The sequence below is a fragment of the Mesorhizobium sp. C372A genome (genome assembly GCF_030323245.1).
Taxonomy (GTDB): domain Bacteria; phylum Pseudomonadota; class Alphaproteobacteria; order Rhizobiales; family Rhizobiaceae; genus Mesorhizobium.
Map to the genome: position 1 here is coordinate 4536198 of NZ_CP100475.1, position 54301 is coordinate 4590498.

A 54301-nucleotide genomic window follows, 5' to 3' on the forward strand; every position below is an offset into this window, starting at 1 on the left:
GTCGACGCGCACCAGCCGGTCGGCCTTGTAGGTGTAGTAGGACGGGCTGCTGATCCTGGTGCCGCCGCCGCCCGATACGGCGGGCTTCGGCTTGCGCTTTGGCGGCGGCGGGAATTCGCCTTGCGGCCTGTGCTTGACGCCACCGCCGAACAGCATGTCGAACAGGCCTTGCGCGCTTGCCTGCGGCACACCGAAGGCCAGTGCTGCCGCCACTGCAAGCGGCATCACGGTGGCTTTATTTCCGAGGAATTTCATTAATCACCCGCTCCGGCTGCAAGCCGGCTCCCGTTCCGCGCCGCTAGACGATCTTGCCAACCGCATGGCGGATGTAAGGCGCTACTATACCGATTCATACCGATTTCGTTAAGCTTCCATAAATTTCCGCAGGCCTGTTGCAGAACGGTTTCACAACATCGTGACGTCTGGAGCGGCGTTGCCGCTCCAGACCGGTCAAAGCGGCTGCTGCTTCAGGCGTTGGCGCCACCGTCGATGGTGAGCGCGGCGCCGGTGACGAAGCGCCCTTCCGGACCGGCGAGCCAGGCAACCATGCCGGCGATCTCGTCAGCCTTGCCGAAGCGGGGCGTCGCCATCTTCCGCCGCTGGTGTTCGGCATGCGGGCCTTCGGCCGGGTTCATGTCGGTGTCGGTCGAACCGGGATGAACGACGTTGGCGGTGATGCCGCGCGGACCGAGGTCTCGCGCCAGCGCCTTGGTCAGGCCGACCAGCGCAGCCTTGCTGGTCGAATAGGCGCTGAGGCTGGTGTCGGTGACGCGCTCGGCCAGATTGCTGCCGATCGAAATGATGCGGCCGCCCTCGCCCATGTGAGCCGCTGCCGCCTTCGAGGCCACGAACGGCGCTCTCAGATTGACCTCAATGGTCTCGTCAAAGTCGGCCAGCGACATCTGTTCGATGGGCGCCGCGCGCCAGATGCCGGCGCTGTTGACCAGGATGTCGAGCCGGCCGAAGGCATTCACCGCCTCGGTGACCGAGCCTTCGATGGCGGCGGCGTCGCGATTGTCGGCTTGGATGGCGATCGCGCGACCACCTGCCGCTATAATCTCGGCGACGACAGCTTGGGCCGGCGCCGAGCTGTTGACGTAGGTGATGGCAACGTCGGCGCCATCGGCCGCAAGCCGTTTTGCTATCGCAGCACCTATGCCGCGGCTGCCGCCGGTGACCAGTGCTGCCTTGCCGTTCAATCCGTTCGCTGACATGTCATTTCTCCGTTATGTAACGATCGATACATAAATATCTGGCAACCTTGCCTGGCGACGTCAAGTGAATTATGTATCGATCAACACAGAAAAGATCGTCATGCCGGAAAAAGGCCGTCCCCGCACCTTCGATCGAACCGCCGCCTTGCGGCAGGCGATGGAGCTGTTCTGGGCCAAAGGCTATGAGGGCACCTCGATCGCCGACCTGACCGCGGCGATGGGGATCAGCTCGCCCAGCCTCTATGCCGCCTTCGGCAGCAAGGAGGCGCTGTTTCTGGAAGCGACCGAGTATTACACCCGCAACGAAGGCACCGAGATCTGGAGCGCGCTGGACGAAGCGCCGACGGCATGCCAGGCGATCGAGAATTTCCTGCGCCAGACGGCAAAAGCGTACTCTCAGGACGACCGCCCGCAGGGCTGTCTCATCGCGCTGGGCGCACTGCACCAGGATTCAAGCAGCGGCGCGATCTGCGATGATTTGCGCCGCCGCCGCGCCGAAAACCACACCCTCTTGCTGAGACGGCTGGAACGCGGTGTGGCGGAAGGCGAATTGCCGGCGGGCTTCGACAGCAACGCGGCGGCGACCTTCTATGCGACGGTCCAGCACGGCATGTCGATCCAGGCCCGCGACGGCGCCTCGTGCGAAGCGCTGATGGCCACAGTGGCCGGAGCGATGGCGGCGTGGCAGGGGCTGGTCGGAACAGCGTGACAAAGCGCGGAGCTTGTGCTGGAAATCCAGTCGGCGGCGAAATGCGCCGGGAGGGATCATCCGTGAAAAAAGGGTATCGCGAGTTGCTCGACGAGGCCAATGCCGAGATCGAGGTGGTCTCGCCCGAGGAAGCGGCCGGGCTGCTCGACGACGAGGACACCATCTTCGTCGACCTGCGCGATCCACGCGAGATCGAGCGGGACGGCCAGATCCCCGGCGCCAAACATGTCACTCGCGGCATGCTGGAATTCTGGATCGATCCCGAAAGCCCTTACCACAAGCCGTTCTTTGCCTCGGGCAAAAGCTTCGTCTTCTTTTGCGCCGGCGGCTGGCGCTCGGCGCTGGCCACCAAGACGGCGCAGGATATGGGGCTGTCGCCGGTCAAGCACATCCTTGGCGGCTATACCGCCTGGAAGGCGGCCGGATTGCCCGTCGAGCCGGGCGGCAAGAAGAACGGTTAGCTCACCGCTCCGGCGTTGTCGGAGTCGACAATACACCCATTGGAATCAATGCAGTATCAGCTCGCGCTCGTTTTTGACAAAAGTCACAGCGCGTTCGACAACACCTTTGTCGGCGAGAATGCGACGGTGGCCGAGCCCATCGGCCCAGTGCAGCCGCACATGGCTGCCGGCGCCGGCGTAGCGCCTGGCATGGTCGGCGGGGACTTCGCGGTCGTCCGGCGCGTGGATGACCAGCGTCGGCACCGGCGCCTCAGCCAACTGGCGGTCGCCGGTGAATTCATGCAGCGGCCGGCCCGACAGCCTTTTCACCTGATCGGCCATGGAAACCTGCGAACGCGGACCGACATTGAGCATGCGGCTGAAGTCGGCGAAGATCGCCGGCAGGGAACTTGGCGCGGCGACCAGCACCAGCCGCTCGGCCGCGACGGGCTGGATACCCTTGATCGAACCGGCAATGGCATTGGCGGCGACGGCGCCACCGAAGGAATGGCCGACGATCGCCTTGAACGGACCGAACCATTCGCCGGCGACCCTGACCGCCTCGACCGCATTGACCATATTGAGATGACGGCCCAGCGACTGGCCATGGCCCGGCAGGTCGAGCGAGGCGACCCGGTAGCCCGCATCGCGAAAGCCTTCGATCAGCGCCCGCATATATTCCGTGCGCGAACGCCAGCCATGGACCACCAGCACCGTGCCGGCGGACGCCCTGCCCGGCTCGGGCCGGAATTCGTGCACCATGACGCAGCCGGCCTTGGTCGTCAGCCGATGATGGCGCGCCTCGGCCATGAAGCCGGCGGCGCGGTCGACCGCACGCCGCTCGCCGTCGCTGAGCGCCTTCACGCTCGGCGTGCGGCAGAACAGTTCGAAGGCCGCGCGCCCGCTCAGACGCGGCGCCACAAGCTCGGCCGCGCCGAACACGCCCCGGATGACCTTCAGTCCAAATGATGCCATAGTGGCGATCCATCCATTCCGTTCAAGCATGAACATAATAGTTCAAACATGAACATTAAACAAGAGCTGCCCTGGGACAACCCGCGCTTTCGCAACTGGGTCGCGGTGGCGCGCGCCTGCCATGTGCTGGAGCGTGCGCTGGCGGTAAAGCTGGCGCCGCTGGATCTCAAGCCGGCGCAGCTCGACGTGCTGATGAACCTCTATCGCCATCCCGGCATGTCGCAGCACGATCTCGCCCGCAAACTGCTGGTCGGCCGCTCCAACATCACCATGCTGTTGCCGCAGCTCGAGGCGCGCGGCCTGCTGCGCCGCGAAGGCGATGAGAAGGACAAGCGCGTGCTGCGGCTGACGCTTACCGAGGCCGGCACGGAGCTTTTGATGAAGGCGCTGAAGGTGCATATGGCGCTGATCGAAAAGGCGATGAGCCAGTCGACAGCGGAACAGTGCGATATGATCGGCGAACAGATGCGCAAGATCTATGACGTGCTGAAGGATACCTGAGCCGTTCGATCCACGCGCCTCCCACCTCACCACATCGTCTTCTTCGCCCGCTCCGGCCATTCCTTGTCGTAAGTACCGGCATCGATGTTCTTGCGGCTGGTGACTTCCAGGATTGTTCCGGGTGTCGGCAGCGATTTCGGGTCGACGTGCTTTGCCGGGTTCCACAGCTCCGAGCGAACGATGGCGCGGGCGCACTGGAAATAGACCGAATCGACATCGACCACGGTGACCGAGCGCGCCGGCTTGCCTTCGACGGCGAAGGAGGCGCAAAGCGCGGCGTCGGTGGCGATGCGGGCGCGGCCGTTGACGCGCAGCGTCGTGCCCGAACCCGGCACAAGAAACAGCAGCCCGACGCGAGGATCGCGGATGATGTTCTTAAGCGAATCGGCGCGGTTGTTGCCGCGTCGGTCCGGCATCATCAGCGTTCTCGGGTCATGCATGCGCACAAAGCCGGCGAGATCGCCGCGCGGCGAGCAGTCCAGCCCTTCCGGCCCGCTCGTCGCCAGAGCGACAAAAGGCGAGGCTTCGATGAAGGCGGCATATTCGGGAATGACGTGGTCGAGTTCCTTGACCGTCGACGCTTCGCCGGGCAAGCCGTAGAGCGCTTCAAGTTGTTCAACCGATGTGATCTCAGACATTTCCCGTCTCCGAACCGTTGCCAGCGTTACCCCCAGTCAATGACGTTTTGCCGACAGTGCCGAACTAGCGGTCGCGGCTCAGTCCCTTCTCCTGGAGCTCGGCGAGATAGGCATTCCAGCGCGCGTCCTTTTCGTGGCCAAGCGTGTGCAGGTAATTCCAGGTGAAGATGCCGGTGTCGTGAAAATCGTCGAAGGTGATGCGCACGGCGTAGTTGCCGACCGGCTCGATCTTGAGGATGGCCACGTTGCGCTTGCCGGGAACCGTCACGCGCTGGTCCGGCGAATGGCCCTGCACCTCGGCCGAGGGTGAAGCGACGCGCAGCAGTTCGGCCGGCAGTTCGAACGGCCGATGATCGGGAAAGGTGACGGACAGCAGTTTTCTGTCCTTCGAGACCCTGAGTTCCTTCGGCGCCGTCATTGTTCTGCATCCCGTCAATCCGCCCTTCCCTACGCTGCTTCGCGCGAGCGGAAAAGGCCATTTGGACCCGGCCGACACCGGATGTCGGCCAGGGAATGTCACCAAAGATCCAGAGCGGCTATCTTGAATGGCGGGTTGGATCGTATCACATAGCCGTATATAACGGCGCCACTCGCAGCCACGGGAATGCTTGAACGCATGGACATGATCGATCCCTTCGGTCGCACGATCAGCTACTTGCGCGTGTCGGTCACCGACCGCTGCGATTTCCGCTGCACCTATTGCATGGCCGAGGACATGGCGTTCCTGCCCAAGAAGGACCTGCTGTCGCTCGAGGAACTCGACCGGCTCTGCACCGTCTTCATCGAAAAGGGCGTGCGCAAACTGCGCCTCACCGGCGGCGAGCCGCTGGTGCGCAAGAACATCATGCATCTGGTGCGCCAGCTGTCGCGGCACCTGAAGAGCGGCGCGCTGGAAGAGTTGACGCTGACCACCAATGGCTCGCAGCTGTCGCGCTTTGCCGCCGAGCTTGCCGATTGCGGTGTCGAGCGCATCAATGTCTCGCTGGATACGCTCGATGCCGACAAGTTCCACGCCATCACCCGCTGGGGCCATCTCGGCAAGGTCATGCAAGGCATCGATGCCGCGCAGGCGGCGGGGCTGAAGGTGAAGCTCAACGCCGTTGCGCTGAAGGACTTCAACGACGTCGAGCTGCCGGAGATGATGCGCTGGGCGCATGGCCGCGGCATGGACTTGACCGTCATCGAAACCATGCCGATGGGCGAGATCGACGCCGACCGGACCGACCAGTATCTGCCGCTATCGCTGCTGCGCGCTTCGCTCGAGCGCCAGTTCACGCTGAGCGACATCCCCTACAAGACCGGCGGTCCGGCCCGCTACGTCCATGTCGCAGAGACCGGCGGCAGGCTGGGCTTCATCACGCCGATGACGCATAATTTCTGCGAAAGCTGCAACCGCGTGCGGCTGACCTGCACCGGCACGCTCTATATGTGCCTGGGCCAGGAGGATGCCGCCGACCTGCGCGCCCCGCTGCGTGCGTCCGAAGGCAACGAACTGGTCGCTGCTGCCATCGACGAAGCGATCGGCCGCAAGCCGAAAGGCCATGATTTCATCATCGACCGCCGCACCAGCCGCCCGTCGGTGTCGAGACATATGAGCGTCACCGGCGGCTGATTTTCTCCGCGATTGGTGCAGAATGCTTCCGTTGGAAGCGAGGGGGATTTCCATGCAGCGTGTTTGCCAAACCGGGCTGTCAGCGCTGGTCGTGGCCCTATCATTGGCGACCACAGTGGCGCTCGCAAAGCCGTTCACCTACATCAATGCGCGCTATGGCACGGTGTGCACGTTCCCGAGCCAAATTTTCAGCAAGCCGATGCCTGAGTCCCTCAATGGCGACGGTCGCAAATGGCTTAGCCCCGATGGTGCGAGCTTGTCCTGTTACGGCGGATACAAGCTGACGGAAGATACGCCCGACAGTCTGGTTGAAAAGGAAAAGGCCGACCCTGACTCTGGGGAAAAGGTCACTTACAGCAAAACCGGTAAGAACTGGGCAGTGGTCTCAAGCACCAAAGGCGACAAGATCTTCTATACCCGAATCGTCTTCGAAAAAGAGGATGCAATCCATACAGTCTGGATCGAATATCCCGCCTCGCTCAAGGCCAAGTACGACCCACTGGTCGGCGCTATCGGCGACAGCCTGCATGGGGCTGAGCAACACTGGGAATAAATCGCTCTCGACGCTGCAAACCCGATTTACCGCCATCGCGTTCCGCCCTAAATTTCGGCCTATAGCGGCTCGTCGCTGGGTTTGGGGGAATACGACATGCGCACATTCTTACTTTCTCTTGCACTGCTTGGGTTTGCCGCCGCGCCGGCAGCAGCACAGTCCATCGGTGGCAGCTACACCGTCGCGGGCACCAATTTCGACGGCTCGAAATATGGAGGCGAAGCCACCATCACACTGACCAGCGAGACCACCTGCACCATCCATTGGGAGACGGGCGGATCATCGTCGGACGGCATCTGCATGCGCAACGACGTTGCCTTTTCCGCCGGCTATGTCATGGGCAAGGAAATCGGTCTCGTCGTCTACAAGGTAGAAGATGACGGCTCGCTGCACGGCCTGTGGACCATCGCCGGCAAGAACGGCAGCGGCACCGAGGTGCTGACGCCGAAATAAGGCTGCCGGTCATCCGGCCAGCCCTCTCAGGGATTTCTAGGGGCCACGGGTGAACATCCGTGGCCTATTTCTTTGACGTTGCTGTCTTGCCGCCGGCTGCTACAGGCTTGAGCGGTTCACCGTTTCGCCGAAACGTCGAACCGCTTTATTCTTTGTTTTCACGCAATTCCGGACGGAAAACCGTTTCACACTTTTCCTGGAATTGCTCTTGCAAACCGGTAACGCCCTTGCCTCTTTCCCCAAACATTCGCGGCGCGCTGTGCATGATGGTGGCCATGATCGGCTTCACCCTCAACGACGCCATTACCAAGTTCTCGTCGGAATCGATGAACATGGCGCAAGTCATGCTGGTGCGCGGCGCCTTTGCGTCGCTGCTCGTCGGCCTGCTCGCCTGGCAGCAAGGCGCGCTCGCACGGCCGGGCTCGATGCTGCAGCCGCTGGTGGCATTGCGCGTGATCGCCGAGGCCGGCGCCACCGTCGCCTTCCTTGTCGCATTGGCGCATCTGCCGATCGCCAATGTCTCCGCGGTGCTGCAGGCGCTGCCGCTGGCGGTGACGATGGGGGCGGCACTCGTATTCAGCGAAGCGGTCGGCTGGCGGCGCTGGCTGGCGATCGCCGTCGGCTTCGGCGGCGTGCTGATCATCGTGCGACCAGGCTTCGAAGGCTTCAGCGTCTATTCGCTGTACGCACTCGTCAGCGTCGCCTGTTGCGCAGTACGTGACCTCGCCACCAAGCGCATCCCGAGGGCTATCCCGACCTTGCTGGTGTCGACGGCAACGGCAATCGCCATGACCATCGTTGGCGCCGTGCTGCTGTCGCCGATGGGTGGCTGGACGCCGATGTCCGGCAAAGGCACGGCACTGTTGGCATTGGCGGCGGTGCTGGTGCTGATCGGCTACCAGTTCATCATCATGGCAATGCGGGCCGGCGACATCTCCTTCATTGCGCCATTCCGCTACACCGCCCTCTTTTGGTCGATGCTGCTTGGCCTCATCATCTTCGGCGATGTTCCCGACCTGCCGATGATCTTCGGCTCCGCCATCATCATCGGCTCCGGCCTCTACGCGCTCTATCGCGAGCGGGTCGCCGGCCGGCAAAAACCCGCAGCCGAAAGCGCTGGACCCGACATGGCGCCGGACGGCATATAGTTTGGCCATGAGCCAAGACATTGCAGGAATTATCCTCGCCGGAGGCCTATCACGGCGCATGGGCGGCGGCGACAAGACTTTGCTGGGGCTTGGCGGGCGTCCGCTTCTCGACCATGTGGTTGCCCGCCTGGCGCCGCAGGTCGGATCGCTGGCGGTCAGCGCCAATGGTGACCCGGCGCGCTTCGCCGCGGCCGGTCTTCCGGTTCTCGCCGATACGGTCGAAGGCTATGCCGGACCGCTTGCCGGAATCCTCACCGGCCTCGAATGGGCGGCAGCGAATACCGCTTTCAAGGCATTGGCGACGGCCGCCGGCGACACGCCGTTCCTGCCGGTGGATCTGGTGGCAAAGCTGGCCGCTGCCGCGACCAGTCGGCCGGGCTCGATGGCGGTTGCCAGTTCCGGCGGCCGGCAGCATCCGACCTTCGCGCTGTGGCCGCTCGGGCTGCGTCAGGCCTTGCGTCATTTCCTGATCGACGAGGACAACAGGCGCGTCTCCGCCTTCATCGAGCGGCACGACTGTGTCGAAGTGGAATTTCCGTTGCTGACCCACGGCAGTGACGAGATCGACCCGTTCTTCAACATCAACACACCGCACGACCTTGCGGTGGCCGAGCGTCTGTCGCAGAGCATCGGCCCATGAACATCTTCGGCATCACCGGCTGGAAGAATTCCGGCAAGACCACACTGACCGAGAAGCTGGTCACAGAACTCGTCCGGCGCGGCTGGACAGTGTCGACGGTCAAACACGCCCATCATGAGTTCGACATCGACAAGCCTGGCGCCGACAGCTTTCGTCACCGCCAGGCGGGCGCCACCGAAGTCGCGGTGGTGTCGGGCAAACGCTGGGCGCTGATGCATGAATTGCGCGGTGAGGACGAGCCGACGCTGGAGACGGTCCTGTCGCGGTTGGCCCCGTGCGACATCGTGCTGGTCGAAGGCTACAAACGCGAGGTGCATAAAAAGATCGAGACCCGGCGGCAGGAGGCCAAGGACCGCTCGCCGCTGTCGGCGAACGACGGACATATCGTGGCGATTGCCGCCGACTTCGCGGTTACCGGCGAAAGCCTGCCTGTGTTCGATCTCGACGACACGGGAGGGATAGCCGACTTCATCGAGCGCATGACCGGCCTCAAACCTTGAGGCGCCTGCCCTCGCCCGGGTCAGCCGCCCTCTTCAGCCGTTGCATTGTCTAAGCGCGTCGCGCCTGAACGGCCTCATGCGACGCGCTTCAGGTTGTTTTATTTATGCATGTCGTCGTCCCAAAACCGCTGCGCACTTTTGGGCGACATGCATTAACCCGGCGTCGGCATTGGCTGGACCCGCAAATCCCGCAAGCAACGGTTTTACAGTTGCTTTTCTCCCGAAAACAGTGGGAGTATCGCGCCAGCGGGCGGTCAAAAGCACCGCCCCACAGAGCCGTTCCGGAACGACGGCCGGGAGCCATAAAGAGAGGACTATCATGCGTATTGCACTGCGTATCGCGCTCGCCGCATCGGCTGCGCTGCTGACGCTCGGCGTCGCCCAGGCTCAGGAAACGACCCTGAGAATCGGCACCGAAGGCGCCTACCCCCCATTCAACAACCTGACCTCCGACGGCCAGCTCGTGGGCTTCGACATCGACATCGCCAAGGCGCTCTGCGACGAGATGAAGGTCAAGTGCACCTTCGTCGCCCAGGATTGGGACGGCATCATTCCGGCCCTGCAGGCCGGCAAGTTCGACGCCATCGTCGCCTCGATGTCGATCACGCCGGAGCGCGCCGAGAAGGTCGACTTCACCCACAAATACTACAACACGCCGTCGGCGATCGCGGTACCCAAGGATTCGACCCTCAAGGGCGTGACCAAGGAAGACCTGGCCGGCAAGACCATCGGCGTCGCAACCACCACGACGCATTTCAATTATGCCTCGAAAACCTATACGGACAGCACGGTCAAGGGCTATCCGAGCAGCCCCGAAGAGCAGGCTGATCTCGCCAATGGCCGTCTCGACGCGATCGAGGACGATATCGTCGTGTTGCAACAGTTCCTGGATTCGCCTGATGGCGCCTGCTGCAAGATTCTCGGCCAGCCTTCGCCGCAGCCGGTCGATATCTTTGGACCGGGCGCCGGCATCGCCGTGCGCAAGGGCGAGACGGATCTGGTCAACAAGTTGAACAGCGCCATCGACGCAATCCGCGCCAACGGAAAGTACAAGGAAATCAACGACAAGTACTTCAAGTTCGACGTCTTCGGCGCCGAGTCCTGATCGTCTGAAACAAGGCGGCAGGGGAAATTTCCTGCTGCCGCCTTGGCCTGACAGAAGTGGAGACAAGACCCGTCAATGCCAAGCCAGAACATATGGATACTTCTCACTTGGGGACCCGATGGCTGGATTGACGATATTGCCTATGGCGCACTGGTCACCATTGCGCTCGCGCTGGCGACACTGCCGATCGGCCTGACGATCGGCTTTTTCGTCGCCTGGGCAAAACAATCCGAAGAGCCGTCGCTTCGCGTGGCTGCCAACATCTACACCACGGTGTTTCGCGGACTGCCGGAACTGGTGACGCTTTTCCTGTTCTTCTTCGGCATGCCGATCCTCTTGCAGTATGTCATCCGTCTGTTCAGGCCGGAAGCGACGGTCGATGTCGACAGCTTCCTCGCCGGCATGATCGTGCTGTCGCTGATCTTTTCGTCGTATTCCAGCGAAGTCTTCCTGTCGGCCTTTCGCGCCATTCCGAAGGGCCAGTATGAGGGCGGCTATGCGATCGGGCTGTCGAAATGGCAGACGATGCGCAAGGTGATCCTGCCGCAGCTGCTGCGCATCGCCTTCCCCGGCCTTGAGAATTGCTGGCTGAGCCTGCTCAAGGACACGGCCCTGGTGTCGGTCGTCAATCTGGCTGAAACCTTGCGCAACGCCGGCGTGGCGGCCCGTGTCACCAAACATTCCTTCCTGTTCTACAGCGTCGCGGCGATGGTGTTCCTTATCCTTGCCATCCTGTCGTCGATCGCCACCGGCTTCATCCTGCGTTCGCTCGGGCGGAGGGAGGCACGATGAGCGTCGTGACGCGCGCCGCCGTCGACATAGAGAAGCCACCACCACGGGCGCGGGGCTGGCCGCGGGCCCGTATCGTCGGCTACGCGCTGGTGGGCTTCTGGATCCTGTTCGGCATCGGCATCGCCGTCTATCTGGTTTACGCTTGGAATGGCGAGTTCTTCGCCAGATACGCGCCTGCCTATCTGCAGGGCTTGGGAACCACGCTTGCGCTGGTGGCCATCTCGATGGTGCTCGGCGCGCTCTTTTCGCTGCCCGTCACCTATGCCCGCATGTCAACGAACCGCTATTTGTCCGTCCTGGCCTATTGCTACGTCTATTTCTTCCGCGGCACGCCACTGCTCGTCCAGGTCTATCTCGTCTATTACGGCCTGGGCTCATTCCGGGTGCAGCTCGAATCCGTCGGACTGTGGTGGTTCTTCCGCGACGCCTTCAATTGCGGTGTGTTCGCCTTCGCGCTCAACACCGCCGCCTACCAGGCCGAAATCCTGCGCGGCGCCATAGAAAGTGTTCCGAGAGGCCAATGGGAGGGCGCTGCTTCGCTCGGCCTGCACAAATTGCAGACGCTGCGCAAGGTCATCCTGCCGCAGGCGTTTATCGTGGCGCTCCGGCCCTACGGCAATGAACTCGTCTTGATGATCAAGGCCTCCGCCATCGTTGCCATCATCACCGTCTATGATTTGATGGGCAACGCCAAGCTGGCCTACGCCAAGTCCTTCGACTTCCAGGCCTATGTCTGGGTCGCCATCGTCTATCTGGTGATGGTCGAGATCCTGCGACATGGCGTCGAATGGATCGAGCGGCGGATCACCATTCATCTGATCCGCTGAGCGGTCGGCTGTATCAGTCGATCGGCTCATGCGCGTCTTGACGAATTGTGTGCAGTGCCTAGAGCTTGCGCTGACAATTTCGCTTTCATCTGAAGGGCAAACCCATGGCATCTGTGGCATTTCTCGGTCTTGGCGTGATGGGCTATCCCATGGCCGGGCACCTTAGGAACAAAGGTGGCCATGAGGTCACCGTCTACAACCGCACCGCAGCGAAAGCCGAGCAATGGGTTGCCCAGCATGGCGGCAAGCTTGCTTTGACGCCGGCAGAGGCCGCAGAGGGCCAGGATTTCGTCTTCTCCTGCGTCGGCAATGACGACGATCTGCGCTCGGTGACGACCGGGGCCGATGGCGCCTTCGCCGCGATAAAAAAAGGCTCCGTTTTCATCGACAACACCACCGCCTCGGCCGAAGTCGCGCGCGAACTGGCCGACGCCGCTGAAAAGGCCGGCTTTTCCTTCCTCGACGCGCCGGTTTCCGGCGGGCAGGCGGGCGCCGAGAACGGCGTGCTGACGGTGATGGTCGGCGGCGAGCAGGCTGCCTTCGACAAGGCCAGGCCGGTCATCGACGCCTTTGCCCGGATGGTCGGGCTGATGGGTCCGTCGGGCGCCGGCCAGCTCACGAAAATGATCAATCAGATCACCATTGCCGGGCTGGTTCAGGGACTTGCCGAAGGCATCCATTTCGGCAAGAAGGCCGGGCTCGACATCGAGAAGGTCATCGAGGTGATTTCCAAGGGCGCTGCCGGGTCCTGGCAGATGGAAAACCGCCACAAGACGATGAATGCCGGTAAATATGATTTCGGCTTTGCCGTCGACTGGATGCGCAAGGATCTCGGCATCTGCCTCGATGAAGCCGACCGCAATGGCGCGAGACTGCCGGTGACCGCCCTTGTCGACCAGTTCTACAAGGATGTGCAGGCGATGGGCGGCAAGCGCTGGGACACCTCGTCCTTGCTGGCGCGCCTGGAAAAATAGGCGTTCGCAATGGCCGAGCTTTCGCCCCAATCGAGCGCCGATGAGATCGTCGCCCATTTGCGCTCGATCGGCTCGGAGGACAATCGCCGCGGTATGCTGCGCTACGGCATCAAGATCGAGCGCGCGCTCGGCATCTCGCATGGCATGCAGCGGCAGATCGCCAAAAAGATCAAGCGCAACCACGAGCGTGCTTTCGAGCTTTGGCAGACCGGCATCATGGAGGCGCAGTTCATCGCTTCCGTCACGGCCGACCCGAAGCGCTTCTCAGCCGCGGATGCACGACAATGGGCCGCGTCCTTCGATTCCTGGGATATCGTCGACGGCGTCTCCGATCTCTTCGTCGACACGGACGCCTGGAAGGAGCTGATTGAAGAGTTCGCGGCGGACGAGCGCGAGTTCGTTCGACGCACGGCCTTTGCCATGATGGCGTGGTCCGTCGTGCACCGGAAGCAGGAGCCGGAGGCGACTTTCCTCGGCTTCCTGCCGATCATCGAAGCGCATGCCGCCGACAGCCGCAATTTCGTGAAGAAGGCGGCAAACTGGGCGCTTCGTTCGATCGGCAAGCGATCGTTGGAGATGCACGGTGCTGCCCTTGCCGTGGCCGAACGGCTGGCCCAGTCGACCGACAAGACGGCTCGCTGGATTGGCAAGGACACTGTCAGGGAACTCACCAATGCCAAGATCATCGAGCGGATCGCCGCCAGAAAAGGCTGACCTGGCAACCCGTTTGCCGACGCAACCTGGCCGCCGGCTCTCCCAGACATATGATGCGGCTCAAGCGTTGACGCAATTGGCCAGGACGTCTTTACTTGGCCTATGACCAAACATCTCCAATCGACCCTCGCGCTTGCAGCCGCGTTGTTGACAGCCGGTACCTTCGACGCCTCAGCGCAAACCGCGCATATCTTTTGGAAGGATCTCCGCCCTGCGACGCAGGCGGTGGCCGAAGATGCCGGCCTGCCGATGATTGCGGCAAAACTGCCCGATCGTGGCGAGACATTGTCGCTCAACCTGCAGGACAAGACCGTACAATTAGCCGGCTATGCATTGCCGGTCGACCGTGATGGCGATCTCGTCTACCAGTTCCTGCTGGTGCCGTGGACAGGCGCTTGCAGCCACATGCCGACGCCGCCGCCCAACCAGATCGTGCTGGTGACGCCGGCCCGTCCCTACAAGATGTCGCAGGCCTATGAGTCGGTTGCCGTGACCGGCGCCTTGCGGCCCGGCTTGGAGAAGAGCCAGTTGTTCATTCTCGACGGCGTCAGCATCATCCAGTCCGGCTACACCGTACGCAAAGCCGATGTGGTGGCAGTCGACACGGTGCCGGACACGATCACGCTGCCGGTCAACTCGCCCTGGAGTTTCCTCAACAAAAAGAAAAACTAAGCGCCGCCGGCTTGTGCAGCGTCACCGCCCAGTCACGGACAACCGCGCTCAGGCCGCGTTGGCGCCGGATTCCTTGTCCAGCAGCATGTAGTCGAGCGGCATTTCGGTCGTGTACTTGATCTGCTCCATGGCGAAGGACGACGACACGTCGCGGATCTCGATCTTGGCGATCAGCCGCTTGTAGAAGGCGTCATAGGCGGCGATATCGGGCACCACGACGCGCAAGAGATAATCGACGTCGCCGCTCATGCGGTAGAATTCGACCACCTCGGGAAATTCCTGGATGACTTCCGAGAAACGCCGCAGCCATTCATGGCTGTGCGAATTGGTGCGGATCGACACGAAGACGGTGACGCGCACATTGACCTTTTCGTGGTCGAGAATGGCGACGCGCCGCTTGATGACTCCCTCTTCCTCCAGCTTCTGGATGCGGCGCCAGCACGGCGTCGTCGACAGGCCGACTTTCTTGGCGACATCGGCAACCGCGAGCGTCGCGTCCTCCTGCAGGAGGCGGAGAATTTTTCTGTCGAGGCGATCCATTGAGGTGCTCCTTGTGCAGGCCGCGTTCCCTCGGGCGCGACGCGCTTTGGGAATAGATTGGCTATACTCCCTCTTATTTCGACCTTTCACAAGAAAGAAATTCTGCCGGATGGCACAAAAGCGAGTGATATCTTGCTTAAAGTCTAATCTATGCGATAGCGGATTTCCGATCTCAGAAACGGCAGCAAATCCATTTCAAACCATGGATTCTGCTTCAGCCATCCTGAGTTGCGCCATGACGGGTGTGGCAGCGGCAGCACTTTCAGGCTGGCCGGCGCATCCCAGATGGTGCGCCAGTCCTTCACGGTTTCGGTCAGCGACGGCCGGCGCGTGGCGCCCATATGCCAGGATTGCGCGTAGGAGCCGATTGTCAGAACGAGGTCGATCTGCGGCATCAGCGCCATCAGCGGCGCGCGCCAGGCCAGCGCGCATTCTCGGCGCGGCGGCAGGTCGCCGCCCTTGGCGTCCTGGCCGGGGAAGCAGAACCCCATTGGCACGATGGCGAATTTATCCGTGTCGTAGAATTCCTCGCTTGTCACGCCCAGCCAGCTTCGCAAGCGGTGGCCGGACGCGTCGGTGAACGGCATGCCCGACAAATGCACCTTTGTGCCTGGCGCCTGGCCGGCGAGCAGGATGCGGGCGCTGGATGATGGCAGCAGCACCGGGCGCGGCTCGTGCGGCAGTGGCCTGCCGACTGGAGTGTCGACGCAGATGCGGCAGGCGCGGACCTTTGCCGTCAGGCGTTCGAGTTCCGCCTCCATCAGGCGGAAGCGCTCGGGCGACTGGAGACGGCACTGTACCAGCGCAGCACGTTTGTGCACTCGTCCGGCACTTTGATGCGCGCCGGTTTCATGAAATCCATGGCGATCATGCCGGTGATATCGGCGATCGAATAGGCGTCGCCGGCGGCGAATTCGCGGTTTGCCAGTTCGGGGTCGAGCAGTTTCAGGAATTCAACCGCTTTCGCCTTGTTGGCCTCGCCCCATTCGGGGATCTGCGGAATTTCCCATTCCTTCATCGCCGGATGGATGTGGCGAAAAGCCTGGGCGACGCAGCTGAGCAGATTGAACTCCATGCGCCTTTGCCACATCTCGACCTTGGCCTTGCCGAGCGCGCCTTGCCCGAACAGCGCCGGTTCGGGATGCAGTTCCTCGAAATAGCGGCAGATGGCGACGGATTCGGTGAGGATGGTGCCGTCGTCGAGCTCGAGCACCGGCAGCCGCTGCAGCGGGTTGCGCGACCTGACCGGCTCCTGCTTGTGCCCCATCGCACCCATGTCGACCGGCACCAGCGGCACTGCGATGCCCTTTTCGGCGAGGAAAACCCGCACGCGCCGCGGATTGGGGGCGCGGCCGCCGTCGAACAGTTTCATGCTTATCCTCCCGATCTGGTCCTTCAACTATAGTGCTCGTCACCAGAAGCGAAACATCTCTCGCAAGGCGTCACCGACCGAAGCCAGGGTGCCGTGCTTTCTTTCGAGCGGGCCGCCGTGGTGGCTTTCGCGCCAGTCTTGCGGCTCATCGAACGTGCCGGCCCAGATGCCAACCTTGCCGGCGCGGGCAATGGCCTGCTCGGTGTCGAAATCGCCATAGGCAATGGCCCAGCCGGCCTCAACCTGGGCCCGGTTGAGATCCTTGCCGCCGGCCTTGCAATCGCCGAGCAGGCGGCCGTAGCGGTCGCGCTGCCAGCCGCTGCAGGTCACCGGATTTCCTGATATCAGCCGCACCAGCGCCTGGCGCGCCAGCCTGCCGCAGGCGTAGTCTGCGCCATCCCTACGGCAGATCTGCTGGTATTCCGGAGCGTCGATGCCGCGCATGCGGATACGTTCGGTGCCAAGAGTGAGTGAATCGCCATCGTTGACGATCGCCACCCCTTCCGCCTTGCGCGTCTCGAAACGGTCGAGGCGTGCGGCGAGCAGGATCAGCAGGCCGAGCAGAATGACCGTCAGCGCGTAATCCAGCAGCTTGCGCCACAGGCTTCGCGGCGGCGGCGGATAGTATCGCCGGCGCGGCCTTGGCGACCACGAACGGCTCATATGGCAAACAGTCTCTTAATCATTCGAACGTAGCTTAACGAATTGAGATCGCTGCGCGCATAAATCGAAGTTTCCATGCCTCTGCTACGCTCGAACACAGCGGATAAATTCATTGTGGACCGCCGGAAACCGCACCGCAACAGCGATGTGGCGCGCGCGGTGCGCAAGACGCGCGACCGTCTTTCGCAGCAGGTTGGCAATCTCGACTTCGACCGTGAACTGCTGAAGCTGCATGCCGGGACCATGGTGCGCGGCGCAGCCGTCATCCCACTGCTGGTGTTGGCGGTCGCGGCGGCCGGGCTGCTGGCCGGTGTGGACAAACAGATCAGCGTCTGGGCGCTGTTCACCCTGATCTGCTATTCGATCGTCGCCTTCATGGCGCACCGCGTCGAACGCACCGAAGCCGCCGAACTCAACCCTGTTCGCACCCGCAGGGAATTCCTGATCGGCCATTCGCTGTGCGGCCTCGGCTGGGCGTGGTTCGCCTGGCTCGGCTGCGCCACCTGCCAGATCGACCAGTTCCAGGTGGCCAAGGCGGTGGTGCTGCTGCTGGTCATGGCGGCGACCGCTATCATGGCGTCGTCCTTGCGCGGCTCGCTGCTTGCCACCTTCGTCGTTCCGGTGGCGGTCTATGCCTATGCCGAAACGAAATTTTGGGTGCCGGTCGGGACGATCATGGTCGCCCTGCTGGTCGCGGCATTGCCGTTCTTTGCCTATATCGCGCGCCATCTCAACCGCTCGTCGCTGATACTTCTGTCCTTCCGCTCCGAAAAGGATGCGCTGCTCGCCGAGGTGGAGACCGCGAAATCGATGTCGGACGAAGCTCGTCGGCGGGCCGAAGACGCCAATCTGGCGAAGTCGCGCTTCCTTGCTTCTATGAGCCATGAGCTCAGGACGCCCCTCAACGCCATTCTCGGTTTTTCCGAGGTGATGGCCAATGAGGTGCTCGGGCCGATGAGCAACCCGACCTATCGCGACTACGCCCGCGACGTGCACGATTCCGGCCAGCATCTGCTCGACCTGATCAACGAAATCCTCGATCTGTCGCGCATCGAGGCCGGCCGCTATCAGCTCAACGAAGAGCCGGTGATGCTGCTCAACATCGCCGAAGATTGCTGCCACATGATGGAATTGAAGGCGCGCAACAAGGACATCCGCATCGTCCAGGATTTCGAAAGTGCCCTGCCGCGGCTGTTCGCCGACGAGCGCGCGGTGCGGCAGATAACGCTCAACCTCCTGTCCAACGCCATCAAATTCACCGCCACCGGCGGCGAAGTTCGCGTGCGCGTCGGCTGGACGGCGGGCGGCGGCCAGTACATTTCGGTCAAGGATAACGGGCCGGGCATACCGGAAGACGAAATCCCGATCGTGCTGTCCGCCTTCGGCCAGGGCTCGATCGCCATCAAGAGCGCCGAACAGGGCACCGGGCTCGGACTGCCGATCGTGCAGGGCCTGCTCGCCATGCATGGCGGCGAATTCGAACTTCAGTCGAAATTGCGCGAAGGCACCGAGGCAATCGCCATTTTCCCGCTCGCCCGAGTGATGGAGGAACTGCCGGCGCTGCCAACCAAGACCGTGGCGGCGGCCCGCCGACGTTGACAGCTTGTTCTAGGCTTTGACCGCCGCCGCCATGCCCGAACTGGTAAGCGCCGCCGCCTTGACCAGACCGGCGGCAAGGGCGGCCCCTACCCCTTCGCCGTGGCTGATGCCGAGATCGAACAGCGGCCTGAGGCCGAGCCGCTCGGCGGCAAGCCTTTGGCCGGGTTCGGGCGACTGGCTGGCCAGCAGGCAATGGTCGAGCGCACCCGGGTTGGCGGCATGCAGCACGGCAGCGGCAGCGGTCGCGGCGAAGCCGTCGAGCAGCACCGGGATTTTTTGCATCCGGGCGGCGAGGATGGCGCCGGCAATGGCCGCAAATTCGCGGCCACCGACCCGGCGCAGTGCTTCCAACGGGTCCTTCAGAGCCGCACCATGGAAGGCGACGGCTTTATCGACTACATCAGCCTTGCGCGCCTGCATGGCCGCGTCCGCGCCCGAGGCGGGGCCGACCCAGTCGGCGCCGCTGCCACCGAACAGGACGGCGCACAAGGCCGCCGCAACGGTGGAGTTGCCGACGCCGAGATCGCCGAGGCAAATCAGATCGGAGCCACCGGCAATGGCTTCCATGCCGAAGGCCATGGTGGCGGCGCAGCCGCGTTCGTCGAGGGCGGCGTCCTCGGTGATGTCGGCGGTCGCAATGTGCAGCGCCAGATCGAACACCTTGAGGCCAAGATTGTTGGCGACGCAAATCTGGTTGATTGCCGCACCGCCGGCGGCGCACAGCTCAACGGCGTTTGCGGTCGCAGCGACAGGGCGCGGCGAGATGCCGTGGCGGGTCACGCCATGGTTACCGGCGAAGATCGCCACCAGGGGCCGGTTCACCGCCGGCGGGGCGCGCCCGCTCCAGACAGCAAGCCAGGCGGCGATGTCCTCGATACGTCCAAGCGAGGCTTTCGGCTTGTCGGCCTTGGAAAACAGGGTGCGCACCCTGTTTTCCGCGACTGTATCGGCAGGCGGCAGGCTCGCCAGCAGATTGCGAAAGTCGTCGAAGGGCAGCGCGCTGGTCATGTCGGTCCTGATCATCCCCTGTGGTTGATCAGCGGCATAACCGCCTTGCCCGGCCGGCACAACTCCCCTCGACATTGGCGCGAAAGCGGTTGCCCGCGCCGCATTCCGAAGGGCTTGCATTGGCTTTGCCGTTGCACCATGTGGAGATGGAACGAGGGATTCCGGACGGAACCTTCAAGAGAAAGTCATGACGGCCATCGAATCCCCGTGCATCCTGGTCTGTTCGATCGACATGAAAACCGGCTTCTGCTTCGGCTGTGGCCGCACGCGCGATGAAATCGGCGCCTGGATGGGGATGACGCCGGAGGTACGCCGCAGCGTCATGGCCGAGTTGCCGGCCCGATTGGAAACGGTCGAGCGCCGGCCGCGCCGGGAAACACGCCGCAGCCGCATGGCGCGCGAGCGCGACGTCCTCTCTTGAAACGGCAGGTCCAATGAACCGACTGTTCTGGATCGTGATGGCGGCAATCGGCCTCGGGCTGGTGCTGCTGATGATCAACAACGACGCCGGCAGCACGTTCGGCATCGAGAATTACGATTTCAGCCGTCTGGTCTGGCTGGGGGCGATTGGCTTGCTGGTCAGCGCCGGCCTTGTCCGGTCCGGCAGGCCGCTCGGCGTCATGGCCCGCAATCTCGGCACGTGGGCCCTGATCGTGCTGGCGCTCGTCGCCGGCTACCAGTACCGCTACGAGTTGCAGGATTTCGCCAGCCGGGTGACGGCGGGCCTCGTTCCCGGCAGCCCGCTGGCGCTCGGCGTCGAGGACGGCCATGCCACCGTGACCCTGGACAAGGCCGACAGCGGCCATTTCGAGGCCCGCATCACGATCAACGGCGCGCCGATCCGCACCGTCGTCGATACCGGCGCGACCAGTACAGTGCTCACCGCCGAAGACGCGCAGGCGGCCGGCTTCAATCCGGCAGCGCTGAGCTTCACCGTCCCGGTCTCGACCGCCAATGGCATGGCACGCGCCGCTTCGGTGCGCACCGACGAACTGGCGATCGGCGGCATCGTGCGCAAGAACATGCAGGTGATGGTCGCCGCGCCCGGCGCGCTCAGCCAGAGCCTGCTCGGCATGAACTTCATCGGTTCCCTGTCGGGTTTCGACGTGCGCGGCGACCGGATGATTCTGCGCGACTGAACTGCTTAAGCGGCCTTTTCAACACGGTCGAAATCGACGGCAGCGAACGCTGCCTTCAGCACATCCGGTCCGGCGCCGGGTTTCGTCGCGTCGGTGGACAGTATCTGCCGGAAGCGGCGCGCGCCCGGCAGGCCGTGGAACAGCCCGACCATGTGGCGGGTGACGTGGCCGAGCCGCCCGCCCTGCTCGATATGCCGCGCGGCGTAGTCGGCTATCGTGTCGATCAGCGCGGCAAAATCGTAGGCGCCGGCCTTGTCGCCGTAGAATGCCGCGTCGACGCCGGCCAGGATGCCTGGCGTGTGGTAGGCGGCGCGGCCAAGCATGGCGCCATCGACATGATCGAGGTGGCGAGCCGCCTCTTCGAGCGATTGAACGCCTCCATTGATGCCAATGAATTTGTTCGATTTTCTAGCCTTGAGGCGATAGACCCTGTCATAGTCGAGCGGCGGGATGTCGCGATTTTCCTTCGGGCTCAGACCCTCCAGCCAAGCCTTGCGCGCATGCACCCACAGCGCGTCGGCGCCGGCCGCGAAAACGCCGTCGGCCAGCGCGTCGAGCGCGGGCTCCGGATCCTGCTCGTCGACGCCGATGCGGCATTTGACCGTCACCGGGATTGTCACCGCCGCCTTCATCGCCTCCACACAATCGGCGACGAGGTCAGGCACTTTCATCAGGCAGGCGCCGAACGTGCCGGATTGGACCCGGTCGGACGGACAGCCGACATTGAGATTGATTTCGTCGTAACCGAAGCCCTCGCCGATGCGCGCCGCCTCGGCCAGCTTTTGCGCATCGGAGCCGCCGAGTTGCAGTGCCACCGGATGTTCGGCCTCGTCAAAACCAAGCAGCCGCTCGCGCGCACCATGGATGACAGCGTCCGCCACCACCATTTCGGTGTAGAGCAGCGCACGCTGCGTCAACTGGCGGTGGAAGAACCGGCAATGCCGGTCGGTCCAGTCCATCATGGGTGCAATAGCCAGTCTATGATCTTGATTTTTCAGCATTTTCTTTAACATCAAATCGTTAGAGCAGCCCGAGTGCACGCGAATTTACGCCAGAATACGACCCTTTTCGCCACGTTTCGATCTCTCAGTGCACACGGAGCGCACACGAGAAAATGGACTAAACTCTCGTCCGGTTCATGGCGTGTCCGAGTCCGTCGCAAGGGTCGCTACGTTAGCGAGACCTTTCTGCGCCGAGACGACGCCAGGCGCTGGGCAACCTAAACCGAGCGCCAAGTCGATCGCGGTGAGACGCCGACCAAGTCCGTATAGCGCGCCTGAAAACTTTCGGCGAACCCATCGACCTTCATATCGACGACATGTGCGATGTAGGCAAGTCCCCTCGCCGCTCCAAGGCCGCAGCCCTCGATATGCTCCAAAGACATCTGGGGAAGTGCAACATAGCTGCCCTTGATCGCGAACGGCTCATTCGTTTTGGTCGCGACCGGGCCGCCCAAGGTGCCGGACCGATGACGCTCGGCATCGACATTGGCTTTGTAAAACTCATTCTGGCTCATGCCGCTGCGGTGCACGGTCTGCCCGTCAAGGTCGAACCGGTTGATCTCGCGCGTATTGCCCTGAAGAGGCTTCGCGTGGTTGGAAAGGCCATCAGCGCGACAGGCGCCGGACGCAGGATGAACTCGACAGGCTCATCGGTCACTTCGTGTCACCATGACGACGTTTCAGATAGCCCATTTAGATGGACCCGTTGCCATCCGATGATTTAGCGGGCTTAGGTTATACTGGCCCGAAGGTGGAGGAGCGCATGCCGGGGCAGTTTGCAATCGGGGTCATCGGCTACGCTGTCGCGGTAAACTTGCTGGCTTACGCCACCATGTCGTTCGACAAGGCTATGGCCAAAAACGGTGCCCAACGCATTCCAGAGTCGACGCTTCTTACACTCGCCATCATTGGCGGTAGCATCGGGACTGTGATCGCGCAAAAGACGATCCGGCACAAGACGCGCAAGGAGCCGTTCCGCTCCAGCCTCGCTCGCATCGTCCTGCTCCAAGTCCTCGCGGTAATCGCGATTGAAGTGGGATTGCTCTTTCCGGGATTGCCCGAAGCGCTCTCGCAATTACTGACATTCGGAGGCGAATTCGGGGGCCTCTAGTTTCAAGGGTGTCAAGAGCGGACGTTCAGGTCATACAATTCGCGACATGGCCGAAACGGATGAGGGCGCGCATTGCCTGCTGGCAGATTTGGCGGCAAGCGGCGCGTCCATCCGGCCGGCACCTAATAATTGTTACCCAGTCACGTGGTGCTGTCCCTGGTAGCCGTTCTGAGTGGCCCGGCACCTTGGCGGGGCTCCACCAAGTACGCGCCGGGCCTAGCCGGAAGTGGACTATCGGGAAACCGGCTGGGGCCACATGCGCACCATCTGGACATCGGCGAAACATGCAGACGAATGACGCCCTGCCACGCGCTGAGAGCTTCCCTGCGTCGGCCTCTATTTGCTAGCAGGGACGGCGATTTCGAGAAACACGCAAAGCTTGGTCTCGTCTTGCAATCCCGCAAACCAGCGCCACGCCGTAAAGCTGGATCCAGGTCCCGTGAGCGGATCATCCCAACCCATTCGGATGACGGCAGCGCACGCTCTAATCTTAACTTGCTCCCAATGAAAGGCTCCAATGCCAAGCGGCACCGGATCAGCGATGAATGTGGGGCGCCCTACTGGAACCGTCCCCGACTGGTGCCCCTCAATGCGCGGCTAGCGGCAACCTTCGCGAAAAAGGAATGAGCATCGGCACCTTTCGCGAGTACGAGTCATATTCGGGAAAGGACAAGGACAAGACGCGTTCTTCGTTCAAGATCCGCCAGTATTGAATGGCGAAATTCACCACGACCGACGTGATGACCACGGGTGACGGATTGGCCGCGACGGCTCCGAGCATGAAGAGCGATTCCGCGAGATAAAGCGGATGACGGACGACGGCGTAAGGACCGCGCGTTACCAATCGGCGGGCCTGCGCATCGATCGAAAACGATCGGCCGAGCCAGAGAAGGCAATAAGCAGAGCCCGTCATGCCCGCGAAAACCAGCAATGCCGCGACGGTTTGCATGCCCTCTGTCGGTGTTGGGCGAACCGTGATGGCGATAGTCGCGAGCATAAAAGTTCCGCAGACAGCTGCGATGCGCGGCCCCCAGCCAAGGCTGATATCCCTAGGGGGGAGCCGGATGATGGTAAATGTAACCAACAGCGTGGAGAAGACGAGCGAAGACGCCCGCGAGACGAATTGGAGCATGAAGTCGTCTGGAGACATTTGCGCGTTGCCAAAGAGTGCGACGAGGCGCCCAACCCCGCTAAGCACGAAAAATGCAAAAACCAGCATGAGGATCAGGCGCCCCGCGAAGTCGAACGACCAGATTTTCATGATCCACCCTCCCCTGTCCAACGGAGAATGAAGCATTTCTTAACCGTTCCCGCAACTTCGCTCGTAAGAAAGCGTTAACGCTGCTCTTAACGTCGAATTAGCCGAAGCTCCCTAACTTGGGTGGATCGACCTTGGGGCGCTGTAGCTTATGTTTCGGCAATCTGTGCGAATTCTGGTGGTGCTTGTCAGCCTCCTGATCGTGGCGGCTGGCGTTTTCATTGGCCGGCTTCCTGCTCAATGCGAGTGGAAACTTGGCACTGGCCCCATGAGCGCTTGTATCAATCGCGCGATCATCCGCAACGGGGATCGCTTTGAGACGAAGCGGATGCATGCCTCGGCGTGATCCGGCCGCGCTTGAGTCACTCCCGATATGAGTCATGGCTCGGAGGACAGGGCACCCGCTTCGTATAAAAGCCTTTGCGTATCCGCTGCGGATTGCCTGCTTGGCGACTTAGTATTTGATCGGGCATCAATGCTGTTTGGGCTGGGCAGTGGCGGGCCCTGAACGCGAGCGCCTGGGGCTGGAGGTGACGAACGCCACTAGGAGCTGTCCAGAGCGCATCCCCGATCACCCGCTGGAACGATTTTCATAATGCGGTCGCGGGGCATTTTTGCAACAGCTTGTTCAGAAATACCTAATATAATCGGTCGCGCTGTTGGATTCGGCATATTCGGCCTATAGCCTTGGGGGAAATAGGTCCTGCGTGGGGAAAGGTCCGGGAAGCGTGTTCAGGAGGGGCTGGGGTTTGGCGGCGATTGTCGTCGGCGCTTTGTTTCTGGCCGGTTGCCAGACCGGAGATTTGTCCTCCTATGGCGACAGCGCCGCCTCCGTAAAGGACCTCCCCGACGTGTCTTTCTACAAGACCGACGAGCTGGTCGCACTAGGCAAGACCCAGTTCAAGGAAAAGAACTACGGAATGTCCTACGCGCTCTTCAAGCGCTCGGTCGAACTCTTCCCCAAGGACCCGCAGGCCTGGCTCGGCTTCGCGGCTTCTGCCGATCAGATTGGCCGTTTCGATACATCCGACCTCGCCTATCGCCAGCTTGCAACGATGATCGGCGGTCGCCCGGAATACTACAACAACGTCGGCTACTCCTATCTTCTGCGTGGAAATCTCCAGCAGGCGCGACGCAATTTCCTGAAAGCCTATGAGTTGGACCCGTCGAACGAGACGACTGCTAACAACCTTCAACTGCTCGCCAACAGCACTGCGTTGGCGAAGCGGCCGTGATGCCATGTCTTCACGGCGGTTTTGGAAAGACGGCTGAACTGAGATGGATCGGACGGCTCGGCTGCTCCCGTTGAAACAACCGGTCCGGCGAGGCGGTTATGCTTAACTTCGTCGTCGGCAGTGAACCGGCATCCCTGGCGTATCCACAAAACTCGGGACCGCCAGAGCCGGGGCCGTTGATGCAGAAGGCCGGAGTGGCTGGCGGCATAGCCATCACGCTTAACGTAATCTCCCTTGTTTTCGCCGTCGGCATGGTCGTCATGCTGATCTTTCTCTCGCGATCGGTCCGCGAGGTTTCCGCGCTCGAGGATCGGCTTTCCGGCCTCGGTCAATTCGAGACGCGGCTTTCCAGACAATTGGACACGGTCAACCAGGGTGTCCAAAGCCAGTTCGAGGAATTGAACCGGCGTATCTCGGCGCTGGTCGATCAGACCACGCAGCTGGAGAATCAGGTCGCGAAGCTCACTGGCGAAAACCAGGACATGGCCGAGCGTTTGCAAGCGGTCTCCGAGGCCGGCGACCCCGTGCTCTCCACCCCGGAACCACCGAAGGAAATCGTTCTGAGCGCTCCCCCGCCGCAACCGAAAGAAGTGCGTTCCGAACCTGCCCGTCCGGCGAACCCGGTCCAGTTCGAGCGGACCGTGTCGCCCGACGGAAAAGTAACCTACAGCAAAGTCCGCAAGTAGGTTTGCGCGGAACCAATTCTTAACGGAAGAAGTTCATCGTCCCTGCAAATGTTGCGGGGACGACCGATGCTGAGATATGCCGCCAGGTTGATCTACCTTGCGCCTGCGCTGACCTTTGGCCTCGGCGCGGCGTTCATTGCGTCCGCCTATCGGCTTGGCGCCTCACCCGCTGATCCCACCGCTTGGGAAGATTTTATGACTCTCGCCCCGCTGGTCCGCGAGCCGTTCTACCTGGTTGCCGGGCTGCCGGGTTCCGGTTACGCCGCCGCCTTCGTCATATTCGCGGCTGCCGCACTCGCCGCCGCCGTGATCGCTTTCTCCTCCCGTCCAGCCGGCAGGGCACTATTTCTCCAAGCCCATCTGGCTTTCCTGATGCTTTTTCTGTCGATGGGTCGCGCCGGAGTGTTTTCAGCCGGCACCGACATGGGCGGCATCGGCCCGGCATCGCCGATCGACTGGACCCCGGATTTCGGCAGCTTTCCCGCCCTTGGCGTGAGCCTTTTCGCGGTCGTCGTCCTGGCCTGCGCGGCAAGCCATCTGTTCGTCATACGCGACATGATTGCGCGGTCGACGGCCAGGCGGCAGGTCGAGAGCCGATTGCTGACTGGCCTGCGCGAGTTGGCCTGAGACGGGACTGCCCAACCTGCTTGCTCGCCGGCGTTATGTGGCTCTTGAAGGCAATCCGGCCTGTCTGGCCGTGCCGACTCTGAAAAAGCAGACAAAGTAGATCGACAGGGCCGCGATGGCCCCGCCTGCAAGAGTGTCGACGAGATAGTGGCCGCCGAACGGCACGGCGCCAACGATCAGAAGCGAATTGAGAACTATTGCGGGACCACGCACATAAGGTGTTGCCCGCAGGGCGAACGCCAGCAGTACGGCAAGGATCGTGTGAAAAGACGGAAACGACACAATCCCGGCGTTGCGCTTCAACAGAAACGGTTCGCCAGACCTTAATGCATTGAAATCTGCCAGATGGGAACTTCCGGCGACATTTGAGTAGGCATCGAACAGGGCCGGCGCCGGATGATAGTAGCCATAAGGTCCGATCACCGGGACAACGGCCGAAATAGCTACCGTGAGCGTCACGGTGAGGCCAATCAGCGCCGCAAGTTCAAGCAGGCATCTCGTTTGCGATGTGGCGATCAAAATGATTGGTACCACGGCCAGTTGCCAATTTAAGCTCTGATAAGCGAACTGAAGGACAGATGGTGCAAAGGCAGTCTCGTTCGTAAGGGCAAGGAAGCCGAGCCAGTCAAAGGCCAGCGCCGCGTCGAGCGCGGAGAGATCGGCGTCAACCAGCGATACCCCGGCGGCTGCGGCGAGATAGCTCAAAACGACAGCGGGGACCGCGACTGGCACCATGATGGCCAGATAGAGTGCCGCACGCATGGCCACATTGAACACCACGACGAACGCCCGGCCGAGCCTGGATTGATCGTCTCGGGCTCGATAAACGATAAATCTGCTGAATAGATACAGGGCCAGAACGAAGGCTTCGAGCACCCCGAAACTGCGGACGATGACCGGGTCGAGCGTCACCGTCGAACGGGGTAGCAAAACCGCAAGCGCGGCCAGGTTCAAACCGGCAACCACCAACGGAATGACGATCAGTCGGTCGGGTTTCATTGGCGCATCGACCTCGAGAGCAGCATTATCGCGAATTCCTGAAAAGCCAAGTCGTTCCGGCAGGACTACAAGGGGTACCGTTGGGCGAGGTGACGCTTTCACGTTGCGAAATAGCGCGAGTAAATCGCAACCAGCGCCGCCGCGGCCATGATGACGCCATAGGGCACCTTGCGCGATTTTCGGATCTCCTCGATGCGGGACAGCGCCGGCCATGCCTGGTGTTGCAGCGGCATGGGAAACTGCAAGGCGAGGCTGACGACGACCCCGCCGACGGCAAGCCCGACGGCGAACGAGAACAGATGGTCCAGCCCGACGACAGGCCGATCGGGAAGAACAGTTTGGCGTCGCCGGCGCCCAGCATCCGCAAGGCCCATAGCACGAAGCCGATCGTGAGCAGCCCGCAGCCATGTCGCCCTGGAGCGGCGAAGCGCTATCGATCTCCGCTAAAATGCCGGCCCCTGCCTGCCTTGCCCAGCGGCGAAAGCAAGCGAGCCGACATTTAACGTGATGGCTATGCCACTATCGATGTTACGCCGGGGCGGAGAGACTGGTGGTGAACCACGTACCCCAACTCGTCCACGCGGCGCTCAGGTTGACACCGACCGCCAGTACCGAAGCGATGACGCCTCCAACGAGCAGCCCCAGGAGAACGAGGTATTCCGAAAGCGCGATGCCGTTCTCTTCGCGGGCGAAGGCACGGAACATGCTGGTCAATTTGGTCATTGTGATACTCCCTTACATGACTATTCCACTACCCGTCCGCGAGAGGAGCCCCCAGCGCCAGACGAGTTATTAATAACTCCTTAACAAGAGTGACGTCAATTAGCCGACACTAATGTGACCTTTCTGATTTGGTCTATGGTAAATTATCAACGGTCCTATGCACCTGCTCCTACTTGGCCGGCGAAGTAGCTCCGGAGGAGGTGTGAGCCGAAACACAACAAAAACCATTCGTTGGGGCGGCGATCCCCCCCGCCAGGCGGCAGGTCGAGAGCCGGTTGCAGACTGCTCTGCGCGAATTGTCCTGAAACGGACTGTCGTTCGCTCGCCAGTGTTATGTGGCTCCTGAAGGCAATCCGAAGCCACTCGACAAAAGCTGCATCGCAAGCCTGTCAAGCCGCGAAATAACGCAGGTACATCGCAACCAGTGCCGCCGTGGCCATGATGACGCCATACGGCACCTTGCGTGATTTTCGGATCTCCTCGATGCGGGACAGCGCCCGCCATGCCTGAAATTGCAGCGGCACGGGAAACTGCAAGGCGAGGCTGACGACAATCCCGCCGGCGGCAAGCCCGACGGCGAACGAGAACAGATAGTGCAGCCCGACGAACAGGCCGATCGGGAAGAACAGCTTCGCGTCGCCGGCGCCCAGCATCCGCAAGGCCCACAGCACGAAGCCGATCGTGAGCAGCAACAGGCCCGCAGCAAGGTCGCCCTGAAGCGGCGAATCGCCATCGACCCCCGCCAGAATGCCGACGCCTGACGGGTTCGCCCAGCGGATCAAAGCCAGAAGCGCGTAATCCGCAACCAGCGCCAGAACCGTCCAGTTGCGTATTTTCCAAGCCAGAAAGTCCTGCCATGCGGCGATGACGATCAATCCCGCCCCTGCCGCGATAGCCAATGCCCCGAGGAATTCCATCCCGCCTGTCCCCATTTTCCATCTTGGCATATTGCCGGACGCCCGACCGGCCGAATCATGCAGAATGATTATGCCCGGCGAAAGCCGCCGGCGCATCCGCCCGATCGCTGCCATCGGCAATTTGATCGAGGCCAGGGGAAGCGGCGGACGAAGCAGGCGGAGACCTTAGCCAACTGTAACCAAGAGGCGGTGTCGCGGCCGCCAGCGGATGGTCGTTGTTGTATTTCCACTCACCTCCTCCGGAGCTACTTCTTTAGAGCTACTCCTTTGGAGCTACTTGCATGGGCGTTAATTTACCATAAACCAAGTCGGAAAGGTACCATTAGGACGAACTAATTGACGGCACCCTTTTTAAGGAGTTATTAATAAATCGTCTGGCGCTGGGGGCTCCTCTCGCGGACCGGTAATGGAAACGTCATGTAAGGGAGTATCATCATGACCAAATTGACCAGCATGTTCCGTGCCTTCGCCCGCGAAGAGGACGGCATCGCGCTTTCGGAATACCTCGTTCTCCTGGGCCTGCTCGTTGGAGGCGTCATCGCTTCAGTGCTGGCAGTGGGCACCAACCTGAGCACCGCGTGGAGGAGTTGGGGTACGTGGTTCACCACCAGTCTCTCCGCCCCGGCGTAACACCGCCAGCGTCAAAAGGCGGCTTGGCTGCCGTCTTTTGACCTCAGCAGAATATGGTGCATAGATAATAAGCGGCTTTGTCAGCCGCTTGTTATCCAGTTACTATCTTGATTGATTGATTGTTCCTCTGGGCGAACAAGTTACGGCGGGGGCCGTTAGATGAAAAGCTCCACCACGATAAGTCTGCTTGTCTCGGTCGCGCTGGCACTGCTGGCTGTTTTCGGCGTTCGCTCCTATCTCGCCAACCAGCGCGACATTCTCGCGCAGCGTGCCGGCCTGGGCGAGCCCGCATCCGAGGAAACGATTCTTGTCGCCACCCGCGCGCTGCGCTTTGGCGAGGCGATCAAATCGGAGGACGTCAGGGCTCTTGCGTGGCCGACCGGAGAACTGCCGGCCGGCGCCTTCCGCAAGCCGGAGGATTTGCTCGGCAAGGACGGTGAGCTTCGCTACGTCATGTCGGCAATGGAAAAGGACGAGCCGGTGCTCGCCTCCAAAATCACCGGGCCCGGCCAGCGCGCGACATTGTCGGCGGCGCTTGGCGAAGGCATGAAGGCGGTCTCGATCCGCGTCAACGACGTCCTCGGCGTCGCCGGTTTCGTGCTGCCGGGCGATCGCGTCGACATCATGCTGACGCGGGTGATCAAGGTTGATTCCGGCGCTGACCAGACTTTTGTCGACGTGCTGCTGCAGGGGGTCAAGGTTCTCGCCGCCGACCAGACCGCGGACGACCGCACCGACAAGGTCGAGGTCGTCAAGACCGTGACCTTCGAAGTCACCACCACCGAGGCGCAGAAGCTGACGCTGGCCGCCAATGTCGGCACGCTTTCGCTGGCGCTGCGCAATGTCGCTTCTTCCGGCGTGGAACAGACGCAGCCGGTGACGCTCGCCGATCTCGGCGGCGGGCCGATGGCGCAGGCGCTCAAGAACGATCGTGCCGACCAAGATGAAAGCAGACTTACCGATCTGGAGAAGCTCGTAAAAAGTGTTGGCGACACGCTCGGCAATCGCCTCGGCGCGATGGAAGACAAGCTCAAGCCAAAAACCGTGCCGGCTGAACCTGCCGAACCAGTTCTGGTGGCGGCGCCGAAACCGGACTTCGTGGTGATTGGCGTTTCGCGCAATATGAAGCGGGAAGAATATCGGGTCCACCTGCTGGACTGACAAGAAGCCATTCGGGAGCGGACGGGGGAAGGGTGACGGAGCATGGGCAATCGCCAGCTTGAAGACAGGGGCGCACCGGCCTCGAGGCCGACGCGCGTTCTCGTTGCAATTGCGTTCCTGGCTGCCGCGATCTCCCTTCTTGTCGGTCTAGTCGAGCCTGCATACGCCCAGCAAAAAGCCATCACGATCGGCAGTGGAAACGTCATTCATGTGACGGTCGCGCCGGGCAGCACGCTGACGATCACCACCAGCCGCCGCTTCGCCGATCTCGTGGTTGGCAACGCGACGGTGGCCGACGTTGTGCCCTTGACGGAACACTCGCTTTATATCCAGGGAAAGGGATCGGGTGCCACCAACATCTCGATCTATGACGACGCGAAAAATCTTCTTGGCGTCATCGACGTGCGCATCATGCTCGATTTCAACGAAATCAGGGCGGCGATCCGCTCGGCGGTGCCGAGTTCGAAGCTGATCGTCACCAACGTCAACGACCGCATACGGATTTCCGGCGTGGTCAAGGACGGCGTCGATCTTGCCCGGGTGCTGGAGATCGCGCAGCAATATTCGAGCGATCCCGTGCTGAACCAGGTTCGCGTTGCCGACGCCCAGCAGGTGATGCTGGAGGTTCGCATCATAGAGGCATCGCGCAGCGCGGGGCGGGATCTCGGGATCGGGTTCAATGGTGCAAGTGCGAGCGGTGGCCTCTTTACCGCGGCGCCCCGGCTTCACATCGGCGTTAACGATGACTCGCATCAACTCCAGACAGAAGTCGGCGGCGTCGCCACGCAGAACGGCACGCCATTCGGCGAGATGATCGCCAAGGTGCTGGAAGTTTCCGGCTGGCGCATTGACGTCGTCATCAACGCGCTGGAGGCAAAGGGTCTCGTCCGCCGGCTGGCGCAGCCAAATCTTGTGACGATGAGCGGCACGACAGCCAGCTTCCATGCCGGCGGGGAGGTGCCGATTACGCGCGCGGTGTCCGCTGGCGGGGAACTCGCGACCGAAATCAGCTATCGGCCCTATGGCGTCAAACTCTCCTTCACCCCCATTGTCCTAGACGATGGCCTCATAAATCTTGTGATCGAGCCGGAGGTCAGCGAAATCGACCGTTCCGTCACGGTCAACGGCAATCCCGGCTTCATTTCGCGCAAGGCCAATGCCACCGTCGAACTGCGTGACGGGCAGAGCTTCGCCATGGCCGGCCTCTTGCAGTCGGTCAACGCCGGCGACGTGCAGCAAATGCCGTGGCTTGGCCAGGTCCCGGTGCTTGGGGCGCTGTTTCGCTCCACCTCGTTCCAGAAGCGGGAGAGCGATCTGGTGATCGTGGTGACGCCTCGCATCGTGCGGCCGACCTCGCCCGACGAGAAGCTGCATTCGCCGCTGGACCAGACGCGGCCGGGCAACGACGTGGATATGTTCCTGCTCGGCATGCTGGAAGTCGACAAGGACATGATGCGAGGCTTCAAGGACGGAAAGGGCGTCATCGGTCCTTACGGCCACATCATCGATCTCGATTTCGGAGGCGCGTATGCCGTCGGCAAGAAATAGGACGGCCATCGCCGTGCTCGGCGCATGCCTACTGATGAGCGGTTGCGCCGATTACATGGCGCACAGGGATTCGGTGACGCTGGGCCTTGGCGACGCACCGCAGGCCAATATCGGCATCCAGACGATTGATCCGTTCCCGAAGGAAGCGTGGAACACCAGGATCGACGGCGACGGACGCGTGGTCGCACGGGCGCAGCAGCGCTATGCGCCGACCGCGGTGATCGTGCCGGCGGCGGTCGCGCCGGCTGCAACGGAGACCACGAACTGAGGACGACAACGAGGACAAGTTAGGGAGCAGGCGGCGGCTCCGGGGTTTGCGAAGCTAAGTGCGGCGAAAACCGACGCTAGGGGCTGGATATGGGACGGAAGATACTCGAATTGCTGTTCGACGACCGTGGCTATGTTACCGCGCTGACACTGATAGCCATGCCGATGCTTCTGGGCTTCAGCCTGCTGGTCATCGATGTGTCGCGCGGCAACAATCTCCATACCGATCTGCAGAATGCCGTCGACGGGCTGGCGCTCGCCGGAGCAAGAGAGCTGAACGGAGCGCCGGACGCCATCACACGGGCCGATGCCGCGATTGCCGACCTGGTCAAGAATGAAGCAAGGTTTTCCAATGGTGGCCCGATCACCATGGACAAAACCCAGGTCAGCATAGCGTACCTGAAGATCATTCCGCCTAGCGACGACACGGCGATCGACGCTGCCTGGATTAGAACGAACGGAACGACTGACAGCACTGCCGCGGCCTATGTCCTAGTCCGTTCGACGCCGCGCGCCATGACCTCGCTGTTTCCGTTACCGGTAGGACTGACGAATCCGACGCTGAACTTCCAGGCCGAGGCCGTCGCGACATACACCGCTGCCGCGTGTGACGTCACACCGATGTTCATCTGCAATCCGTTCGAAGCTCAGGGCCTTTCGATGCAACAAGCATACGCACAGGGGTTGACCTATAGCCGCGAACTGCAGGTGCTTAAAACCGACAGTACACCAGGGCCCGGCAATTTCGGACTGCTGGACACCGATATTCCGCTCAAGGACGCCTTCGCCAAGGGCGCCAGCGGGCAGTGCTACACGAAGAAATCCGTGGTTACCAAGACCGGCGTAACGTTCGGCCAGGTGAATGTCGGCCTGAACGTGCGTTTCGACATATACGCCGGAAGCCTGGGTTCGGCGAAGGGAGATCCGCTGTATCGCCCCGCCACCAATGTTCGAAAGGGAGCCAAAAACACCACTGGCTCGGCTGGCTGCGGCAAGGTGGACAGTGACGTTCCGAGCAAGGCAATGGGATTCGGGCCAGGAACGTATCCGACGCCCAGCTTGGGTATCAGCACTAATGGTTCCTGGGACCGAGCCGGCTATTGGAGTCTGAACCATGTCAGCACCCCCTTCCCGGCGGCGCTTCAGAACGCGTCACGCTACGATGTTTACAGATATGAAATCGACCACAATCTTGTTGCAGACAGGGCGGGCAACAAGGGGAGCGGCGAGAACGGCGTCCCGCGTTGCTACACCGGCGCGCCGGAGACACTCACTGATAAGCCGGATCGCCGCACCATATTCGCGGCTGTCGTTGATTGCGGTGACTTCGCCGATGACACCAAGCACACGACGATCAGCGGCAAAACGACCCTTAAACCCGATGCATTCGTCAGTATGTTCCTGACGAACCCTATCGAAAAACAGGACAACAGCAAGGAAGACGATACAACCGCCAGTGAAAAGCCGATCCGTCTGGAGATCGTGGATGTCACGGGCCAGGGCGGCAGCGGGACGCTGGATCAGTTCCTGCGCGAGGAGGCGCAATTGGTCCGATGATCACCAGGCTGAAACGGTTTCTCGAACGGTTCCACCGCGACGAGCACGGCGCGGTCCTCGCCGAGACGCTGCTCATCGTGCCGTTCGTCACGGTGTTTGCCGTTGGCATCCTGGAATTCGGCAACATGTTCTGGGAGAAGGAGCAGGTCGAGACCGGCCTGCGTGACGCGGCGCGCTATCTTGCCCGCTGCCAGCCAAGCAATGCGCTTTCCGGCTACGTGTCGCAATGCAGCGACACCGTCGCCCGGCGCATCGCCTATTACGGGACGTCCAACCCGGCTGCCACAGTGCTGCGGGTGCAAGGATGGGGGCCGAGCGGAAGTGCGATCGTATTTTCCACGGTTACGCGCTCGGGGACTAAAGTTATCACCGCGAACACGTCACTTGCCTACAGCTCCTCGCCGCTGTTCGGCTGGACCGGCCTCGCCAACATCACCATCCAGGCCTTTCACGAAGAAAGATATATCGGATGGTGAGGGCACCTCTCTTCCGATCCTTTGTCCGTGAGGAGTCCGGTGTCACGCTCGCGGAGGGGCTGATCGCGATGCCTTTGGTCCTGCTGATCTTCGCTGCCTTCGTCGAGTTCGGCTATGCGGCGTTCCAGTGGAACCAGACCGTCAAGGCGCTGCAATTCGGCGCGCGCAGGGCGGCGGTTTCGAGTTCGATGGTAGCCGGCTTCGATCCCGCCATCGTGACAGCCCTGGCGCCCGGGAGCACGAACGGCGGCGTTGCGATACCGGTCGGCGCGCTTGGCCCCTGGACATGCACTGGGAGCCCGGCCTGCACCACGGAACTCAACCGTATCGTGTATGGCGCCCCCGGCGTGACATCATGCCAGCCGATCGGCACCGGCAGTCCGGCAATGTGCCAACTAAACCCCCGCATCGGCATAGACAACGTTCGCGTCACCTACATGATGTCGGGACTTGGCTACTACGGAAGGCCGGGCGGTGCGGTGCTAACCATACGCATGGAAGTTCTCGGCATCACTTTCAATCTGCCTTTACTCGGCGCTTTATTAGGACTCAATAATGTAACGGTTCCAGCCATGCCGGTGACCGTCACAAGCGAGGACTTGAACACAAACTCGGGCAGCTGACCAAGGCTGCCGAACATCGAGCATTTCTCGGATGACAAGCCATATGAACTTTTCGAGAAGAATAAAGGTGCTGATCGCCTCGGCGGATCAGGCGGCGTCCGAGTTCATGCAGAGCTCGCTGTCGGCGCTTTCGCAATACGATTCCGAGGTGAAGGATCATGGCGCGCTGCTGGACAAGCGCATGGCGGTCGATCCGGCAAGCTACGATTTGCTGGTGCTCGACGCCGGCGATGGCGCCCTCCTCGAAAGCACCGTCGCGCAGGAACTGCGGCGCAAGTTCGCCGCGCTTCCGCTGATCGTGGTTTCCGATCCGCTCACCGACCAGCGCATGCGGCTGCTGCTGAAGCTCAACGGCAGCGACTGGGTGAGAAAGCCGCTGGACCGCAAGGGCTTCCTTGAAGCCGTGACCGGAAATGTGCAGATGGCGCATTCAGGCGGCAACCATGTGCATGCGGTCGTCTCGGCGGTGGGCGGAGCCGGCGGAACCTCCGTCGCAATCTCGCTGGCCGATGCGCTCGCCCGCACGGCGAAGAAAACGCAAGTCAGCGTTGCCTTGTTCGATCTCGATTTTGCCACCGGCGCTTGCGGTCACTACCTGAATACGCCCAATGACTACGATTTACGGCCGATCATCGCGCAGCCTTCGCGGGTCGATCTGGAATTCATCGACATCATCAAGAAGAAGCACCAGCGCGGTTTTTCGCTGCTGTCGTTCCGCCAACCCGGCGTCACGATGGCTCCCACCGGCGGCGAACTTGTCCTGCGCATGCTGGACGTCGTGTCTCTCCAGAACAATCACACCGTGGTCGACATCCCCTATTACGAGACGAGCTGGAAGGATGAACTGCTGGCCGCGGTCAATTCCATCCATCTGGTCACCGAATTGACCATTCCCGGCCTGCAGCAGGCCAAGGAAGTCTACAACCGGATCAAGAAGCTCAGAAGCGACGATATTGCGATCAAGGTCATCGCCAACAAGCATCGCAGGCGTCTCTTCAGCTTCGGCATCGGCAAGAAGGACGCCAACAACATCTTCAAGCAATCGAGCGCCATGGTCGTCGAGGACGACTGGGGCACCATGAACGAGGCAATCAATCGCGGCATGCTGCCGGTCGAAGTCAACCCGCGCTCGAAATTCGTCCGCCAGATCGAAAAACTAGCCGAGGCCGTGAAATGACCAGTCTGGGTCGGATCGGCCGCCTAGCGCGCGGCAGCGCCCGAGCCGGTCTTGTGTTGGTGGCCATCGCCGGCATCGGCAGAGCCGATGCGACGGAGAGACGAAGCGACCCGGTGCCGAAGAGCCTTGGGCCGGTCACCAGGCGCGTCGTTGCGACGGAGACCAGGGAAAAGCCGGGAACAATCCTGATCTCGACCGCGGCGCGAACGCTCGACTTTGTCGTGGCGCCGGGCAAAGTCGCCAGATACTCGATCGGCGTGGCCAAGGATGAGTTCGTATGGACCGGCACCGTGCGTGTCGGCGGTAAGGCCGAATGGCCGGAATGGCGGCCGCCGGCCGAGATGCGCCAGCGCGATCCGCGGCTGCCGGAAATGATGCCGGCAGGCCCCTACAATCCGCTTGGCGCGCGCGCGATCTATCTGTTCAAAGGGCAGCGCGACACACTCTATCGCATCCACGGCACCAACGATGCGCCCTCGATCGGAGGATTCGTGTCTTCCGGCTGTTTTCGCATGACCAACGCCGATGTGCTGAAGCTCTATGGCGAGGTGCACATTGGCGCAAAAGTGATTGTCGAATAGGAAGAGCGGGCGGTATGGCCAACGGCATCATTGGACGATTTTACAGGTCACGATCCGAGGATCTGCCGCAGGCGCCTGTCGTGGCGTCTGACCTCGCGCTCGCAGAGAAGACCAAGACCGAAGTCGTTCCTTCCGTTCCGCCGCTGACCGAGGAGCCAAAGCCGGAGGAGCGTGGTGCTCTTGGCCCCGACATGGTTTCGGAACGTGTGAACCTGCACCGCTATCTTCTGGACCGTATCAATCTCGGACTGCTTGAGACCGCGCAAAATGACGAACTCGCGGCAGAAATCCGGCCGCTGGTGCGCGAATACGTCCGGGCGCGGAATTTCCCGCTCAATGCACGTGAGCTCGACACCCTGATCAGCGACATTACCGACGAGATGCTCGGGCTCGGCCCGATAGAGCCGTTGCTCAAGGACGATACGATTTCCGATATCCTGATCAACGGCCATGAGCACGTCTACATCGAGCGCTATGGCCAGCTTGAGGATACCCCTATCCGGTTCAAGGACGAAGATCACCTTATGCGCGTGATCAACAAGATCGTCACGACCGTCGGGCGACGTGTGGACGAGTCGTCGCCGCTGGTCGACGCGCGGCTTCCCGACGGATCCCGGGTGAACGCTGCCATCAGGCCAGTCGCGATCGATGGTCCGCTCGTCTCGATCCGCAAGTTTTCGCGCCGCCCGTACACGCTCGACCGCCTTGTCGAAAGTCATTCGATGGCCAAGGCAATGCAGGTTCTGCTGACCGCGGCGGTCAAGGGCAAGGTCTCGATGATCATCTCCGGAGGAACCGGTTCCGGAAAGACCACCATGCTCAACGCGCTTTCGTCGCAGATTTCAAACCGCGAGCGCTTGATCACGATCGAAGACGCCGCCGAATTGCAGCTTCAGCAACCCCATGTCGGCCGGCTCGAAACGCGGCCGCCGACGCTGGACGGACGCGGCGAAATACGCCAGCGCGAGCTCCTGAAGAACGCCCTCCGTATGCGACCCGACAGGATTATCGTCGGTGAGGTTCGCGGCGAGGAAGCGTTCGACATGCTGCAGGCCATGAACACCGGTCACGAAGGATCGATGACGACGATTCACGCCAACACGCCGCGCGATGCGGTCTCCAGGCTTGAGCAAATGATCGGTATGGCAGGCATGCCGATGTCGCAGTTGAGCATCAAGTCCCAGATCGCTTCGGCAATCACCCTGATCGTCCAGGTCGAGCGCCTTCACGACGGCACGCGGCGTCTGGTTTCAGTCACCGAAATCACCGGCATGGAGGGCGACGTCGTCCAGATGCAGGAGATCATGAAATTCCAAAAGCTTGGCGTTGACGACTTGAACAGGGTGAATGGTCAGTTCCGGGCAACCGGCATCCGTCCGCGATTCCTCGAGCATATCGCCGAACTGGGCTTCCAGCTGCCGGGCGACATTTTCGATCCGGGTCGCTCATTGGTGTAGGTGCGCAATGGACCTCATGCTCATCTACGCATTAGTTTTTATCGGTGGCCTGATACTGTTCGAAAGAGTCACAGGGATTGTCGCGAACCAATTCCGGCGAAGCAGTTCGCTGAACTACCGCCTCAAGCTTCTGCAAGGCACCGAGGACAGTCTTGGCGTCTTCAAGGGGATGGTCCGCGAAAGGGCGCTTGACTATGATCGCCGCGGCTTCAAACCGCTGGTCCGACTGCGGCGGTTGTTCGCGCAATCCGGACTGAAGCTGGACGTCATGAGGCTGGCGATCTATGCGCCGGTGATCGCTGTTCTGGTCTGGTTGGTGCTGAGCTATCTAGGTGTTCCGACACTGCCGAGGTTCATCTCGGTGGTCCTCTTTTTGGCCGCCCTGCCGCTTGTCATCATGATACGCGTGCGTGGGAAACGGATAAGAAAGTTCACGACCCAATTGCCAGGCACACTCGACGTGGTGACCCGGAGCCTTTCGGCCGGGCATCCATTGCCGATATCGATAGCCCTGGTCTCGCGGGAATTGCCCGATCCCATAGGGACGGAGTTCGGCATGCTCAGTGACGAACTCACCTACGGAACCGATCTCAACGATGCGATGCTCAACATGATCGAGCGCGTCGGAGCGGAGGACCTGAAGCTTCTGGCGATCTCGATGAGCGTCCAGCGTGGAACCGGCGGCAATTTTGTCGAGATACTGGAGAACCTGGCGAACGTGGTTCGCGAACGAGCGATCCTTCGGGCCAAGGTCAAGGCCCTGTCCGCCGAAGGCAGGATAACGGCCCTGATCATGTCGGCATTTCCCTTCGGCCTCTATCTTATGATCAGCACACTCGTGCCGACCTATTTCGATCCTGTCTGGGAAAGTGGATATAGCAACGTTATTTTAGCGGTGGCCTTCGCTGTGATGGCTGTCGGGAATTTTATTCTCTATAAACTTGTCAATTTCGATTTTTGAGTGCGATAGATGAACGAAACACTGATCCTCCTTGCCACTTTCGTCGGTGTTCTGCTTTTCTCGACGGTCATTGTTGGAAGGATTGCGAGCCAACGCGAAATGGCGTCCAGGCTGACAGATGCAGCGAGCGACAGCGACGCGGTCGGCGGTTCCTATTACAGCACTGCATCCGAAATAACCGATGACCGGTACGGCGTCTTCGTCAAAAACTATTTCAACGTTGTCCGGAAAGACGCAAATTCGAATTCATTGCCGAACCGCCTGTTGCGAGCCGGGTTCTTTTCACCGCAGGCTAGTACGATATTTCAGACCGCGCGTGCCGTGATCTCGGTGCTGGTGCTGCTTGGCACATTTCTGGTTTTCGAACACTACTTGGTCAGCGTTTCCAGGCCGCTCGCGATCCTGATATCCATGTTGTGCGGGGGCCTTGTTTTCTTCATCCACGGCATCGTGCTCGAACGCATGGGAGTTGCCAAGGAGAAAGCCTATCGCAGGATCTTTCCTGATTTCATGGATATGTTGATCGTTTGCGTCGACGCCGGCCTGAGCGTCGAAGCGGCGGCCGATCGTGTCGCGCGTGAGTTCATGTCGACCCGGCCCGACTTCGGGCTGCACCTATCCATAATGATGCTTGAAGTTCGCGGCGGCCGGCGCCTACGCGATGCATTGACCAACCTGGCGACCCGCCTGCGCATCGACGAGGCCAGGTCGCTTGCCGTGTTATTTCGACAGTCGGAAGAACTTGGCTCCAGTGTCACAAAGAGCCTTCGCGTCTACAGCAAGGAAATGCGTCAGATGCGAATCCTGCGCGCCGAGGAAAAGGCCAATGCCCTGCCTATCAAGATGCTCTTTCCGCTGGCCACATGTCTGTTTCCGCTGAGCCTGATAATCGTACTGATGCCGATAATCATGCGCGTCGCTTCGATGCTGAAGTCGATGACGCCCGGGTAGCGCGCAACTCAGATCCGTCGAGGTAGAGCAACCCGCTCATCCCGCCACCGTGGCGTACGCGCGTCAACGATATCCGTGAAAAGCCCATGGAGTCGGGCTGAAACAAGCGCCAATAAATAGGACGCGGGCCCAAGTCACGCCAAATCAAACCGCGATTCCCGGGCGTAGGTCCGTCTCCGGCCGGGTGCAAGTTGCCGTCCTGTGGCGATATGAGGCGCAAAGCGGCCGTCTACACTCGACGCCCGCCAAACTGCCGGAAGCCGAATCTCCTTCCCGCTTCGTCCAGGAGCCCCAGTAATTCGGGCTGAGGTGCGACCCAGAAAGTTCGAACAGCTTCCATGAACCGCAGAAAAATTGGACGCCGCATCGGAGAATGAGGTTCACGGATATCCCGGCGAACATCCGGATTGGAACGGTCAATGTCGTCGGGAAGAAGGGCGTCCGAAAAGGGCAGTCGGCGCCGCCGTCGTGGGAACGAAAAAGAAGAGAAGCAGAACTTACGTGTGCGATTTTTGCACACGGTATCATGCAGCTATCTGATATTACTCATCATCTATCCCATCCATCATCGGTGCAATGGCCAGTCTATGCTCTTGATTTTTCAGCATCTGTTTAACATCAGAACCTTAGAACCTGCCGCACACGCTGCGTCAGCGAGACCTTCCTGCAACGCGAGGATGCGCGGCGCCGGGGCACCGACACCAAGTCGATCGCAGTGAGACGCCGACAAAGCCCTGTTAGCGCGCCTGAAGCCTTCGGCGAACTCATCGACCTCCATATCGACGACATGTGCGATGTAGGCAAGTCCCCTCGCCGCTCCAAGGCCGCAGCCCTCGCTATGCTCCGAACATCTGGGGAAGTGCAGCATCGCCACCCTCGATCGCGAACGGCTCGTTCGCTTCGGTCGTGATCGAGCCGCCCAGGGTGCCGGACGATGAGTCTCGGTATCGACTAGGGAAAGTCGTTGAGCGTCGTTCCTGGATGATCTGCCTGGTCGTGATCGACAGCCGCTGGCGAGAGCCGCCAAACACGCATGAGATTGTCTGAAGCGGAGGACCATCCATGGAAGGACCCATTTCGACCTATTTTGCATCGATTGAACCCGTGGCCCCCGACGTTTTCTGGACCGCTTGCTGCATCCGGCGCGGCATTTCAAACATCCCCACGACGTTTTGGCCGACGTTGCCCTGGCTGTTCAGGAGTAGCGCGCCATTCTTTCGTCATGGGCGTCGGATGCCTGCGCCGTAGAATCCGTGCCAGCGCTTCGCATGCAGCCGGGAGCGGGTGAACCGGTCAGCTTCGACACGATCATGGATGCGTTGCAACAGTTGGATCAATCGGATGAGCGTGCCGGTCCTGACTGCAGTGACAGCGCGGCAGTGGCCGCGTTCGTACCATTCGTCGATCGGATTTAAGGGCGACGTAGTTGTTCTTGACACCATGGACCCGTCGGCGAGTGACCCCGCCGGCGGGAGGGGTGTGGCATCGGTGCGTTCGCCCAGATTGCCGATGAAAATTTTCCTATTCTTCCTCTTGAAGGTGCACGTCGCGATTCTAAATGATGGTCGCCGGCCGCCCAATGGGGCCGGCAACACCAGGAGGCGGCAAGGCTCTTGGCGCCTTCTGTTGTCCATGTTGCTCAAGGAGGATGTGGCTATGAAGACAAACCTCGATTTTACCCCTCTATACCGGTCCAGCATCGGCTTCGACCGCATGGTCGACATGCTTGAAAGTGCGAGCCGTGTGGCCTCGTTCGACAACTGGCCGCCCTACGATATCGCCAAGGTTGATGATGATCAGTATCGCATCACGATGGCGGTCGCCGGTTTCTCGCAGGACCAGCTGACCGTCACCCACCAGCCCAACATGCTGGTTGTGAGCGGGTCGCAATCCGGCGATGAGAACGGCCGGTATCTGTACCGCGGCATCAACGGGCGCGCTTTCGAGCGTCGGTTCGAACTGGCCGATCATGTCAAAGTCGAGGGCGCCAGCCTTGAGAACGGACTGCTGAGCATCGATCTCAAGCGCGAGGTTCCCCAGGAGATGAAACCGCGCAAGATCGAAATCTCCAGCGGGGCTCCCATGCCGAAGATCGAGGCGCCCAAGGTCGAGACCGACAAGCTGGCGCCTGAGCAATCCACCATGAAGGCTTTCGCTTGAGCCGGGCGTCCCGCCCGACTCAGAGACCTACAAAAGGAGAAAGACAATGAGCGTACGTGACTTGATCCCATGGGGCCGGGGCAACGGAAACTCGGCGCCCAGTCTCTTCCCCGACGGAGATCGAGACCCCTTCGTCTCCCTCCACCGGGAGGTAAACCGGCTGTTCGATGACGCCTTCCGCAGCTTTGGCGCCAGACTGCCGGCCTTCGGTCCCTCTTTCGCCGCCAGTTGGCCGAGTGTCGAAATCTCCGACACGGACAAGGAAGTCCGCGTCACGGCGGAAATACCTGGCCTGGACGAGAGCGACATAGAAGTCCTGCTGGAAAATGGGGCGCTCAAGCTTAAAGGCGAGAAGCGTTCCGAGACCGAGGACAAGGACCGGCAGTTCTCCGAGCGCTTCTACGGTCGCTTCGAGCGCCTCATTCCGCTCGGCTACGAGGTTGAAGAAGACAAGGTCAACGCCGCCTTCAAGAACGGGGTGCTGACCGTGACGTTGCCCAAGACCGAGCGGGCGCAGGCGAAGGCCAAGCGGATCGCAATCAACGGGAAGAACTGACGGATGCAGTATGGGTGGCGGCCCTTACGGCCGCTGCCCGTGCGACCCTTCATAACGGGAGGGACAGGCAATGGAGACAGTTCAAAGCAGCGACAACAGAAACCTAACCAAGACGTCCGTCCGGCCGGACAATGACAATCGGCCTCGTCTAGACGGGCCGGCTTTGTCAATGGGACGGTCAGTGTTTCCGGACGGCGCAACGGCGCGGATCTACCAGCCATGCCGCCCGGCCATGACCTCGGCAAAGCCCCGCAAGGCCTGGCGATTGGTCTTCGAACGCCGCACAGCCCCGTTCATCGAGCCGCTGATGGGCTATACCGGTGGCCGGGACACCCTGACCCAGGTTGAACTGAACTTTCCGACGCTGGAAGCGGCGATCCGTTATGCCGAGCGTCAAGGCCTCAACTATGTCGTGCAGGCTGCACCTCCTGCTTCCCAGGCCAAGGTCACGCGCCAGCATGCATCGGAGGAGAAACAGGCCTTTTCCGACCTGGTTTGGCAGCGGCTGCAGTTGGCTTGGCTCCAGGCAAGCCACGGCTATGGCGCCGGTGCACAGGCAGCGCACATACAGACGGCGCTGTCGGAGCCCGAGACATTCTACGCCTCTCCGATGGAGGTTGTGGATGACCCAGTGCTAGCACCCGACGAGAAACGCGCCGTGCTCAAGAACTGGGCCTGGAACGAGTATCTGATCGACATGGCCACCGCCGAAGGCATGCCGGAAAATGCACGCCCGTCGCGATTGGACGAGGTCCAACTCGCTTTGCTGGCCTTGGAAGCCCGAAACCGGGGCTTCCAGACCAGTACCAGCCCGGTGCACTCCCGGATAGCCGCATGATGAGGCAAGAATGAACCCACTGATCGTCTTCGACGCCCAACGGACCGTTCCGAACCCCTTCCCGCTTGCGGTCGCGGCAGCGGGCGGGTGCGCGCCTACAACATTCCCAATGGGTGGGCGCCCGATTGCGCCTCGGCAGAACTCGGCCCAGTTGTTAGGATCGCGCCGATATGGACGTTCCAATGAATTGGCGACAGAGGTTCCTATGTATCAATCCTTCAACGGCTCCGCCCATCCCCTGGCACCGAAAGAGATCGCGGTCGCTGCCGTCCCCGAAGACGAGCGTGTCTGGGTCCCACAGGCGGAGGGCGTGTGGTTCCGACCACTTATGCTCAACACAATGCAAGGGCAGTGGTGCAATCTGCTCCGCGTACGCCGGGCCGGGATATTAAGCCGTCATCTGCATCCGGCCCCCGTGCATGGCTATGTGATCAAGGGGCGTTGGCACTATCTTGAACACGACTGGATGGCAGAGACCGGATCTTACGTTTTCGAGCCGCCCGGTGAAATCCACACGCTCACGGTTCCAAGCGACGTGCCCGAGATGATCACCTTCTTCAACATCTCCGGCTGCATGGTTTACCTGGACAAGGATAACAAGCAGATTGGTTTCGAGGACGTTTTCACCAAGATCGACATGTGCAGAAATCACTATGCGAGCGTGGGTCTCGGTGACGATTTCGTCGATCAATTCGTACGGTAGACATCCGCCCGTTTGTCTTCCGCTGCGATGAGTTCGCGCTCCGCCACAGAGGCGAAACGAGGAGATTTTGGTGACCGATTCCATATGGGCCATGCCCTTCTTCGCGGGCAAGATCGTCGTCATTACCGGAGGCACGACAGGCATCGGAAACGGCATCGCCATGGCGTTCGCCGGGGCCGGGGCAATCGTCCACGCGACGGGGGCCACGGCCGCCGAGGTGGCGGCCGCTCGTGCATACGGCACCGCCGTCTCGTATTCAGTACTCGACGTCCGGGACATGACTGCGGTCGAAGGATATTCCAGTCAGTTCACATCCGTTGCAGCGCTCGTAAATTGCGCAGGGGTAAACCTGCGCGCCGCCGAATTCACTGTCCAGGGTTTCGAAACGGTGGTCGATATCAATCTCACCGGCTCCATGCGGAGTGCGAGCGCGTTCCGAGGGGCACTCTCGAACGGGGGCGCCATCGTCAACATCGCCTCGATGTTCGCGTTTTTCGGCGCAGCTCATGCGCCGGCTTACGCCGCATCCAAGGGCGCCATCGTGCAACTTACCAAGTCGCTCGCCATCGCCTATGCCGGGGATGGCATTCGCGTAAACGCATTGGCGCCTGGCTGGATCGAGACCGCCATGACCGCCGCGCCACGGGCCGATCCAGCTCGCAACGCGGAATTGATGAAACGCACTCCGATGGGTCGCTGGGGTACGCCGGGCGACCTGACCGGCCCCGCCTTGTTCTTGTGTTCGCCGCTCGCGGGCTTCATCACTGGGGCAATTCTGCCGGTTGACGGTGGCTATCTCATTGCGTGAGGCGTTGGCTATGCTGCGCGACCGATCTCCAACCCTGTGTCGTCGAGATCAAGATCGAACGCGACCAATCGACCATGCCTGACCGCAATTGCCGCCACCAACTCCGCAAGCTCGCCATCCGTATGCTCGCAAAAAGCTGCCTGTTTCCTGACAATCGTGACCGCATCCCGGGTCGATACGACAGAGAACGGCCTCCGGGATCTCACGAATGATTCCGCAACCTCGGCGACGGATGAAGCTCGGTCAAAATTATCTTGCATACTTGCACCTCTGTACGACGCTAGCCCAAGCTCGGCCCGTGCAAATTGTTCCCATTGGCCTAATGCAGCCTGATTGGCATCCGGCTTGGGCTCCTTGTGTGCGAAGGCCGGGAGCAACGCGACATGGCCGTCGCCGTGCCTTGGACAGTGGGCTGGACGCATTCGTCTCCACTCAACGAAAGGTCACGCCATCGGCTAGTCTCACTACATGCTTCAAATGCGAACACGAGCCCGACGCTAGAGACGAGCAGGATCAGATGTGTCCAAGCCGCTCGCCAAAGTTTCCGATCCTCGGATCACCGCAGTTCCCGCGCAACAAGTCGCCGGGAGACCTGTTTGCTCGCGTTGATTGCGGTCGACTGACTCCTGGCTCATTCGCCGCCTCGCCGGCTGGCTCCGGTCGGCCGGCCTCGTCCGTCTCCGTCATCGCTGGCCGGCGGACGATCCAATCCACCAAACCGGCTTCGGTCTGCTCGCAGGCCACGAATTCGCGCACCAGACTTCGCGCCAGTTCGCGCCATTGACACTCGGGCACGTTCATCTCCGCGATCAGATCTCGGCATGCAGCGCGTATGATGTCGGCATCGAAGGCTGACACGGCGACAGGACCACGGTCTGTATTCTTTGCTCGAGGAGTGTCGTCGCCCTGACGTTCGCGAAAGCGCCTCAGCACCTCGCGCGATGTGGCGATCGCTTGTCGGGTTTGACTCATAGCCTCGTAAAATCCAACTTCGCGGACCGGTGAGCGGTGCCGTGATAGAATGAAGTCCTCCATAACCGGATGCGCAGTGTCCGTACGCGTTGCAACCATCGCCGCCTCCCTGCAGGCGCACCCAATGCTTGCAGCTTCTGCCCGTTTTCGGGCGGCCGCCTGCATTTGTCGTGTCGCTGCTATGATCGCGTGAGTTAAAGCCGGTGAAGCGTCGCTGCAATTACAAATGTAAGTGTGGCATCCGATAAGTGGTATGCCCGCTGGCTGCGGCGGCGGCGAGTTCGTTCTTCAGACGGTCGAAGTCTTCCTCGGCGAAGCGCTCTCCGCGTGCCGGAACGAGGAAGCAGGATCTGGACAAAATGCATGCGGCCGTGCCGCCGTTCAGGGGGCGCTATTGGCGAAAATCCGCCAATTTCCGCCAGTCGAAGACAACGCCCACTCCAGGCTCGTCGGGTGCTATCGCCAAACCATCCTGAAGCCTCAGCGGCTCAGTCGTATAATGGTCAATATCAAAACTATGCGCCTCCACCCAGCCGGCATTTGTCTGACCTGCAACGAGGCTGACATGAAGTTCCTGCATCCCGTGACTGCAGACCGGAATGCCAGCCTTGCGTGAGAGCGCTGCCACGCGCAGCCAGCCGGTGACCCCGCCGCAGTTGGAGGCGTCGGGTTGGATGTAGGCGAGATTCGACCAAGCGAAGGCATGCTCGAACTCCTCGATGACATGCAGGTTTTCTCCCATTGCCAGGGGCATTCCGGTCGCCTTGGCAATGCTGGCGTAACCCTCATAGTCGTCGGGTATGATGGGCTCCTCGAACCACAGCAGATCGTAGGCGGCGAATGCTCTCGCTGCCTCGATCGCTCGCGGGACGTCGAGCGCGTAGTTGGCGTCAACCATAAAGGTGACATGAGGGCCGATGCGCTCGCGAACTGCCTTCACCCGGGCCACATCCTCGGCAAGGTCGTCCTTGCCGACCTTGATCTTCACCCCGGTGAAGCCGGCATTGAGATAGGAATCGATGCTGGCCAAAAGCTGATCGAGGGTGAAGTTTAGGTCGATGCCGCCGCGATAGGCCTTGGCGCTCTTCCCGGCCCCGCCCGCCATCTGCCAAAGCGGCAGGCCGCTACGCCGGCCCTTGAGGTCCCATAATGCGATGTCGATCGCCGAGATCGCGAAAGAAGCGATGCCGCCGCGCCCGACATAGTGGATGTGCCAGAGCATGCCGTCGTAGATCGTGTGGATTTGCGTTGCGTCGCGTGCCTTGAGGAACGGCGCGAGGTCGTGATCGATCATTGCCTTGATTGCATAGCCGCCCCTGCCGCCGGTGTAGGTGTAGCCTGTGCCCTCGGTGCCGTCGGCAAGCCTCAGCGTGACGGTGACCAGCTCGAAATGCGTGTGCGCGCCGTGCTTGGCATCGGTCATCACCTCACGCAGTGGGACCCGAAACAGCCGGGTCTCGACTTCCTTGATTTCGGTGCGGCTCATGCTGCGCTCCATTCACGTTTTTTCATCGGACCATAATTGCACCGGCAGCGCTGACTGGCAACAATGTGGCTGATCTTTCAGCGGTTCTGAAGCCAATCCGTCATTTTTGGTCCTACAAAAGCATCAATCCGCTTGTGCTTTGGTCCGATTTACCTTCTAATAACAGGACCATCTGGGAGGAAAAGGCTTGCTGGATACGGAAGAGCGTCCTGAGATGCCCGCGGCTATTCTCGCCGCCCGCGCGGCCGACGCGATGGTGGCCGGCATAGAGGCCGACATCACGTCCGGAAGGCTTGGCGACGGCAGCTACCTGCCGGCCGAGCGCGAACTGATGATCGAGTATGGTGTGGGCCGGGGCGTTGTGCGTGAGGCGATTGCGCGCCTGGCCAGCCGCGGCCTGGTGGAAGCGCGTCCGCGGTTCCGGCCCGTGGCGCGCCGGCCTGGCCTGGATGCCGCGCTCGGCGCCCTCGACGGCATCGTAGGACATCTGCTGAGCGACCAGGCGGGCGTGAAGAACCTCTACGACATGCGCGTCTTCCTCGAGGCGTCGCTGGCGCGCAACGCCGCCATCCATGCCCGCAAGGATGACGTCACAGCCCTGAGGGCGGCGCTGGCGATGAACGAGGCAGCCATCCCGGATTCCGAGAAATTCTATGCGACGGACGTGGCGTTCCACGCAGCGCTCTATGACATCGCGCGCAACCCGGTGCTGCCTGTCGTGCACAAGGCATTTACCGCCTGGCTGTCGCCGCATTGGATGCGCATGCCACGGTCGCCCGAGCGCAACCGCGTGAATTTCCTCAGCCATCGTGAAATCTGCACGGCCATCATTGAGCGAGATCCTGACGGCGCCGAGCGGGCGCTGCTCAACCACCTCTCGGCGGCCTGGGAGTATGTCCGCGGTACATTCGAAAGCCGTGAGGCGCCGGAAGCATGACGCAGTCCTACGACCATATCGTGGTGGGCGGCGGAGCAGCCGGCTGCGTCGCGGCGGCAAGGCTTGTCAAAGCGGGACGGCGAACCCTGCTGCTGGAGGCCGGCCATTCCCATCATCATCCCTTGCTCGACATGCCGCCCGGCATCTTCAAGATGATCAACGGCTCGAAATTCATGCGCTATCACCGCACCGAGCCGCAGGCCCATCTCGACGGCCGCGTCCATGAAATCTCGCAAGGCAACGTGCTGGGCGGCGGCACCTCGGTCAACGCCCAGGTCTACATGCGAGGCCGCTCGGCCGATTATGAGGAGTGGGACGAACTGCTGCGCGGCAACAATGCCGGCGTGCGCTGGAACTGGCAGGCGGTGCTGCCGCATTTCACCGGCATGGAGGGAAACAACCGCCTCGGCGGCGAACTGCATGGCAGCGAAGGTCCGCTGCTGGTCTCGGATCCAGGCCACATCGATGATGTTTCCCGTTGGTTCGTCCAGGCCGTCCAAGGCCTTGGATTGCCGTACAACCATGACTTCAACGGACCGTCGCAGCGCGGGGTCGGCTTCTACCAGTTCATGAACCGGCGGGGAAAGCGAAGCAGCGCCGCCTATGCCTTCATCGAGCCGCTGACGAATGATCCCAAGCTGACGCTGAAACTCAATTGCACAGTCAGCCGGCTGCTGATCGAGAACGGTCGGGTCACCGGCGTCGTCTATTCGGATGCGTCGGGCGCCGAGCATACCGTCCATGCGGATGCCGACGTGATCGTCTCGTCCGGTGCCCTCGTCTCGCCGAAACTGCTCATGCTGTCCGGCATCGGCCCCGCCGAGGCGCTTGCCGGGCACGGCATTTCCTGCGTCGCCGACCTGCCCGGGGTCGGCGAAAACCTGATCGACCATCCAGAGGTGCCGATCATCGCCACCGCAAACGGCCCATACGGCTATTTCAGGCAGGGCCAAGGCTGGCGGATGATCAAGAACGGCCTGCATTTCAAGCTCTTCGGCACCGGCACGATCCTGTCAGCGGGGGTGGAGGCCGGAGCCTTCGTCAATCCGGCCGATCCCGAGGGCGAACCGACGATCCAGGCCTTCTGCGTACCGCACGTCTATCTGGACCGCGATATCCTGACCTTGGTCGAGAACACCTATGGGCTTACCGTGACGACAGTGGTGGTGAAGCCAAAGTCGCGCGGTTTCGTGAGGCTGCGTTCGGCGGATCCGAAGGACATGCCGATCGTTTCGCCGAACCTCCTTAAACATCCCGACGACATGAGGGAAATGATCTCCGGCCAGCGTTATTTCCTGCAGGTTTTTCAGACCAAGCCGCTCGCCGATCGGGTCAAGGCCATTGCCGTGCCAAGCCAGGATGATCTCAGCGACGAAGCCATGACAAAGCATTGCAAGCGCTTTGTGAAGACCAACTACCATCCGGCCGGGACATGCCGGATGGGCTCGGACAGCGACCGGATGGCGGTGCTGGACGCGGCGCTGCGCGTGCGCGGAATAGACAATCTGCGGGTTGCCGACATGTCGGCCTGCCCCAACATCAATGCCGGCAATACGGCGGCGCCCGCCATGATGCTGGGCGACCGCTGCGCCGACTTTATTTTGGAGGCGGCATAGCGCCGGATCCAGCTTGCCGACGGCGTCTCGCCGAAGCCGTCTGGGCCGATATCGTGAGGAAATTACACAGTCGCTGAAAGCGACAATAAAGGAGGAAAGAGCATGATCATTACCCGTCGAAAACTACTGGTTGGCTCCGCCGCCGGCGCGGTCGCGCTGACACTCGGCTCACGCGCCTTCGCGGCGCTCCCGCCACTCGCCAAGAAGGACAAGTACAAGGTCGGTTTCGCCCAGACGGAAAGCAACAATCCGTGGCGCCTTGCCGAGACCAAGAGCATGCAGGACGAAGCCGCCAAGCTCGGCCATCAGCTGGTCTACACGGATGCCGCCGGTTCGTCGGCCAAGCAGGCCTCCGACGTGAACTCGATGATCGCGCAGGGCGTCGACGCAATCTTCCTGCCGCCCCGCGAAGACAAGCCCCTGGTGCCGGTCATTCTTGCCGCGCGCGATGCCGGCATACCGGTGTTTCTGGTCGACCGCGACGTTGATCACACCATGGCCAAGCCGGGCGAGGATTATGTCTGCTTCATCGGTTCGGATTTCATCGAGGAGGCGACCCGCGTCGGCGAATGGCTGGTCAAGAACGCCAATGGCAAGTCGAAAATCATCGAGCTGGAAGGCACGACCGGAGCCTCGGCCGCTACCGACCGCAAGAAAGGCTTCGACGATTTCATCGCCAAGCACTCGCAGTTCACCATCCTGGCATCGCAGTCCGGCGACTTCGCTCGTGACAAGGGCCGGCAGGTCGCCGAGACGCTGCTTCAGGCGCACCCTGATGCGGATATCATCTACGCGCACAATGATGAGATGGCGCTGGGCGCCATCGCCGCTTTGGAAGCAGCCGGCAAGACCCCGGGCAAGGATGTGCTGATCTTGTCGATCGACGGCGAGAAGGAAGGCGTCCAGGCGATCATTGACGGCAAGATCGGCGCTATCTGCGCTTGCAGCCCGCTGTTCGGGCCGAAGGCCTTCGCTACGATGGCCGACTATGCGGCCGGCAAGAAGATCCCGCCGTTCATCAAGAACGAGGATGCCTTCTTCGACGCCACGAACGCGAAGAAAGACTTCGATATTGCGTTCTGATATCCACTCTCTTTCCAGCTGCCCTACCCGCTCCGGCGGGTAGGGTTTGGGAGTTTGACGATGACCGCTCAGCCGGACCAAGCCGCGCTGCTCCTGGACATGCGTGACATCCAGAAGCGTTTTGCCGGCATCCCTGCCCTGGCCGATGCCTCGCTCCAGGTTCTTCCGGGCGAGATCCACGCACTCATCGGCCAGAACGGTGCGGGCAAATCGACACTTATCAAGGTGCTCACCGGCTATTACCGCCGGGATGCGGGGCAGGTGCTGTTCGAACGGAAGCCGTTCGAAGTTGGGTCTCCGCATCAGTCGCAGGTCAGCGGCATCAGCACCATCTACCAGGAGATCAATCTCGTACCGCTGCGCTCGGTGACCGAGAACATCTGCCTTGGACGCGAGAAGCGCCGCCGCGGCCTGCTCGACTGGAGCGCGATGCATGCGGAAGCCGGGCGCCTGCTCAGCCGCTTCTCGATCGGCATCGACGTGCGCCGCCCGCTCAGCGATTTCAACACCGCCACGCAGCAGATGGTGGCGATCGCCCGAGCCATCGGCTTTTCCGCCCGCCTCGTGATCATGGATGAGCCGACCTCCTCGCTGGACGAGCGTGAAGTCTCGGTCTTGTTCAGCGTTATCCGTCAGCTCAAGGCCGACGGCGTCTCCGTTCTGTTCGTCAGCCACAAGCTCGACGAGTTGTACGAGGTCTGCGACCGGGTCACGATCATGCGTGACGGCCGCACGGTGCGAAGCGCGGCGATGAGCGACATCGGCAAGCTGGAGCTGGTCGCGGCCATGCTCGGCCGCGACGTCGCAGCCGTCGAAGGCCACGCAACCGCGTTCGGCGAGCGCGATCGGTCGACGATCGGTGATGTGCTGTTTACCGCGCAAGGGCTGGCGGCCGGCCAGTTGGTGCGTGACGTGAGCTTCGACCTGCGCCGCGGCGAGATCGCCGGCTTTGCCGGCTTGCTCGGCGCCGGCCGCACCGAAACAGCCCGCCTCGTATTCGGCGCCGACCGCCGGAGCGCAGGCGAGATGACGATGGAGGGCGCGTCCTACCATCCCGCACGTGCCGCCGATGCCATCGCCGCAGGGATGGGCTTCTGCACTGAGGACCGCAAGGCCGAGGGCATCGTGCCGGAAATGACCGTCGCGGAGAACATAACACTGGCACTGCTGCCGAAAATCAGCCGCAATGGCATCCTGAACGAGGCCCGGCAGAAGGAGATCGTCGAGCGCTTCATTCGTGAACTCGACATCAAATGCTCGGGGCCTAACCAGAAGGTCCGCGAGTTGTCGGGCGGCAACCAGCAAAAGGTGCTGCTTGCCCGCTGGCTGGCAATGAACCCGAAGCTGCTCATTCTCGATGAGCCGACGCGCGGCATCGATGTCGGGGCCAAGGCCGAGATCCAGCGCCTCATCCGCAAGCTTGCCGATGACGGGCTCGGCGTGCTGATGATCTCCTCGGAACTCGAGGAAGTGATGGAAGGAGCCGACCGCATATTCGTGCTGCGCGAAGGAGTGAGGGTGGCCGAACTGGAAGGCCAGGCAGCCGACGAGGAGGACGTGCTCGCGGCGATGGCGCATGGCGGCGCGGCGAAGGAGGCAGCGTGAGCGATCTGGCCACACCATCCGCAGCCAACGACGCTGGAAACCGCCGCTTTGATGTGTTCGGTTTCCTGGCGCGCTACGGCACGGTGATCGCGCTTGTGCTGCTGGTGGTCTTCAACCTTGCCTATACGCGCAATTTCGCGACGCTGCAGACACTCAACGTCAACCTAACCCAGGTCTGCACGATTGTGATCGTCGCGGTGGGGATGACCCTGGTGATCGCCACCGGCGGCATCGACCTGTCGGTTGGTTCGCTGATGGCGATCTCCGGCGCATTGGCGCCGATGATCTTCATGGGCACGATCTTCCCGGTCGGAAACATCTATCTGGCGGTAGCCGTCGCGATGATTGCCTCGATCCTCGTCGCCGGCCTGTTCGGGCTGTTCAATGGCTGGTTGGTCTCGCGTTTCCGCATCCAACCTATTGTTGCAACGCTCGTGCTGTTCATCGCCGGGCGCGGGATCGCGCAGGTCATGACCAACGGCAATCTGCAGACCTTCCGCGTGCCGCAATTCCAGTGGATCGGACTTGCCCGCCCGCTCGGCATTCCCGCGCAGGTCATCATCATGGCCGTGCTGGTTGCGGTGGCCGCTTGGGCCCTTCACCGCACGGTGTTCGGGCGAAGCATCCTGGCGGTCGGCGGCAATGAAAAGGCCTCTGAACTCGCCGGCATCGCCGTATCGAGGATCAAGCTCGCTGTCTATGCGATCAGCGGCCTGTGCGCGGGGCTAGCCGGTCTCGTCGTCATTGCGATCAACTCCTCCAGCGACGCCAATCTCGTGGGGCTGGGCATGGAACTCGACGCC

Annotated in this window: 64 protein-coding genes (2 of these 64 only partly in view); 44 read left to right on the forward strand and 20 right to left on the reverse strand. The window is 61.5% G+C overall.

Annotated elements, in window-relative coordinates; genetic code table 11:
- On the reverse strand, positions 1–255 hold the beginning of the coding sequence (locus NLY42_RS21735) for a L,D-transpeptidase family protein (RefSeq protein ID WP_023755272.1). It extends 1626 nt beyond the left edge of the window; the window shows 255 of its 1881 coding nt (coding positions 1–255); the start codon lies at positions 253–255; the stop codon falls past the left edge of the window.
- Between the two features lie 212 nt (positions 256–467).
- Positions 468–1214: a 3-oxoacyl-ACP reductase family protein gene (locus NLY42_RS21740; protein WP_023688499.1), complete on the reverse strand. Its 747-nt coding sequence runs from the start codon at positions 1212–1214 to the stop codon at positions 468–470.
- Between the two features lie 100 nt (positions 1215–1314).
- On the opposite strand from NLY42_RS21740, the gene NLY42_RS21745 reads away from it, so the two are divergent.
- Together NLY42_RS21745 and NLY42_RS21750 are read left to right on the forward strand one after the other, a co-directional pair.
- Complete coding sequence (locus tag NLY42_RS21745) at positions 1315–1923, forward strand: TetR/AcrR family transcriptional regulator (RefSeq protein ID WP_023755273.1); 609 nt, start codon at positions 1315–1317, stop codon at positions 1921–1923.
- A 62-nt stretch (positions 1924–1985) separates the two neighbouring features.
- The gene (locus tag NLY42_RS21750; RefSeq protein ID WP_023688500.1) at positions 1986–2384 is read left to right on the forward strand and encodes a rhodanese-like domain-containing protein; all 399 of its coding nucleotides are present in this window, start codon (positions 1986–1988) and stop codon (positions 2382–2384) included.
- 45 nt (positions 2385–2429) lie between these two features.
- On the opposite strand, the gene NLY42_RS21755 is transcribed toward NLY42_RS21750, so the two are convergent.
- Positions 2430–3338: an alpha/beta hydrolase gene (locus NLY42_RS21755; protein WP_023755274.1), complete on the reverse strand. Its 909-nt coding sequence runs from the start codon at positions 3336–3338 to the stop codon at positions 2430–2432.
- A gap of 48 nt (positions 3339–3386) precedes the next feature.
- Between NLY42_RS21755 and NLY42_RS21760 the strand changes: the two genes are divergently transcribed.
- Entirely contained in the window at positions 3387–3839 is a 453-nt protein-coding gene (locus NLY42_RS21760) for a MarR family winged helix-turn-helix transcriptional regulator (RefSeq protein ID WP_023668997.1), read from the forward strand.
- Positions 3840–3865: 26 nt separating this feature from the next.
- On the opposite strand, the gene NLY42_RS21765 is transcribed toward NLY42_RS21760, so the two are convergent.
- Positions 3866–4477 (reverse strand): pyridoxamine 5'-phosphate oxidase family protein, encoded by a 612-nt coding sequence (locus NLY42_RS21765; protein ID WP_023755275.1) that lies wholly within the window; start codon positions 4475–4477, stop codon positions 3866–3868.
- A gap of 64 nt (positions 4478–4541) precedes the next feature.
- Positions 4542–4895, reverse strand: a complete 354-nt coding sequence (locus tag NLY42_RS21770; RefSeq protein WP_023668999.1) for a gamma-butyrobetaine hydroxylase family protein — start codon at positions 4893–4895, stop codon at positions 4542–4544.
- Positions 4896–5093: 198 nt separating this feature from the next.
- Between NLY42_RS21770 and moaA the strand changes: the two genes are divergently transcribed.
- The 3 genes from moaA to NLY42_RS21785 all read left to right on the forward strand — a co-directional run bounded on the left by moaA (position 5094) and on the right by NLY42_RS21785 (position 7095).
- Positions 5094–6089 carry a GTP 3',8-cyclase MoaA gene (gene moaA, locus NLY42_RS21775; protein WP_031193366.1) on the forward strand — a complete coding sequence of 332 codons (996 nt, stop codon included), beginning with the start codon at positions 5094–5096 and terminating at the stop codon, positions 6087–6089.
- 52 nt (positions 6090–6141) lie between these two features.
- Positions 6142–6642, forward strand: a complete 501-nt coding sequence (locus NLY42_RS21780) for a hypothetical protein (protein WP_023714206.1) — start codon at positions 6142–6144, stop codon at positions 6640–6642.
- Between the two features lie 96 nt (positions 6643–6738).
- Complete coding sequence (locus NLY42_RS21785) at positions 6739–7095, forward strand: hypothetical protein (RefSeq protein ID WP_023755276.1); 357 nt, start codon at positions 6739–6741, stop codon at positions 7093–7095.
- A 145-nt stretch (positions 7096–7240) separates the two neighbouring features.
- On the opposite strand, the gene NLY42_RS21790 is transcribed toward NLY42_RS21785, so the two are convergent.
- Positions 7241–7372 carry a hypothetical protein gene (locus tag NLY42_RS21790; protein WP_280790909.1) on the reverse strand — a complete coding sequence of 44 codons (132 nt, stop codon included), beginning with the start codon at positions 7370–7372 and terminating at the stop codon, positions 7241–7243.
- Here NLY42_RS21790 and NLY42_RS21795 point away from each other — a divergent pair.
- From NLY42_RS21795 to NLY42_RS21835, 9 genes are all read left to right on the forward strand, one after another.
- Positions 7323–8243 (forward strand): DMT family transporter, encoded by a 921-nt coding sequence (locus NLY42_RS21795; RefSeq protein ID WP_023708356.1) that lies wholly within the window; start codon positions 7323–7325, stop codon positions 8241–8243. The genes NLY42_RS21790 and NLY42_RS21795 overlap by 50 nt on opposite strands.
- A 7-nt stretch (positions 8244–8250) precedes the next feature.
- Positions 8251–8883, forward strand: a complete 633-nt coding sequence (gene mobA, locus NLY42_RS21800; protein WP_023755277.1) for a molybdenum cofactor guanylyltransferase MobA — start codon at positions 8251–8253, stop codon at positions 8881–8883.
- Positions 8880–9383, forward strand: coding sequence for a molybdopterin-guanine dinucleotide biosynthesis protein B (mobB, locus tag NLY42_RS21805; RefSeq protein WP_023738823.1), 504 nt, complete (start codon positions 8880–8882; stop codon positions 9381–9383). The genes mobA and mobB overlap by 4 nt, the downstream gene beginning before the upstream one ends.
- Before the next feature lie 319 nt (positions 9384–9702).
- Positions 9703–10488 (forward strand): ABC transporter substrate-binding protein, encoded by a 786-nt coding sequence (locus tag NLY42_RS21810; protein ID WP_023688509.1) that lies wholly within the window; start codon positions 9703–9705, stop codon positions 10486–10488.
- A gap of 75 nt (positions 10489–10563) precedes the next feature.
- Entirely contained in the window at positions 10564–11280 is a 717-nt protein-coding gene (locus tag NLY42_RS21815; protein ID WP_023669007.1) for an ABC transporter permease, read from the forward strand.
- Entirely contained in the window at positions 11277–12107 is an 831-nt protein-coding gene (locus NLY42_RS21820; protein ID WP_023755278.1) for an ABC transporter permease, read from the forward strand. Before NLY42_RS21815 ends, NLY42_RS21820 begins: the two co-directional genes overlap by 4 nt.
- Before the next feature lie 104 nt (positions 12108–12211).
- Positions 12212–13081, forward strand: a complete 870-nt coding sequence (locus NLY42_RS21825; RefSeq protein WP_023755279.1) for an NAD(P)-dependent oxidoreductase — start codon at positions 12212–12214, stop codon at positions 13079–13081.
- Between the two features lie 9 nt (positions 13082–13090).
- On the forward strand, positions 13091–13795 hold the full coding sequence (locus tag NLY42_RS21830; protein ID WP_023755280.1) for a DNA alkylation repair protein: 705 nt from the start codon (positions 13091–13093) through the stop codon (positions 13793–13795).
- 102 nt (positions 13796–13897) lie between these two features.
- Positions 13898–14467, forward strand: a complete 570-nt coding sequence (locus NLY42_RS21835) for a DUF3299 domain-containing protein (protein ID WP_023706850.1) — start codon at positions 13898–13900, stop codon at positions 14465–14467.
- A 48-nt stretch (positions 14468–14515) separates the two neighbouring features.
- Here the strand turns inward: NLY42_RS21835 and NLY42_RS21840 are convergent, their stop codons facing one another.
- From NLY42_RS21840 to NLY42_RS21855, 4 genes are all read right to left on the reverse strand, one after another.
- A complete protein-coding gene (locus NLY42_RS21840) occupies positions 14516–15007 on the reverse strand; it encodes an Lrp/AsnC family transcriptional regulator (RefSeq protein ID WP_023669013.1) in 492 nt (163 codons plus the stop codon).
- Between the two features lie 143 nt (positions 15008–15150).
- On the reverse strand, positions 15151–15768 hold the full coding sequence (locus tag NLY42_RS21845) for a uracil-DNA glycosylase family protein (protein WP_023755281.1): 618 nt from the start codon (positions 15766–15768) through the stop codon (positions 15151–15153).
- Positions 15768–16379: a glutathione S-transferase gene (locus NLY42_RS21850; protein ID WP_023708349.1), complete on the reverse strand. Its 612-nt coding sequence runs from the start codon at positions 16377–16379 to the stop codon at positions 15768–15770. Before NLY42_RS21850 ends, NLY42_RS21845 begins: the two co-directional genes overlap by 1 nt.
- A 39-nt stretch (positions 16380–16418) precedes the next feature.
- A complete protein-coding gene (locus tag NLY42_RS21855; protein WP_023726596.1) occupies positions 16419–17042 on the reverse strand; it encodes a thermonuclease family protein in 624 nt (207 codons plus the stop codon).
- A gap of 75 nt (positions 17043–17117) precedes the next feature.
- Between NLY42_RS21855 and NLY42_RS21860 the strand changes: the two genes are divergently transcribed.
- Positions 17118–18641: a sensor histidine kinase gene (locus tag NLY42_RS21860; RefSeq protein WP_023755282.1), complete on the forward strand. Its 1524-nt coding sequence runs from the start codon at positions 17118–17120 to the stop codon at positions 18639–18641.
- Between the two features lie 9 nt (positions 18642–18650).
- Here the strand turns inward: NLY42_RS21860 and NLY42_RS21865 are convergent, their stop codons facing one another.
- The gene (locus NLY42_RS21865) at positions 18651–19649 is read right to left on the reverse strand and encodes a nicotinate-nucleotide--dimethylbenzimidazole phosphoribosyltransferase (protein ID WP_023738819.1); all 999 of its coding nucleotides are present in this window, start codon (positions 19647–19649) and stop codon (positions 18651–18653) included.
- 187 nt (positions 19650–19836) lie between these two features.
- Here NLY42_RS21865 and NLY42_RS21870 point away from each other — a divergent pair, with 187 nt between their 5' ends.
- Complete coding sequence (locus NLY42_RS21870) at positions 19837–20070, forward strand: DUF1289 domain-containing protein (protein WP_023824914.1); 234 nt, start codon at positions 19837–19839, stop codon at positions 20068–20070.
- Between the two features lie 13 nt (positions 20071–20083).
- The gene (locus NLY42_RS21875; RefSeq protein ID WP_023726599.1) at positions 20084–20788 is read left to right on the forward strand and encodes a TIGR02281 family clan AA aspartic protease; all 705 of its coding nucleotides are present in this window, start codon (positions 20084–20086) and stop codon (positions 20786–20788) included.
- Positions 20789–20793: 5 nt separating this feature from the next.
- Here NLY42_RS21875 and dusA read toward each other — a convergent pair whose 3' ends face one another.
- Together dusA and NLY42_RS21885 are read right to left on the reverse strand one after the other, a co-directional pair.
- On the reverse strand, positions 20794–21789 hold the full coding sequence (dusA, locus tag NLY42_RS21880) for a tRNA dihydrouridine(20/20a) synthase DusA (protein ID WP_023755283.1): 996 nt from the start codon (positions 21787–21789) through the stop codon (positions 20794–20796).
- Positions 21790–22007: 218 nt separating this feature from the next.
- Positions 22008–22304, reverse strand: coding sequence for a hypothetical protein (locus NLY42_RS21885; protein ID WP_023726601.1), 297 nt, complete (start codon positions 22302–22304; stop codon positions 22008–22010).
- 248 nt (positions 22305–22552) lie between these two features.
- Between NLY42_RS21885 and NLY42_RS21890 the strand changes: the two genes are divergently transcribed.
- Entirely contained in the window at positions 22553–22900 is a 348-nt protein-coding gene (locus NLY42_RS21890) for a DUF1294 domain-containing protein (RefSeq protein WP_023755284.1), read from the forward strand.
- A gap of 586 nt (positions 22901–23486) precedes the next feature.
- Here the strand turns inward: NLY42_RS21890 and NLY42_RS21895 are convergent.
- On the reverse strand, positions 23487–24161 hold the full coding sequence (locus NLY42_RS21895) for a methyltransferase family protein (protein ID WP_050595681.1): 675 nt from the start codon (positions 24159–24161) through the stop codon (positions 23487–23489).
- 746 nt (positions 24162–24907) lie between these two features.
- Here NLY42_RS21895 and NLY42_RS21900 point away from each other — a divergent pair.
- The 3 genes from NLY42_RS21900 to NLY42_RS21910 all read left to right on the forward strand — a co-directional run bounded on the left by NLY42_RS21900 (position 24908) and on the right by NLY42_RS21910 (position 26706).
- Positions 24908–25393, forward strand: coding sequence for a tetratricopeptide repeat protein (locus tag NLY42_RS21900; RefSeq protein WP_023755287.1), 486 nt, complete (start codon positions 24908–24910; stop codon positions 25391–25393).
- Between the two features lie 98 nt (positions 25394–25491).
- A complete protein-coding gene (locus NLY42_RS21905) occupies positions 25492–26079 on the forward strand; it encodes a hypothetical protein (RefSeq protein WP_156933804.1) in 588 nt (195 codons plus the stop codon).
- A 66-nt stretch (positions 26080–26145) separates the two neighbouring features.
- The gene (locus NLY42_RS21910; RefSeq protein ID WP_023755289.1) at positions 26146–26706 is read left to right on the forward strand and encodes a hypothetical protein; all 561 of its coding nucleotides are present in this window, start codon (positions 26146–26148) and stop codon (positions 26704–26706) included.
- Positions 26707–26739: 33 nt separating this feature from the next.
- On the opposite strand, the gene NLY42_RS21915 is transcribed toward NLY42_RS21910, so the two are convergent.
- The 4 genes from NLY42_RS21915 to NLY42_RS21930 all read right to left on the reverse strand — a co-directional run bounded on the left by NLY42_RS21915 (position 26740) and on the right by NLY42_RS21930 (position 29345).
- On the reverse strand, positions 26740–27705 hold the full coding sequence (locus NLY42_RS21915) for a phosphatase PAP2 family protein (protein ID WP_023755290.1): 966 nt from the start codon (positions 27703–27705) through the stop codon (positions 26740–26742).
- A 98-nt stretch (positions 27706–27803) separates the two neighbouring features.
- Positions 27804–28079: a hypothetical protein gene (locus NLY42_RS21920; protein ID WP_023755291.1), complete on the reverse strand. Its 276-nt coding sequence runs from the start codon at positions 28077–28079 to the stop codon at positions 27804–27806.
- 154 nt (positions 28080–28233) lie between these two features.
- The gene (locus NLY42_RS21925; protein WP_023755292.1) at positions 28234–28428 is read right to left on the reverse strand and encodes a hypothetical protein; all 195 of its coding nucleotides are present in this window, start codon (positions 28426–28428) and stop codon (positions 28234–28236) included.
- Positions 28429–28817: 389 nt separating this feature from the next.
- Positions 28818–29345 (reverse strand): A24 family peptidase, encoded by a 528-nt coding sequence (locus tag NLY42_RS21930; protein ID WP_023755293.1) that lies wholly within the window; start codon positions 29343–29345, stop codon positions 28818–28820.
- A 435-nt stretch (positions 29346–29780) separates the two neighbouring features.
- Between NLY42_RS21930 and NLY42_RS21935 the strand changes: the two genes are divergently transcribed.
- The 17 genes from NLY42_RS21935 to NLY42_RS22020 all read left to right on the forward strand — a co-directional run bounded on the left by NLY42_RS21935 (position 29781) and on the right by NLY42_RS22020 (position 45799).
- The gene (locus NLY42_RS21935) at positions 29781–29975 is read left to right on the forward strand and encodes a hypothetical protein (protein WP_023755294.1); all 195 of its coding nucleotides are present in this window, start codon (positions 29781–29783) and stop codon (positions 29973–29975) included.
- A gap of 159 nt (positions 29976–30134) precedes the next feature.
- On the forward strand, positions 30135–31136 hold the full coding sequence (cpaB, locus tag NLY42_RS21940; RefSeq protein WP_023755295.1) for a Flp pilus assembly protein CpaB: 1002 nt from the start codon (positions 30135–30137) through the stop codon (positions 31134–31136).
- A gap of 42 nt (positions 31137–31178) precedes the next feature.
- Complete coding sequence (locus tag NLY42_RS21945; protein WP_023755296.1) at positions 31179–32684, forward strand: type II and III secretion system protein family protein; 1506 nt, start codon at positions 31179–31181, stop codon at positions 32682–32684.
- A gap of 34 nt (positions 32685–32718) precedes the next feature.
- Complete coding sequence (locus tag NLY42_RS21950; protein ID WP_155922393.1) at positions 32719–32952, forward strand: pilus assembly protein; 234 nt, start codon at positions 32719–32721, stop codon at positions 32950–32952.
- An 89-nt stretch (positions 32953–33041) separates the two neighbouring features.
- The gene (locus NLY42_RS21955) at positions 33042–34508 is read left to right on the forward strand and encodes a TadE/TadG family type IV pilus assembly protein (RefSeq protein ID WP_023755298.1); all 1467 of its coding nucleotides are present in this window, start codon (positions 33042–33044) and stop codon (positions 34506–34508) included.
- The gene (locus tag NLY42_RS21960) at positions 34505–34984 is read left to right on the forward strand and encodes a TadE/TadG family type IV pilus assembly protein (protein ID WP_023755299.1); all 480 of its coding nucleotides are present in this window, start codon (positions 34505–34507) and stop codon (positions 34982–34984) included. Before NLY42_RS21955 ends, NLY42_RS21960 begins: the two co-directional genes overlap by 4 nt.
- Entirely contained in the window at positions 34978–35607 is a 630-nt protein-coding gene (locus NLY42_RS21965) for a TadE/TadG family type IV pilus assembly protein (protein ID WP_023755300.1), read from the forward strand. The genes NLY42_RS21960 and NLY42_RS21965 overlap by 7 nt, the downstream gene beginning before the upstream one ends.
- 43 nt (positions 35608–35650) lie before the next feature.
- The gene (locus NLY42_RS21970) at positions 35651–36784 is read left to right on the forward strand and encodes a hypothetical protein (RefSeq protein ID WP_023830077.1); all 1134 of its coding nucleotides are present in this window, start codon (positions 35651–35653) and stop codon (positions 36782–36784) included.
- Entirely contained in the window at positions 36781–37365 is a 585-nt protein-coding gene (locus NLY42_RS21975; RefSeq protein ID WP_023755302.1) for a L,D-transpeptidase, read from the forward strand. Before NLY42_RS21970 ends, NLY42_RS21975 begins: the two co-directional genes overlap by 4 nt.
- Before the next feature lie 14 nt (positions 37366–37379).
- Entirely contained in the window at positions 37380–38822 is a 1443-nt protein-coding gene (locus NLY42_RS21980) for a TadA family conjugal transfer-associated ATPase (protein ID WP_023755303.1), read from the forward strand.
- A 7-nt stretch (positions 38823–38829) separates the two neighbouring features.
- Positions 38830–39783 (forward strand): type II secretion system F family protein, encoded by a 954-nt coding sequence (locus tag NLY42_RS21985; RefSeq protein ID WP_023755304.1) that lies wholly within the window; start codon positions 38830–38832, stop codon positions 39781–39783.
- 9 nt (positions 39784–39792) lie between these two features.
- The gene (locus tag NLY42_RS21990) at positions 39793–40734 is read left to right on the forward strand and encodes a type II secretion system F family protein (RefSeq protein ID WP_023755305.1); all 942 of its coding nucleotides are present in this window, start codon (positions 39793–39795) and stop codon (positions 40732–40734) included.
- A 1656-nt stretch (positions 40735–42390) separates the two neighbouring features.
- Positions 42391–42894 carry an Hsp20 family protein gene (locus tag NLY42_RS22000; protein WP_023755306.1) on the forward strand — a complete coding sequence of 168 codons (504 nt, stop codon included), beginning with the start codon at positions 42391–42393 and terminating at the stop codon, positions 42892–42894.
- A gap of 46 nt (positions 42895–42940) precedes the next feature.
- Complete coding sequence (locus NLY42_RS22005; RefSeq protein WP_023696160.1) at positions 42941–43450, forward strand: Hsp20/alpha crystallin family protein; 510 nt, start codon at positions 42941–42943, stop codon at positions 43448–43450.
- A 181-nt stretch (positions 43451–43631) separates the two neighbouring features.
- Positions 43632–44288: an NADH dehydrogenase ubiquinone Fe-S protein 4 gene (locus NLY42_RS22010; protein WP_023750881.1), complete on the forward strand. Its 657-nt coding sequence runs from the start codon at positions 43632–43634 to the stop codon at positions 44286–44288.
- A 205-nt stretch (positions 44289–44493) separates the two neighbouring features.
- Positions 44494–44991, forward strand: a complete 498-nt coding sequence (locus NLY42_RS22015; RefSeq protein WP_023755307.1) for a 2,4'-dihydroxyacetophenone dioxygenase family protein — start codon at positions 44494–44496, stop codon at positions 44989–44991.
- Positions 44992–45061: 70 nt separating this feature from the next.
- Positions 45062–45799, forward strand: coding sequence for an SDR family oxidoreductase (locus NLY42_RS22020; protein ID WP_023706883.1), 738 nt, complete (start codon positions 45062–45064; stop codon positions 45797–45799).
- Positions 45800–46312: 513 nt separating this feature from the next.
- On the opposite strand, the gene NLY42_RS22025 is transcribed toward NLY42_RS22020, so the two are convergent.
- Together NLY42_RS22025 and NLY42_RS22030 are read right to left on the reverse strand one after the other, a co-directional pair.
- The gene (locus tag NLY42_RS22025; RefSeq protein ID WP_155923885.1) at positions 46313–46870 is read right to left on the reverse strand and encodes a hypothetical protein; all 558 of its coding nucleotides are present in this window, start codon (positions 46868–46870) and stop codon (positions 46313–46315) included.
- A gap of 292 nt (positions 46871–47162) precedes the next feature.
- Positions 47163–48257, reverse strand: a complete 1095-nt coding sequence (locus NLY42_RS22030) for a mandelate racemase/muconate lactonizing enzyme family protein (protein ID WP_023755309.1) — start codon at positions 48255–48257, stop codon at positions 47163–47165.
- Between the two features lie 187 nt (positions 48258–48444).
- Here NLY42_RS22030 and NLY42_RS22035 point away from each other — a divergent pair, with 187 nt between their 5' ends.
- The 5 genes from NLY42_RS22035 to NLY42_RS22055 form a co-directional block, all read left to right on the forward strand.
- Complete coding sequence (locus tag NLY42_RS22035; protein WP_023682469.1) at positions 48445–49194, forward strand: FCD domain-containing protein; 750 nt, start codon at positions 48445–48447, stop codon at positions 49192–49194.
- Positions 49191–50810, forward strand: coding sequence for a GMC family oxidoreductase (locus tag NLY42_RS22040; RefSeq protein ID WP_023755310.1), 1620 nt, complete (start codon positions 49191–49193; stop codon positions 50808–50810). The genes NLY42_RS22035 and NLY42_RS22040 overlap by 4 nt, the downstream gene beginning before the upstream one ends.
- A 102-nt stretch (positions 50811–50912) precedes the next feature.
- The gene (locus tag NLY42_RS22045) at positions 50913–51893 is read left to right on the forward strand and encodes an ABC transporter substrate-binding protein (RefSeq protein WP_023672664.1); all 981 of its coding nucleotides are present in this window, start codon (positions 50913–50915) and stop codon (positions 51891–51893) included.
- A 60-nt stretch (positions 51894–51953) separates the two neighbouring features.
- Positions 51954–53498, forward strand: coding sequence for a sugar ABC transporter ATP-binding protein (locus NLY42_RS22050; protein ID WP_286488766.1), 1545 nt, complete (start codon positions 51954–51956; stop codon positions 53496–53498).
- A protein-coding gene (locus NLY42_RS22055; protein ID WP_023693472.1) for an ABC transporter permease crosses the window boundary here: on the forward strand, positions 53495–54301 show its 5' portion. 198 nt of this gene lie beyond the right edge of the window; only the first 807 of its 1005 coding nucleotides appear in the window; its start codon is at positions 53495–53497; its stop codon lies off the right edge, out of view. Before NLY42_RS22050 ends, NLY42_RS22055 begins: the two co-directional genes overlap by 4 nt.

Excerpts from the sequence above, each read along its gene's own strand:
- NLY42_RS21740 (WP_023688499.1), bottom strand. The coding sequence starts at position 1,214 with ATGTCAGCGAACGGATTGAACGGCAAGGCAGCACTGGTCACCGGCGGC.
- NLY42_RS21745 (WP_023755273.1), top strand. The coding sequence starts at position 1,315 with ATGCCGGAAAAAGGCCGTCCCCGCACCTTCGATCGAACCGCCGCCTTG.
- NLY42_RS21755 (WP_023755274.1), bottom strand. The coding sequence starts at position 3,338 with ATGGCATCATTTGGACTGAAGGTCATCCGGGGCGTGTTCGGCGCGGCC.
- NLY42_RS21760 (WP_023668997.1), top strand. The coding sequence starts at position 3,387 with ATGAACATTAAACAAGAGCTGCCCTGGGACAACCCGCGCTTTCGCAAC.
- NLY42_RS21765 (WP_023755275.1), bottom strand. The coding sequence starts at position 4,477 with ATGTCTGAGATCACATCGGTTGAACAACTTGAAGCGCTCTACGGCTTG.
- NLY42_RS21770 (WP_023668999.1), bottom strand. The coding sequence starts at position 4,895 with ATGACGGCGCCGAAGGAACTCAGGGTCTCGAAGGACAGAAAACTGCTG.
- moaA (WP_031193366.1), top strand. The coding sequence starts at position 5,094 with ATGGACATGATCGATCCCTTCGGTCGCACGATCAGCTACTTGCGCGTG.
- NLY42_RS21780 (WP_023714206.1), top strand. The coding sequence starts at position 6,142 with ATGCAGCGTGTTTGCCAAACCGGGCTGTCAGCGCTGGTCGTGGCCCTA.
- NLY42_RS21785 (WP_023755276.1), top strand. The coding sequence starts at position 6,739 with ATGCGCACATTCTTACTTTCTCTTGCACTGCTTGGGTTTGCCGCCGCG.
- NLY42_RS21790 (WP_280790909.1), bottom strand. The coding sequence starts at position 7,372 with ATGGCCACCATCATGCACAGCGCGCCGCGAATGTTTGGGGAAAGAGGC.
- mobA (WP_023755277.1), top strand. The coding sequence starts at position 8,251 with ATGAGCCAAGACATTGCAGGAATTATCCTCGCCGGAGGCCTATCACGG.
- mobB (WP_023738823.1), top strand. The coding sequence starts at position 8,880 with ATGAACATCTTCGGCATCACCGGCTGGAAGAATTCCGGCAAGACCACA.
- NLY42_RS21810 (WP_023688509.1), top strand. The coding sequence starts at position 9,703 with ATGCGTATTGCACTGCGTATCGCGCTCGCCGCATCGGCTGCGCTGCTG.
- NLY42_RS21815 (WP_023669007.1), top strand. The coding sequence starts at position 10,564 with ATGCCAAGCCAGAACATATGGATACTTCTCACTTGGGGACCCGATGGC.
- NLY42_RS21820 (WP_023755278.1), top strand. The coding sequence starts at position 11,277 with ATGAGCGTCGTGACGCGCGCCGCCGTCGACATAGAGAAGCCACCACCA.
- NLY42_RS21825 (WP_023755279.1), top strand. The coding sequence starts at position 12,212 with ATGGCATCTGTGGCATTTCTCGGTCTTGGCGTGATGGGCTATCCCATG.
- NLY42_RS21830 (WP_023755280.1), top strand. The coding sequence starts at position 13,091 with ATGGCCGAGCTTTCGCCCCAATCGAGCGCCGATGAGATCGTCGCCCAT.
- NLY42_RS21835 (WP_023706850.1), top strand. The coding sequence starts at position 13,898 with ATGACCAAACATCTCCAATCGACCCTCGCGCTTGCAGCCGCGTTGTTG.
- NLY42_RS21840 (WP_023669013.1), bottom strand. The coding sequence starts at position 15,007 with ATGGATCGCCTCGACAGAAAAATTCTCCGCCTCCTGCAGGAGGACGCG.
- NLY42_RS21845 (WP_023755281.1), bottom strand. The coding sequence starts at position 15,768 with ATGGAGGCGGAACTCGAACGCCTGACGGCAAAGGTCCGCGCCTGCCGC.
- NLY42_RS21850 (WP_023708349.1), bottom strand. The coding sequence starts at position 16,379 with ATGAAACTGTTCGACGGCGGCCGCGCCCCCAATCCGCGGCGCGTGCGG.
- NLY42_RS21855 (WP_023726596.1), bottom strand. The coding sequence starts at position 17,042 with ATGAGCCGTTCGTGGTCGCCAAGGCCGCGCCGGCGATACTATCCGCCG.
- NLY42_RS21860 (WP_023755282.1), top strand. The coding sequence starts at position 17,118 with ATGCCTCTGCTACGCTCGAACACAGCGGATAAATTCATTGTGGACCGC.
- NLY42_RS21865 (WP_023738819.1), bottom strand. The coding sequence starts at position 19,649 with ATGACCAGCGCGCTGCCCTTCGACGACTTTCGCAATCTGCTGGCGAGC.
- NLY42_RS21870 (WP_023824914.1), top strand. The coding sequence starts at position 19,837 with ATGACGGCCATCGAATCCCCGTGCATCCTGGTCTGTTCGATCGACATG.
- NLY42_RS21875 (WP_023726599.1), top strand. The coding sequence starts at position 20,084 with ATGAACCGACTGTTCTGGATCGTGATGGCGGCAATCGGCCTCGGGCTG.
- dusA (WP_023755283.1), bottom strand. The coding sequence starts at position 21,789 with ATGCTGAAAAATCAAGATCATAGACTGGCTATTGCACCCATGATGGAC.
- NLY42_RS21885 (WP_023726601.1), bottom strand. The coding sequence starts at position 22,304 with ATGAGCCAGAATGAGTTTTACAAAGCCAATGTCGATGCCGAGCGTCAT.
- NLY42_RS21890 (WP_023755284.1), top strand. The coding sequence starts at position 22,553 with ATGCCGGGGCAGTTTGCAATCGGGGTCATCGGCTACGCTGTCGCGGTA.
- NLY42_RS21895 (WP_050595681.1), bottom strand. The coding sequence starts at position 24,161 with ATGAAAATCTGGTCGTTCGACTTCGCGGGGCGCCTGATCCTCATGCTG.
- NLY42_RS21905 (WP_156933804.1), top strand. The coding sequence starts at position 25,492 with ATGCTTAACTTCGTCGTCGGCAGTGAACCGGCATCCCTGGCGTATCCA.
- NLY42_RS21910 (WP_023755289.1), top strand. The coding sequence starts at position 26,146 with ATGCTGAGATATGCCGCCAGGTTGATCTACCTTGCGCCTGCGCTGACC.
- NLY42_RS21915 (WP_023755290.1), bottom strand. The coding sequence starts at position 27,705 with ATGAAACCCGACCGACTGATCGTCATTCCGTTGGTGGTTGCCGGTTTG.
- NLY42_RS21920 (WP_023755291.1), bottom strand. The coding sequence starts at position 28,079 with ATGGGCCTTGCGGATGCTGGGCGCCGGCGACGCCAAACTGTTCTTCCC.
- NLY42_RS21925 (WP_023755292.1), bottom strand. The coding sequence starts at position 28,428 with ATGACCAAATTGACCAGCATGTTCCGTGCCTTCGCCCGCGAAGAGAAC.
- NLY42_RS21930 (WP_023755293.1), bottom strand. The coding sequence starts at position 29,345 with ATGGAATTCCTCGGGGCATTGGCTATCGCGGCAGGGGCGGGATTGATC.
- NLY42_RS21935 (WP_023755294.1), top strand. The coding sequence starts at position 29,781 with ATGACCAAATTGACCAGCATGTTCCGTGCCTTCGCCCGCGAAGAGGAC.
- cpaB (WP_023755295.1), top strand. The coding sequence starts at position 30,135 with ATGAAAAGCTCCACCACGATAAGTCTGCTTGTCTCGGTCGCGCTGGCA.
- NLY42_RS21945 (WP_023755296.1), top strand. The coding sequence starts at position 31,179 with ATGGGCAATCGCCAGCTTGAAGACAGGGGCGCACCGGCCTCGAGGCCG.
- NLY42_RS21950 (WP_155922393.1), top strand. The coding sequence starts at position 32,719 with ATGAGCGGTTGCGCCGATTACATGGCGCACAGGGATTCGGTGACGCTG.
- NLY42_RS21955 (WP_023755298.1), top strand. The coding sequence starts at position 33,042 with ATGGGACGGAAGATACTCGAATTGCTGTTCGACGACCGTGGCTATGTT.
- NLY42_RS21960 (WP_023755299.1), top strand. The coding sequence starts at position 34,505 with ATGATCACCAGGCTGAAACGGTTTCTCGAACGGTTCCACCGCGACGAG.
- NLY42_RS21965 (WP_023755300.1), top strand. The coding sequence starts at position 34,978 with ATGGTGAGGGCACCTCTCTTCCGATCCTTTGTCCGTGAGGAGTCCGGT.
- NLY42_RS21970 (WP_023830077.1), top strand. The coding sequence starts at position 35,651 with ATGAACTTTTCGAGAAGAATAAAGGTGCTGATCGCCTCGGCGGATCAG.
- NLY42_RS21975 (WP_023755302.1), top strand. The coding sequence starts at position 36,781 with ATGACCAGTCTGGGTCGGATCGGCCGCCTAGCGCGCGGCAGCGCCCGA.
- NLY42_RS21980 (WP_023755303.1), top strand. The coding sequence starts at position 37,380 with ATGGCCAACGGCATCATTGGACGATTTTACAGGTCACGATCCGAGGAT.
- NLY42_RS21985 (WP_023755304.1), top strand. The coding sequence starts at position 38,830 with ATGGACCTCATGCTCATCTACGCATTAGTTTTTATCGGTGGCCTGATA.
- NLY42_RS21990 (WP_023755305.1), top strand. The coding sequence starts at position 39,793 with ATGAACGAAACACTGATCCTCCTTGCCACTTTCGTCGGTGTTCTGCTT.
- NLY42_RS22000 (WP_023755306.1), top strand. The coding sequence starts at position 42,391 with ATGAAGACAAACCTCGATTTTACCCCTCTATACCGGTCCAGCATCGGC.
- NLY42_RS22005 (WP_023696160.1), top strand. The coding sequence starts at position 42,941 with ATGAGCGTACGTGACTTGATCCCATGGGGCCGGGGCAACGGAAACTCG.
- NLY42_RS22015 (WP_023755307.1), top strand. The coding sequence starts at position 44,494 with ATGTATCAATCCTTCAACGGCTCCGCCCATCCCCTGGCACCGAAAGAG.
- NLY42_RS22025 (WP_155923885.1), bottom strand. The coding sequence starts at position 46,870 with ATGGTTGCAACGCGTACGGACACTGCGCATCCGGTTATGGAGGACTTC.
- NLY42_RS22030 (WP_023755309.1), bottom strand. The coding sequence starts at position 48,257 with ATGAGCCGCACCGAAATCAAGGAAGTCGAGACCCGGCTGTTTCGGGTC.
- NLY42_RS22040 (WP_023755310.1), top strand. The coding sequence starts at position 49,191 with ATGACGCAGTCCTACGACCATATCGTGGTGGGCGGCGGAGCAGCCGGC.
- NLY42_RS22045 (WP_023672664.1), top strand. The coding sequence starts at position 50,913 with ATGATCATTACCCGTCGAAAACTACTGGTTGGCTCCGCCGCCGGCGCG.
- NLY42_RS22050 (WP_286488766.1), top strand. The coding sequence starts at position 51,954 with ATGACCGCTCAGCCGGACCAAGCCGCGCTGCTCCTGGACATGCGTGAC.